The organism is Kitasatospora sp. NPDC041917, from assembly GCF_055589745.1.
The window spans coordinates 1-44,829 of record NZ_JBVJBI010000057.1 but is presented as its reverse complement, the minus strand read 5'-3'; the positions used below and the strand labels follow the sequence as shown (position 1 = coordinate 44,829).

At 74.2% G+C, this 44,829-nt stretch carries 41 protein-coding genes; 27 read left to right on the top strand and 14 right to left on the bottom strand.

Annotated features, from left to right (window positions below; all coding sequences use genetic code 11):
* The 3 genes from ACZ6EM_RS37060 to ACZ6EM_RS37050 all read left to right on the top strand — a co-directional run.
* A partial coding sequence (locus ACZ6EM_RS37060; protein ID WP_094743042.1) for an acyl-CoA dehydrogenase family protein occupies positions 1-86 on the top strand: 86 nt, incomplete at its 5' end.
* A gap of 171 nt (positions 87-257) precedes the next feature.
* Positions 258-1,124 (top strand): oxidoreductase, encoded by an 867-nt coding sequence (locus ACZ6EM_RS37055; protein ID WP_359910148.1) that lies wholly within the window; start codon positions 258-260, stop codon positions 1,122-1,124.
* A gap of 121 nt (positions 1,125-1,245) precedes the next feature.
* A complete protein-coding gene (locus ACZ6EM_RS37050) occupies positions 1,246-1,743 on the top strand; it encodes a GNAT family N-acetyltransferase (RefSeq protein WP_401050317.1) in 498 nt (165 codons plus the stop codon).
* Here the strand turns inward: ACZ6EM_RS37050 and ACZ6EM_RS37045 are convergent.
* Complete coding sequence (locus ACZ6EM_RS37045; protein ID WP_401050319.1) at positions 1,736-2,332, bottom strand: NAD(P)H-dependent oxidoreductase; 597 nt, start codon at positions 2,330-2,332, stop codon at positions 1,736-1,738. The genes ACZ6EM_RS37050 and ACZ6EM_RS37045 overlap by 8 nt on opposite strands.
* Before the next feature lie 124 nt (positions 2,333-2,456).
* Here ACZ6EM_RS37045 and ACZ6EM_RS37040 point away from each other — a divergent pair, with 124 nt between their 5' ends.
* Positions 2,457-3,110 (top strand): class I SAM-dependent methyltransferase, encoded by a 654-nt coding sequence (locus tag ACZ6EM_RS37040; protein ID WP_465774347.1) that lies wholly within the window; start codon positions 2,457-2,459, stop codon positions 3,108-3,110.
* Between the two features lie 53 nt (positions 3,111-3,163).
* Here ACZ6EM_RS37040 and ACZ6EM_RS37035 read toward each other — a convergent pair whose 3' ends face one another.
* Positions 3,164-3,547, bottom strand: a complete 384-nt coding sequence (locus ACZ6EM_RS37035; protein ID WP_359910136.1) for a MerR family transcriptional regulator — start codon at positions 3,545-3,547, stop codon at positions 3,164-3,166.
* 161 nt (positions 3,548-3,708) lie between these two features.
* On the opposite strand from ACZ6EM_RS37035, the gene ACZ6EM_RS37030 reads away from it, so the two are divergent.
* Positions 3,709-4,203 carry a peptidylprolyl isomerase gene (locus tag ACZ6EM_RS37030; RefSeq protein WP_359910133.1) on the top strand — a complete coding sequence of 165 codons (495 nt, stop codon included), beginning with the start codon at positions 3,709-3,711 and terminating at the stop codon, positions 4,201-4,203.
* Between the two features lie 287 nt (positions 4,204-4,490).
* Entirely contained in the window at positions 4,491-5,069 is a 579-nt protein-coding gene (locus ACZ6EM_RS37025) for a hypothetical protein (RefSeq protein ID WP_401050324.1), read from the top strand.
* 33 nt (positions 5,070-5,102) lie between these two features.
* Here ACZ6EM_RS37025 and ACZ6EM_RS37020 read toward each other — a convergent pair whose 3' ends face one another.
* Together ACZ6EM_RS37020 and ACZ6EM_RS37015 are read right to left on the bottom strand one after the other, a co-directional pair.
* Complete coding sequence (locus ACZ6EM_RS37020) at positions 5,103-5,588, bottom strand: LbetaH domain-containing protein (protein WP_465774346.1); 486 nt, start codon at positions 5,586-5,588, stop codon at positions 5,103-5,105.
* A gap of 38 nt (positions 5,589-5,626) precedes the next feature.
* Positions 5,627-6,994, bottom strand: a complete 1,368-nt coding sequence (locus ACZ6EM_RS37015; RefSeq protein ID WP_465774345.1) for an LCP family protein — start codon at positions 6,992-6,994, stop codon at positions 5,627-5,629.
* 454 nt (positions 6,995-7,448) lie between these two features.
* Here ACZ6EM_RS37015 and ssuE point away from each other — a divergent pair, with 454 nt between their 5' ends.
* From ssuE to ACZ6EM_RS36985, 6 genes are all read left to right on the top strand, one after another.
* Positions 7,449-8,003 (top strand): NADPH-dependent FMN reductase, encoded by a 555-nt coding sequence (ssuE, locus tag ACZ6EM_RS37010; protein ID WP_380355371.1) that lies wholly within the window; start codon positions 7,449-7,451, stop codon positions 8,001-8,003.
* A 323-nt stretch (positions 8,004-8,326) separates the two neighbouring features.
* Complete coding sequence (locus ACZ6EM_RS37005; protein WP_359910121.1) at positions 8,327-9,115, top strand: ABC transporter ATP-binding protein; 789 nt, start codon at positions 8,327-8,329, stop codon at positions 9,113-9,115.
* A 16-nt stretch (positions 9,116-9,131) separates the two neighbouring features.
* On the top strand, positions 9,132-11,702 hold the full coding sequence (locus ACZ6EM_RS37000; RefSeq protein ID WP_401054238.1) for an ABC transporter permease: 2,571 nt from the start codon (positions 9,132-9,134) through the stop codon (positions 11,700-11,702).
* Positions 11,703-11,876: 174 nt separating this feature from the next.
* Complete coding sequence (locus ACZ6EM_RS36995) at positions 11,877-13,913, top strand: hypothetical protein (RefSeq protein ID WP_465774344.1); 2,037 nt, start codon at positions 11,877-11,879, stop codon at positions 13,911-13,913.
* Positions 13,914-14,074: 161 nt separating this feature from the next.
* Positions 14,075-15,115, top strand: a complete 1,041-nt coding sequence (locus ACZ6EM_RS36990; protein ID WP_359910112.1) for a glycosyltransferase family 2 protein — start codon at positions 14,075-14,077, stop codon at positions 15,113-15,115.
* A gap of 87 nt (positions 15,116-15,202) precedes the next feature.
* The gene (locus ACZ6EM_RS36985) at positions 15,203-15,817 is read left to right on the top strand and encodes an acyltransferase (protein WP_465774343.1); all 615 of its coding nucleotides are present in this window, start codon (positions 15,203-15,205) and stop codon (positions 15,815-15,817) included.
* On the opposite strand, the gene ACZ6EM_RS36980 is transcribed toward ACZ6EM_RS36985, so the two are convergent.
* From ACZ6EM_RS36980 to ACZ6EM_RS36970, 3 genes are all read right to left on the bottom strand, one after another.
* Entirely contained in the window at positions 15,818-17,419 is a 1,602-nt protein-coding gene (locus tag ACZ6EM_RS36980) for an LCP family protein (protein ID WP_465774342.1), read from the bottom strand.
* 225 nt (positions 17,420-17,644) lie between these two features.
* Entirely contained in the window at positions 17,645-18,925 is a 1,281-nt protein-coding gene (locus tag ACZ6EM_RS36975) for an LCP family protein (protein ID WP_465774341.1), read from the bottom strand.
* Between the two features lie 36 nt (positions 18,926-18,961).
* Complete coding sequence (locus ACZ6EM_RS36970; protein WP_401043776.1) at positions 18,962-19,753, bottom strand: TIGR03089 family protein; 792 nt, start codon at positions 19,751-19,753, stop codon at positions 18,962-18,964.
* 104 nt (positions 19,754-19,857) lie between these two features.
* Here ACZ6EM_RS36970 and ACZ6EM_RS36965 point away from each other — a divergent pair, with 104 nt between their 5' ends.
* From ACZ6EM_RS36965 to ACZ6EM_RS36950, 4 genes are all read left to right on the top strand, one after another.
* On the top strand, positions 19,858-21,252 hold the full coding sequence (locus ACZ6EM_RS36965; protein WP_465774340.1) for a peptidoglycan recognition protein family protein: 1,395 nt from the start codon (positions 19,858-19,860) through the stop codon (positions 21,250-21,252).
* A gap of 90 nt (positions 21,253-21,342) precedes the next feature.
* On the top strand, positions 21,343-22,254 hold the full coding sequence (locus ACZ6EM_RS36960) for a DNA-3-methyladenine glycosylase family protein (RefSeq protein WP_401043770.1): 912 nt from the start codon (positions 21,343-21,345) through the stop codon (positions 22,252-22,254).
* Between the two features lie 46 nt (positions 22,255-22,300).
* A complete protein-coding gene (locus tag ACZ6EM_RS36955; RefSeq protein ID WP_401043767.1) occupies positions 22,301-22,573 on the top strand; it encodes a type II toxin-antitoxin system Phd/YefM family antitoxin in 273 nt (90 codons plus the stop codon).
* Positions 22,570-22,839, top strand: coding sequence for a type II toxin-antitoxin system RelE family toxin (locus tag ACZ6EM_RS36950; protein WP_401043764.1), 270 nt, complete (start codon positions 22,570-22,572; stop codon positions 22,837-22,839). Before ACZ6EM_RS36955 ends, ACZ6EM_RS36950 begins: the two co-directional genes overlap by 4 nt.
* A gap of 6 nt (positions 22,840-22,845) precedes the next feature.
* Here the strand turns inward: ACZ6EM_RS36950 and ACZ6EM_RS36945 are convergent, their stop codons facing one another.
* The 3 genes from ACZ6EM_RS36945 to ACZ6EM_RS36935 are packed head-to-tail and all read right to left on the bottom strand — an operon-like array spanning position 22,846 to position 25,817.
* Positions 22,846-24,138 (bottom strand): coenzyme F420-0:L-glutamate ligase, encoded by a 1,293-nt coding sequence (locus tag ACZ6EM_RS36945; RefSeq protein WP_401043761.1) that lies wholly within the window; start codon positions 24,136-24,138, stop codon positions 22,846-22,848.
* Positions 24,135-25,145 (bottom strand): 2-phospho-L-lactate transferase, encoded by a 1,011-nt coding sequence (cofD, locus tag ACZ6EM_RS36940; protein ID WP_401043759.1) that lies wholly within the window; start codon positions 25,143-25,145, stop codon positions 24,135-24,137. The genes ACZ6EM_RS36945 and cofD overlap by 4 nt, the downstream gene beginning before the upstream one ends.
* A 42-nt stretch (positions 25,146-25,187) precedes the next feature.
* Positions 25,188-25,817, bottom strand: a complete 630-nt coding sequence (locus tag ACZ6EM_RS36935; protein ID WP_401043756.1) for a cysteine dioxygenase — start codon at positions 25,815-25,817, stop codon at positions 25,188-25,190.
* Between the two features lie 621 nt (positions 25,818-26,438).
* Here ACZ6EM_RS36935 and ACZ6EM_RS36930 point away from each other — a divergent pair.
* The 3 genes from ACZ6EM_RS36930 to ACZ6EM_RS36920 all read left to right on the top strand — a co-directional run bounded on the left by ACZ6EM_RS36930 (position 26,439) and on the right by ACZ6EM_RS36920 (position 32,554).
* On the top strand, positions 26,439-26,711 hold the full coding sequence (locus ACZ6EM_RS36930; RefSeq protein ID WP_030062195.1) for a WhiB family transcriptional regulator: 273 nt from the start codon (positions 26,439-26,441) through the stop codon (positions 26,709-26,711).
* 224 nt (positions 26,712-26,935) lie between these two features.
* Positions 26,936-30,814 carry a glycosyltransferase family 2 protein gene (locus tag ACZ6EM_RS36925; RefSeq protein WP_465774339.1) on the top strand — a complete coding sequence of 1,293 codons (3,879 nt, stop codon included), beginning with the start codon at positions 26,936-26,938 and terminating at the stop codon, positions 30,812-30,814.
* Positions 30,815-30,820: 6 nt separating this feature from the next.
* Positions 30,821-32,554, top strand: a complete 1,734-nt coding sequence (locus tag ACZ6EM_RS36920; RefSeq protein ID WP_465774338.1) for a DUF5719 family protein — start codon at positions 30,821-30,823, stop codon at positions 32,552-32,554.
* Between the two features lie 41 nt (positions 32,555-32,595).
* On the opposite strand, the gene ACZ6EM_RS36915 is transcribed toward ACZ6EM_RS36920, so the two are convergent.
* Positions 32,596-33,048 carry a metallopeptidase family protein gene (locus ACZ6EM_RS36915; protein ID WP_359910079.1) on the bottom strand — a complete coding sequence of 151 codons (453 nt, stop codon included), beginning with the start codon at positions 33,046-33,048 and terminating at the stop codon, positions 32,596-32,598.
* 164 nt (positions 33,049-33,212) lie between these two features.
* Here ACZ6EM_RS36915 and ACZ6EM_RS36910 point away from each other — a divergent pair, with 164 nt between their 5' ends.
* From ACZ6EM_RS36910 to ahcY, 6 genes are all read left to right on the top strand, one after another.
* Complete coding sequence (locus tag ACZ6EM_RS36910) at positions 33,213-33,578, top strand: DUF3499 domain-containing protein (RefSeq protein ID WP_030289946.1); 366 nt, start codon at positions 33,213-33,215, stop codon at positions 33,576-33,578.
* A 164-nt stretch (positions 33,579-33,742) separates the two neighbouring features.
* Positions 33,743-35,128 carry a phosphomannomutase/phosphoglucomutase gene (locus tag ACZ6EM_RS36905; RefSeq protein ID WP_401050572.1) on the top strand — a complete coding sequence of 462 codons (1,386 nt, stop codon included), beginning with the start codon at positions 33,743-33,745 and terminating at the stop codon, positions 35,126-35,128.
* A gap of 88 nt (positions 35,129-35,216) precedes the next feature.
* Positions 35,217-35,399, top strand: coding sequence for a Trm112 family protein (locus tag ACZ6EM_RS36900; RefSeq protein WP_049659271.1), 183 nt, complete (start codon positions 35,217-35,219; stop codon positions 35,397-35,399).
* A gap of 94 nt (positions 35,400-35,493) precedes the next feature.
* A complete protein-coding gene (locus ACZ6EM_RS36895; protein ID WP_465774337.1) occupies positions 35,494-36,741 on the top strand; it encodes an SIS domain-containing protein in 1,248 nt (415 codons plus the stop codon).
* 79 nt (positions 36,742-36,820) lie between these two features.
* A complete protein-coding gene (locus ACZ6EM_RS36890; protein WP_401050568.1) occupies positions 36,821-37,798 on the top strand; it encodes a cation diffusion facilitator family transporter in 978 nt (325 codons plus the stop codon).
* Positions 37,799-38,139: 341 nt separating this feature from the next.
* A complete protein-coding gene (ahcY, locus tag ACZ6EM_RS36885) occupies positions 38,140-39,588 on the top strand; it encodes an adenosylhomocysteinase (RefSeq protein WP_359910063.1) in 1,449 nt (482 codons plus the stop codon).
* 93 nt (positions 39,589-39,681) lie between these two features.
* Here the strand turns inward: ahcY and ACZ6EM_RS36880 are convergent, their stop codons facing one another.
* Positions 39,682-40,731, bottom strand: coding sequence for a hypothetical protein (locus tag ACZ6EM_RS36880; protein WP_465774336.1), 1,050 nt, complete (start codon positions 40,729-40,731; stop codon positions 39,682-39,684).
* Positions 40,728-41,240, bottom strand: a complete 513-nt coding sequence (locus ACZ6EM_RS36875) for a SigE family RNA polymerase sigma factor (protein ID WP_359915512.1) — start codon at positions 41,238-41,240, stop codon at positions 40,728-40,730. Before ACZ6EM_RS36875 ends, ACZ6EM_RS36880 begins: the two co-directional genes overlap by 4 nt.
* Positions 41,241-41,348: 108 nt before the next feature.
* On the opposite strand from ACZ6EM_RS36875, the gene ACZ6EM_RS36870 reads away from it, so the two are divergent.
* Positions 41,349-41,987, top strand: coding sequence for a hypothetical protein (locus tag ACZ6EM_RS36870; RefSeq protein WP_401055334.1), 639 nt, complete (start codon positions 41,349-41,351; stop codon positions 41,985-41,987).
* A gap of 76 nt (positions 41,988-42,063) precedes the next feature.
* Here the strand turns inward: ACZ6EM_RS36870 and ACZ6EM_RS36865 are convergent, their stop codons facing one another.
* A complete protein-coding gene (locus ACZ6EM_RS36865) occupies positions 42,064-43,107 on the bottom strand; it encodes an RDD family protein (RefSeq protein ID WP_465774335.1) in 1,044 nt (347 codons plus the stop codon).
* A 308-nt stretch (positions 43,108-43,415) separates the two neighbouring features.
* On the opposite strand from ACZ6EM_RS36865, the gene ACZ6EM_RS36860 reads away from it, so the two are divergent.
* Entirely contained in the window at positions 43,416-44,420 is a 1,005-nt protein-coding gene (locus ACZ6EM_RS36860; RefSeq protein ID WP_401054831.1) for a stage II sporulation protein M, read from the top strand.
* Positions 44,421-44,829 lie beyond the last annotated feature (409 nt).

Sequence of the window (44,829 nt, the reverse complement as noted above, 5' to 3'; positions counted from 1 at the left end):
GGATGATGCGGGACGCGAAGATCACGCAGATCTACGAGGGCACCAACCAGGTCCAGCGGATCGTGATGGCCCGCAACCTCCCGTAACCCCACCCGACATCCCACTCGACGTACACCCACGGCCCCCGACCGCCCGCCCGCGGTCGGGGGCCGTATGTCGTCCGGCATCGAACCGTCCTGGACGCGGCCCCCGTGACGGTGTCATAAATGATCGTCAACTCATGGGCAGCACACGACGATTGCGAGGGATCGACGATCATGGGCAGCACCCCCGAGCAGCACCCCGCCGGCAAGGTCTGGCTGATCACCGGCGCCAACTCCGGCTTCGGCCGGGCGCTCACCGAGGCCGCGCTGGCGGCCGGCGACACCGTCGTGGCCGCCGCCCGGCGCCCCGAGACGCTGGCGGAGCCGGCCGCCGCGCACCCGGACCGGCTGTTCCCGGTCCGGCTGGACGTCACCGACCAGGAGCGGATCGCGGCCGTCGTCGCGGAGACCGTCCAGCGGCACGGCCGGATCGACGTCCTGGTCAACAACGCCGGGCGCGGGCTGATCGGCGCCGTCGAGGAGTCCACCGACCGCGAGCTGCGGGACCTGATGGAGCTGCACTTCTTCGGCCCGGCCGCACTCACCCGGGCCGTGCTGCCGCACCTGCGGGCCCGGGGCTCGGGCGCGGTGGTGCAGATGAGCAGCATGGGCGGCCGCTTCAGCTTCCCCGGCGTGGGCGCCTACTCGGCCACCAAGTTCGCGCTGGAGGGGCTGTCCGAGGCGCTGGCCAAGGAGGTGGCCGGCTTCGGGGTCAAGGTGCTGATCGTCGAGCCCGGCGCGTTCCGGACCGGCTTCGCGGGCGGCGACGCGCTCGCCCACAGCGCCCCGATCGAGGCGTACGAGCCGATCGTCGGCCCGGTCCGCACCGGGCTGCCGGACAGCGACGGCAAGCAGGCCGGCGACCCGGCGAGGGCCGCCGAGGCGATCCTGGCCGCGCTGGCCGCCGAGCACACCCCGCTGCGGCTCGCACTCGGCAGCGACGCGGTGGACGGCGTCCTCGGCACCCTCGACGAGGCGCGGCGGGAGACCGAGACGTGGGCGGCGGTCGGCCGCGGCACCGACTTCCCGGCCGGCGAGTAGCCCACCGGGCGGCGGACGGCCCCGTCCACCGGGCGGCGGGTGCCCACGCCCCCGGTCGGTGGAGGGCCGCGCGACGAAAACCGCGCGACGGCGGGCAGCCGCGCTCCGTAGGCTGCCCGCCATGTCCTCCGTGCCCACCAGGCCCTCCGTGCTCAGCCTGGCCCCCATCACCCCCGAGAACGTCGACGCCGCCCTCGCCCTGCGGGTCCGCCCCGACCAGGAGGCCCTGGTGGCGCCGGTGGTGAAGTCGCTGGCCGAGGCGTACGCGTACGGGGAGGCCGCCTGGCCCCGGCTGATCCTGGACGACGGGCGGCCGGTCGGCTTCGTGATGGCCTTCTTCGACCTCACCTTCTACCCCGACCGCCCCGGCGACCGCCCCCGCTCCGGCCTGTGGCGGCTGCTGATCGACGCCGAGCGGCAGCGCGGCGGCTACGGCCGCTTCGCCGTCGAGCAGGTCTGCGCCGAGATCCGCCGCCGCGGCGGATCCCGCGTCACCGTCACCCACCACCCGGGCCCGGACGGCCCGGAGGAGTTCTACGCCCGTCTCGGCTTCCGCCCGACCGGCGAGCTGAGCGGCGGCCAGACCGTTGCCGAACTGGACCTCCCGCCGCTCAGCTGAGCAGCGCCGCGGCCTGCTCCCGGGCCTGTCGCAGCCAACCGGCGCGCTCGGCGTCGGAGGAGTCGGTGACCGTGCGGAACACCGTCCGCCGCACCTCGGCGACCCCGACGTACGGCAGCACGCAGGCCGCCCAGATCCGCTCCAGCGGGTCGCCGAACTCCTCGCGCTCCCGGGCCTCCGGGGTGTCCGAGGTGTTCAGCACCAGCGCCCGGCCGGCCCGCAGCAGCCCGGCCGGCTCGCCGTCGGCCGTCCCGAGCTTGTACGCGACACCGGGCGCCAGCACCCGCTGCACCCAGCCGGTGAGCACCGCGGGCGGCATGCCCCACCAGTTGGGGTGGATCAGCACCAGCGCGTCCAGGGCGGCCACCTCGGCGCGGTGCAGGGCGAGGACCGGATCCCCGGACCGCTCCGCCGCGGCCACCGTGCCGGTCTCCTCGGCGGCCAGCAGCGGTGCGAAGCCCTCCGCGTACAGGTCGTGGGCGCGCACCCGGCAGCCGCGCCCCCGCAGTTCGTCCACCACGGCCCCGTACAGCGCGTGGTTGAAGCTCCCCGGCCGCGGATGCGCCAGGTAGACCCCGATCGTGCTCATCTTCCGTCCCCCTCGGGCTGGTTGGCCGGACCGATGGTAGGCGCGTGCCCCGGTGTCGCGCACCCGGCAAGGATCCACCGGACACGTCCCGGGTCCGGTCGGCCGCCCGGTAGGGTCCGGGGCCATGACCGAGCCGGACTTCCTCACCGAGACCAGGGCGTTCTACGACGCCGTCGCCACCGAGTACACCGAGCTCTTCCGGGACGCGTTGGACCGCATGCCGATGGACCGGGCGATGCTGGGGCTCTTCGCCGACCTGGTCCGCGCCGAGCGGCCGGACGGCAGGACGGCCGAACTCGGCTGCGGCCCGGGCCGGATGACCGGCCCGCTGCACCGGCTCGGCGTCGACGTGCACGGGATCGACCTCTCGCCGCGGATGGTCGAGCTCGCCCGGCAGGCCCACCCGGAGGTGCCGTTCAACGTCGGTTCGATGTTCGACCTCCCCTTCCGGGACGGGGAGCTGACCGGCGTGGTGGCCTGGTACTCGATCATCCACACCCCGACGGAGCGGCTGCCCGCGGTGTTCGCCGAGTGCGCCCGGGTGCTCGCCCCCGGCGGCCACCTGATGCTCGCCTTCCAGGTCGGCGACCGGCCGTCGCGCCAGGAACGCCCCTTCGGCCACCCGGTGTCGCTGGACTTCCGCCGGCTGCGGCCGGAGCACGTCGAGGAGCTGGTGCGGGAGGCCGGCCTGCCGGTCACCTCCCGTACGGTCCGTGAGCCGGAGGGGGACGAGAAGACTCCGCAGGCCTATCTGCTGGCCCGCAAGCCGAAGGGCTGAGGCCTCCAGCGGGCCTCCTGCGCGGCCTCCCGCGCGGTCTTCTACGCGGTCTTCTACGCGGCCTCGGACGAGGACGGCGGCTGCCCGGAGGCGGTCGCGATCACCTCGTCCAGCACCTCGCGGGAGCGCAGCAGGTCGCTGATCGTCCGGTCGATCCGTTCGCGCTCCGCGGTGAGCTCCTCGACCAGCAGGGGGGTGGCGACCTCGTTCGGGCTGCCGTCGGAGTCCCGCATGCAGGGGAGGATCTTGTAGATGGTCCGGCTGTGCAGCCCGGCCGCGAAGAGCTCCTGGATGTGCACCACCCGGTCGACGGCGGCCTCCGGGTACTCGCGGTGGCCGCCCTCGGTGCGGCGGGCGGCGAGCAGGCCCTGCTGCTCGTAGTAGCGCAGCGAGCGTTCGCTCACACCCGTCCGACGGGCCAGTTCGCCGATCCGCATGCCGCCCACCCCGTCCCCGTGCCGCACTGAGGCCTGAACCTGACATCGATGTTAGCTTCCCGGTCTCGCTCTGGGGCGGAAACCGGATAACACAGCCGCGTCCGGCCGCGCCCGACCGGGGGCAGCGCGCGCCGAACAGGTGATCGTGCCATCATCCCTGCATGTCTTCCAACGTTTTCTTCGACATCACGATCAACGACGAGCCGGCCGGCCGGATCGTCTTCAAGCTGTACGACGACGTCGTTCCCAAGACCGCCCAGAACTTCCGCGAGCTGGCCACCGGCCAGAACGGCTTCGGCTACGCGGGCTCCGGCTTCCACCGCGTGATCCCGGCCTTCATGCTCCAGGGTGGTGACTTCACCAACCACAACGGCACCGGTGGCAAGAGCATCTACGGCGAGAAGTTCGCGGACGAGAACTTCCAGATCAAGCACGACCGCCCGGGCCTGCTGTCGATGGCCAACGCCGGCCGCAACACCAACGGCTCGCAGTTCTTCATCACCACCATCGTCACCGACTGGCTGGACGGCAAGCACGTCGTCTTCGGCGAGGTCGTCGAGGGCATGGACCTGGTCAAGAAGATCGAGGGCCTCGGCTCGCAGAGCGGCCGCACCTCGGCCAAGATCTCCATCGCCGCCTCCGGCGAGGTCAAGTAGTCGCCGCCGCCACTGGCACGCACCGCCCCGGAGCGGGACGTCGGATCTTCCGGCCTCCCGCTCCGGGGCGGTTTCGTACCCGCTCGCCGTACCCGCCCCGGGCCCGTTCCCGCGCCGGGTCGCGGTGCGGTGCGGTGCGGTGCGGCGGGCAGGGTAGCCGGGAGCGCCGCCGTCCGGGCCGGAACCGGGCAATCGTGCGGTCCTCCTTTTCCGGGGCCCTACGCTCGACTTCTCGGACGCGGCCCAAGCCGCGGCCGAACTCGACTCTGCGGCAAGGTGGTTGACCGATGGTGGAGCAGGGCGCCGACGACGGCGAGGTGACCTACGAACAGGTGACGGTGGTCTCCCTGGCCGGCTGCGAGCCGGTCGGCCCGGCGCGGTTCGCCGTCCGGGTCGTCCGCGAGGGCATGACCGTCAAGCGGGTGGCCGGCTACTGGGTGCGCTGGGACGAGCGGTGGGGCGCGGAGGAGGTCCGCCACCATGCCCGCTGGGTCGCGGACGAGGAGTACGTGCGGCCGGACACCGGCAGCCTGGACGGCACCCTCGCGGTGATGGTCGCCGCGTACTGGACGGATCCGACGGGCGCCTTCCCGCGCCGCCCGGGCACCGAGACGGTGGTGACCTTCCGGCCGGGCGAGACCGAGCACGAGCTGGTGCTGGAGCAGCCCGCCCCGGTCGTCCACGCCGCCGCGGCCCCGTACCGCCCGGCCTCGCTCTCGGTGCAGCTGACCCACGCGAGGTGGCTGGGCGGCGACGGGCAGCCGATCCACTACGGCTTCTCGGGCGCCACCGAGGCGGCCGGCGGCGAGGGGGAGTGGCTGGTCCGCTTCCCGGAGTGCGGCACCGGGCTGCTGCCGTTCGTCTAGGCCGTTCCCTCGCTACCGGTGCGTCCGGCGCGTTCAGGAGGGGCTCGGGGCGGGCCGGGCCGGTGCCGGGCAGGCCCACCGGCCGCCCGTCCGCACCCCCACCTTGCGCGCCGGGATGCCGGCCCAGACCTCCCCGGGGCCGGTCGAGCGGGTGAGCACCGCATTGGCGCCGACGACGGTGCCCGCGCCGACGGTCAGCACGCCCTCCTTGCACACCACCTTGGCGCCGGCGCACAGCACCGCGCCGTCCTCGACCACCACCCGCCGCATCGCGCTCTCCTCCTGCGGTACCCACGGGTCGGCCCGGCCGATGGTCACGCCGTTGTAGAGCGTCACACCGGCGCCGAGGGTGGTGTACGGGTGCAGCACGGTGCCGAAGCCGCGGTGGAAGACGAGCAGTCCGGGCCCGATCTCGCACGCGGCGGGCACTTCCATCCCGTAGAGCGCGAGCGCCTCCTGGACCAGGCGGCCCAGGAGGCGGTGGCGACGGCGGTGGATCAGCGCGGTGACGAGTGGCATCCACTCATTGTGTCGACGCGGTCGCACAAAGTCGCGGACTACTTGAAGTCCGGCACCGCGGTGTCGTTCTTGAAGGCGGCGAAGAGCTGCTTGGACTTGTTGGCGTCCCACAGCACGGCGGACTCGCCGGTCTTGGTCCGGTAGTCCGGGTTGCCGATCGGCACGGTCAGCGACTTGCCGCTGCCGCCGTTGACGTCCTTCATGGCGAGGAAGAGCGAGCCGAGGTCGGTCAGGCCGCAGTCCTCGTCGACGATCAGGGTGCCGAGCGCCGAGTCGACCAGCGGGTAGAAGGTGAACGGGCTCATCAGGTTGCCGGGGGAGGCGGCCTGGTGGGCCAGGGCGCCGAGGAACTTCTGCTGGTTGCGCATCCGGCCGAGGTCCTGGTCGGCCATCTGGTGGCGCTGGCGGACGAAGGCCAGTGCCTGCTTGCCGGTGAGGGTCTGGTCGCCGGCCTTGAGGTCGAGGCCGGAGTCCTTGTCCTGGACGTCCTGGTCGATCTTCATCTCGACGCCGCCGATCGAGTCGACGATGCCGACGAAGCCGCCGAAGCCGATCTCGGCGTAGTGGTCGATCCGCAGGCCGGTGTTCTGTTCGACGGTCTGGACCAGCAGCCGGCCGCCGCCGTTGCCGAAGGCCGAGTTGATCTTCGCGGTGGTGCCCTTGACCGGCTTGCCGTTGCTGCCCGGGTGGTCGGGGATCGGCACCCAGGAGTCGCGCGGGATGCTCATCAGGGTGTTCCCGTTGTCCCCGACGTGCAGGATCATCATCGAGTCGCTGCGCTTGCCCTCGGTGTCGTGCCCGGTGTGCAGGTCGTCCTGCTCGGCGTCGGTGAGGCCCTGGCGGCTGTCGGAGCCGACGATCAGCCAGTTGGTGCCCTTGCCCGCGGCCGGGCGGCCGGGGTAGTCGGCGAGCACGTTCTCGTGGTTGAGCTTGGAGTCCGCCCAGAACCAGGTGGAGACGGCGGTCACCATGACGGCGATCAGCACGCCGAAGACCGACCACTTCACGATCCGCCGCCGCGGCCAGCGCCGGGCCTGGGTACCGGGCGGGCGGGTGCCGCCGGGCCCGCCGGGGCCACCGGGGCGGCCCTGCCCGCCGGGTCCGCCGGGGCGGCCCTGACCGCCGGGGCCACCGGGCCCGCCGTGAGCGCCGTGGCCTGCGGCGCCGCCGGGAGCACCGCCGGGTGCGCCGGGACGGCCTCCGGGTGCGCCGGCCCCCTGCGGGGGGACGCCGCCGAGCCGGGAGGGCCCCGGCTGCCCGGGCTGTCGCGGCTGCCGTGGCGCGGCCGCCCCCGGTCCGCGCGGGTTCAGCGAGGACGGCAGCGGCGGCTCGGCCGCGCCGCCCCCGCCGTTTCCGCCGTACGGGTTCCCGCCGCCCCCCGGGCGGCCCTCCTGCCACGTGTTCATGCCGACGAGGATGCCCGACCCCGGTCGGGCTGACTCCCCCCGGGGGGTCCACCGGGCTTCTTGTAGCAGTTTTGATGCACGTGCCGGATCGTTCCGCCGCAACGTCCGGACACCCGGTGTTCCAGCTGCTGAAACGTTTCTTGACCAGCCCGAACACAGCGTGTTTGCATTCCAGGCATGGATCAGCGTTGGGCACTCACGCGTCGGCGGCACGTCGACCTGCGGCGCGGTGTGGCCTGTTCGCTCTGTCGCGGCTGACGCGCGCCCGCCGAATCCCCGTACCCGCCGCACGTCCGCCGACACAGCGCCCCCGCCGCACGTCCGCCGGCACGGCGCCCCCGGCGCCGCCCCGGCACCGCCCCGGCACCGGCCCCCACCCGCGGCGCCCTCCCCCGCCGCACCCGGCCGGAACCCGCCGCACCGCGCCGCCCCGCTTCCACCCAGAGGTGAACCCATGGCCGTCGTCCTGTCCGTTTCCGGCTCCCCGTCCCCCACCTCCCGCACCACCCGCCTGCTGCGCCACGTCGACGCGCGGCTGGCGGAGCGCGGCCACCACGTCGTCCCCTTCGAGGCCCGCAGCCTGCCCGCGCACGCGCTGCTGTCGGGCGACTTCGACCACCCCGAGATCGTCGCCGTCACCGAGCTGTTCGCCCGTGCCGACGGCGTGGTCGTCGGCACCCCCGTCTACAAGGCCGCCTACTCGGGCCTGCTGAAGGCCCTGCTGGACGTGCTCCCGCAGTACGCGCTGGCCGGCAAGGCCGTCCTGCCGCTCGCCACCGGGGGCTCGCCCGCGCACGTCCTCGCGGTGGACTACGCGCTGCGCCCGGTGCTCAGCTCGATGGGCGCCGACCACATCACCCAGGGCTGGTTCGTGCTCGACCGCCACATCACCGCCCGGGAGGACGGGACGACCCTGGTGGAGCGCGAGACCGAAGCCCTGCTGGTCCCGGTCGTGGAGGGCTTCGCCACGGCCCTGGAGCGGCTGGCCGCAACCGCGCTGACGAGCTGACGGACCGCCGCCGCGGCCCGTACGGGGCGTCCCCGAGACGGGCCGCGGCTACCCCTAGGGGGAGCGGCGCCGCGGCCCGTAGAACCTTGGTTGAGCGGCTTCATTCCGGCGGATGACGAGCCGACGGCCGTCGGCTCCTAACGTGGTTCACACATCCCCACCCGCCGGGAAGCGGCCCGCTTGCGTCGGGTCCGGTGGCCAGGTCCACCGGGAGGGTGGAGACAACTCCCGGTCGAGGACTACCGCCTGCGCCATGTCATGAGGCGGGCGGGCCCGCGAGGCTGGGGGCCAACGGGTGAGCGCATCTTCCTTAGGAGAGTCCAGTGACGACGGCAGCAGCAGCCGTGTACGACCCCCAGCTTCCCGGCGGAGCGTCAGCCGTCGCCGCGTCGGCCCGTCAGGTCACCAAGGCGTACGGTTCGGGCGAGACCAGGGTGACCGCGCTCGACTCCGTCGACGTGGACATCCAGCGCGGCCGGTTCACCGCGATCATGGGCCCCTCGGGCTCCGGCAAGTCCACCCTGATGCACTGCCTGGCGGGCCTCGACACGGTCACCTCCGGCCGGATCCGGATCGGCGACACCGAGATCACCGGTCTCAAGGACAAGCAGCTCACCAGACTCCGGCGCGACAAGATCGGCTTCATCTTCCAGGCGTTCAACCTGCTTCCGACCCTGAGCGCGCTGGAGAACATCACGCTCCCGATGGACATCGCCGGCCGCAAGCCCGACCAGGCCTGGCTGGACCAGGTGGTGGAGACGGTCGGCCTGTCCGGCCGGCTCAAGCACCGCCCCTCCCAGCTCTCCGGCGGCCAGCAGCAGCGCGTCGCGGTGGCCCGGGCGCTGGCCGCCCGCCCCGAGATCATCTTCGGGGACGAGCCCACCGGGAACCTGGACTCCCGCTCCGGCGCCGAGGTGCTGACCTTCCTGCGCCGCTCGGTGGACGAGCTGGGCCAGACCATCGTGATGGTCACCCACGACCCGGTCGCCGCCGGCTACGCGGACCGCGTGCTCTTCCTCGCCGACGGCGTGATCGTGGACGAGATGCACGCGCCCACCGCCGACTCCGTCCTCGAACGCATGCGCCGTTTCGACGGCAAGCGCACCAGCTGAGCGGCGGGACGACACCATCATGCTGCTCAAGACCTCACTGCGGAGCTTCTTCGCCCACAAGGGCCGGATGGCGCTCTCGCTCATCGCTGTCGTGCTGTCGGTGGCCTTCGTCTCCGGCACCCTGGTGTTCTCCAACACCGCCACCGGCACCTTCGACAAGCTCTTCGCCGCGACCGCCTCCGACGTCTCGGTCAATCCGCCCAAGCCGGCCGAGGACGAGGAGCAGCAGGCCGCCGTCAAGCCGCCGACCGTCCCGGTCGCGCTCGCCGACCAGGTCGCCGCGGTGCCGGGCGTGAAGAAGGCCGTCGGCCAGGTCATGGTCCGGAACGCGGCCCTCATCGACCCGGCCACCAACAAGCTGGTCGGCCCGACCAGTGGCGCGCCCACCATGCTCGGCAACTGGACCGACACCCCGCGCAACCCGGTCACCATCACCTCCGGCCACGCGCCGCGGAACTCCGGCGAGCTGGTGCTGGACGCGGACACCGCGAAGAAGGCCAAGCTTGGCCTCGGCGACCGGATCAGGATCGAGAACTCCGGCGGCAGGCACGACCTCACCATCGCCGGCATCGCCACCTTCACCGCCACCAACCCGGGCGCGGCGCTCGGCTTCCTGGACACCCCGACCGCCCAGCAGGTGTTGCTCGGCGAGCCGGCCTACACCTCGATCGAGGCCTTCGGTGACGGCAGCCTCGGCAACGACCGCCTCAAGGCCGACACGACGGCCAGGATCGGCGGCGGCTACCTGGTCAAGACGGCGGCCGAGCAGAAGGACGAGAACACCAAGCAGGTCGGCAGCAGCCTCAACTTCATGAAGTACGCGATGCTCGGCTTCGCCCTCGTCTCGGCGGTCGTCGGCGCGTTCCTGATCGTCAACACCTTCTCGATGCTGGTCGCCCAGCGCACCCGGGAGATCGGCCTGCTACGCGCCATCGGCGGCAGTCGGCGGCAGGTCAACCGCTCGGTGTTGGTCGAGGCGCTGATCCTGGGCGTGCTCGGCTCGACCCTCGGGGTGGCGGCCGGTCTGGGTGTCGCGGTCGGCCTGATCAAGCTGATGAACGCGATCGGCATGGACCTCAGGGCGGCCGACCTGCAGGTCGGGCCGGACGTCTTCGTCGCCGGCTACGCGCTCGGCATACTGGTCACCCTGGTCGCGGCCTGGTTCCCGGCCCGCCGGGCGAGCCGGATCTCGCCGATGGCCGCCCTGCGCGACCACGGCACTCCGGCCGAGGGCCGCGCCAACCTGGTCCGTACGGTCCTCGGCCTGCTGCTGACGGCCGGCGGCGGCGCCCTGCTGGCGCTCGGCGCGCGGGCGGAGAAGGCGGCCACCGGCGGCCAGTACCTGGGCCTGGGCGTGGTGCTCACCCTGATCGGCTTCGTGGTGCTCGGCCCGCTGCTGGCCTCGGCCGTCGTCCGGGTGCTCGGCGCGCTGCTGCCGGCGCTGTTCGGGCCGTCCGGCAAGCTCGCCCAGCGCAACGCGATGCGCAACCCGCGCCGCACCGGCGCCACCGCCGCCGCGCTGATGATCGGCCTGGCGCTGGTGATCGCTTCCGCGGTCTTCAGCTCCTCGGCGGTCACCTCGGCCAGCGCGCAGATCGACAGGTCGGTGGGCGTGGACTACATCATCGGCGGCGGCCGCGCCGAGATCACCACCGAGATGACGGACATCGTGCGCCGGACCCCGGGCATCGACCACGTCACCGTCCAGAAGGGCTTCCACACCAGGATCCAGCTGCCGGACGGACGGCAGGCGAAGACCGCCCTGGACGCCGTGCCGCCCGCCTTCTTCGCCACCGACTTCCACCCGACCGTGCGGTCCGGCGCGGCCGCGTCGATCGGGCGCGGATCGCTGGGGATCGGCGAGGCCTTCGCCAAGGACTTCGGCCTGAAGGTCGGCGACATGGTGACCGTCGACTACGGCAAGGGACGCACCCAGGTGCTGCCGGTCGGGGCGGTCTTCGCCAAGGGCGAGCTGTTCGGCAACGGCTCCTTCGTGGACCTGGACACCATGGCCAAGGCGGTCCCCGCCGCCGAGCAGCCGCCGGTGGACACCTTCTTCGCCAAGGCCTCCCCGGGCGCCGACGTCGCCAGGACGCTGACCGCCCTCCAGGACGGGCTCAAGGAGTACCCGCAGCTGACCGTCAAGGACCAGGCCGGCTACAAGGAGCTGGTGCAGTCCCAGGTCAACACCCTGCTCTACCTGATCTACGGGCTGGTCGCCCTCTCGATCACGGTCGCGGTGCTCGGCGTGGTCAACACCCTGGCGCTGTCGGTGGTCGAGCGGACCCGCGAGATCGGCCTGCTGCGGGCGATCGGGCTCTCCCGCCGCCAGCTGCGCCGGATGATCCGGCTGGAATCCGTGGTGATCGCGCTGTTCGGCGCCGTCCTCGGCACCGGGCTGGGCCTCGCCTGGGGCGTCACCGTCCAGGGGGTGCTGCGGGACCAGGGCCTGGGGACGCTCTCCGTCCCGACCACCATGGTGGCGATCACGCTGGTCTCCTCGGTGCTGATCGGCCTGTTCGCCGCGCTCGTCCCGGCCTTCCGGGCCGGACGCATGAACGTCCTCGCGGCCATCGCGACGGACTGAGCCGGCTCCGGGGTCGCCGGGCCCCGGAGCACGGGGGAGACGGGGGGAACAGGGGGGAACGGGGGACCGGGGCCGGGTGCGCACAGCACCCGGCCCCGGTGCCGTTCCCCGCCCCTTGCCGGGAGGCCGCCGCCGAGGTGCGTTCCGTTTCCCCCGGGCTGGGATGATCGTCCGATGTTCCCCTCGGACGCCCCGCCGCTGCCCAGCGCCGCGCCCCTCACCAGTGCCGCCGCCGCCCGCTGGCGCGCCGCCCGGACCGCGTGGCGGCTGGACAGCCGGTGGCTCGCGCTGCTGCCGGTCGCCTTCCTGACCCTGGCCGCCGCGGTGGAGCCGGACAGCGGAGGGGCCTGCAACGCCCAGGGCATCTGCCGGGAGACCTGGGGCGAGACCCTGGCCCTCTGGACGCTGCTGGCCGAGGCCGTCCTGCTGGTCGGCCGGCCCCGCGTCCGGCCGCTCGTCCCGGTCGCCGCCCTGGCCCTGTTCTGGTACCTCCCGAACGGCCTGGTCACCCCGCTCGCCCGCTGGTCCGCCGTGCTGCTGCACCTGCTGCTGGCCGCCGTCCTGATCGGCGCCGACCTCGGCCGCCGCCGCGCCCGCCACCAGCTCGACGAACTGATGGCCCCGCCCGTCCCCTTCCCCTGGACGGCCGCCGGCGCGCCCTCGCCCGTCCACCCCCCGCACGCGCCGGTCGGGCGGCGGGTGCTCGGCGTGCTGTTCCTGGTCGCCGCCGCCGCGCTGCCGGTGTACGGCCTGTGGGCGCAGTCCCAGCAGGAGGAGCGGGACGGCGCGGCCGTGCGGGTCACCGGCACCGCGGGGGAGTTCGACCGGGACGGCCTGCTGACCGTCCACTACCAGGACCCCCACCGCGGTGACGTGACGGTCGCCGCGCCGCCCGGCGCCGCCGCCGGGCCCACCGCGAAGCTGGACGTGTGGTGGGCCGAGCGACCGCAGCCGGGCCAGGCGATCCCGCTGCTGCTGGACGGCGACCGGGTCCGCGCGCTGGGCGACGACTACGACCTGTCCGGCGAGGTGCTCCTCGGCGGCCTGCTCGCCCTGCCCGGCCTGCTGCTGCTCGGCTCCGCCCTGGCCCACGACGTCCGCCGCACCCGGCCCGCCTTCGAGGGCACCGCTCCCGCCCTGGCCGTCCGGGTCCGGGCCGACGCCCAGGGCGACCTGCTGGTGCTCCCGGTGGACGGCCCGGCGGACGGGCCCGCGCTGTGGCGGCTGAAGGAGTGGGAGCGCTACTACTGGGCCCGGGAGGGCCACCCGGACATGCCGGACCGCTCGGGCCCCGGCTGGCTGCCCGAGCACCCCGACCTGGAGGGCGACGAGGAGGACCACCCCGGGTCGGAACCGCGGTACGACCCGGCCGAGGAGGAGTACGGCGAACTCTTCGAGCGCGCCACCCCGGACCAGGCCGCCGCCTGGCTGGCCCGGGCCGGCCGCAGCGTCCCGGCCGTGCTGTACCGCGGCCCGGACGGCCCCGACCAGCAGCTCCTGGTCCGCCCGGCCCTGCTGGACGGCGACACGCAGCGGGTGGCCTCCGTGGTCGCCCCCGTCGCCCGGGCCCCGCGGCTCGGCCGGCGCTCCGGGCGCTACCGCGAGCGCGAGCTGGCGGTCGCCGCGCTGACCGCCGAGACCGTCGCCGCCGCCCCCGAGGCCGGCTCGGACGCCCGGCCGCTGGACGCCTGTCGCTGGGAGATGCCGCTGCCACTGCGGGCAGCGGCCGGACCGCTGGCGGCGCTGCTGGTCGTCGCCGCCGTCGTGCTGCTCGACGACGACGGCTGGTGGGAGGGGCTGGTGCGCCCGCTGTGGATCGGCTCGCTGGCGATCCACGCCTGCGCCCAGACGTTCTCCTGGCAGCTGGTGGCCGACCGCGACGGCCTGCGGGTGGCCACCGCACTGCGCACCCGCAGCTACCGCTGGGCGGAGATCTCGGCGGCGGCGGTGCACCGGAGCCTGCTGACGATCCGGCTGCGCGGCGGTCGGGAGTTCTCCTTCTTCAGCCGCCCGGCGGCCCGGCTGGCCGCCTTCTTCGGCGGGCGGTACGACCCGGCGGCGGTGGCCCGGACCGTCGCCACCGCCGCCCACCGCCCCGACCTGCGGCCGGCGCAGGCCCTGCCGGACCGGCTGGGCGGCCCCCAGCACCTGGTGAACCGGCTCGCGCTGACCGGCTACGCGGTGTTCACCGTCGCTCACTACGCACTCTGAACCCACCCCGGACCGGCACCGGATCCACACCGCTTCCGGCCCGCGCGTAAGGGGGAGTACGGTGTTCTTGATCACAGCACCGGTGCCGCGCCGCGAGGCGTCCCCGGCCGCCCAGACCGGGACAAGACGGGGACGCGTCCGCACCGGTACGGTTGGCCCCGATGAACACCAAGGCTGCTGAGGAGCTGCCGGCTGTTTCCGTGATCATGCCGGTGCTCAACGAGGAACGTCACCTGCGCACGGCGGTCCGCCGCATCCTGGACCAGGAGTATCCCGGGCCGATGGAGGTGGTGATCGCCCTCGGCCCCTCCACCGACCGCACCGCGGAGATCGCGGCCGAGCTGGTGGCCGAGGACCCGCGGGTGCGGACGGTGGCGAACCCCACCGGCCGGACGCCGGCCGGGCTGAACGCCGCGATCCGGGGCTCACGGCACCCGATAGTCGTGCGCGTGGACGGCCACGGCCTGCTCACCCCCGGCTACATCACCACGGCGGTCCGGCTGCTCGGCGAGATGGAGGCGGCCAACGTCGGCGGCATCATGCACGCCGAGGGCGAGACCGAGTGGGAGCACGCGGTCGCCGCCGCGATGACCTCCAAGATCGGCGTCGGGAACGCGGCCTTCCACACCGGCGGCCTGGCCGGCCCGGCGGACACCGTCTACCTCGGGGTGTTCCGGCGCGAGGTGCTGGAGAAGCTCGGCGGCTACAACGAGGAGTTCATCCGCGCCCAGGACTGGGAGCTGAACTACCGGATCCGCCAGGACGGCGGCCTGGTCTGGTTCACCCCGCAGCTCAAGGTGACGTACCGGCCCCGCCCCTCGGTGCGGGCGCTGGCCAAGCAGTACAAGGACTACGGCCGCTGGCGCCGGGTGGTCACCCGCTACCACCGCGGCTCGGTCAACATGCGCTACCTCGCCCCGCCGGCCGCGCTGGCGGCGGTCGTCCTCGGGCTGGTGCTCGGCGCCGCCGTCCACCCGGCCTTCCTGGCGGTGCCCGGCGCGTACCTGATGGGCATCCTCGGCGGCGCCGCGGTCGAAGGCCGCGGGCTGTCGTTCAAGGCCAGGGCGCTGCTGCCGGTGGCCTTCGCGACCATGCACCTCAGCTGGGGCTTCGGCTTCCTGACCTCTCCGCGCTCGCTGGCCCGAAGAGTGATCGCCAGCGTCGGCCCGTCCTCCAAGGACGTGCTCTCGAAGACGGGTTGATCCCGGGGCGCGCCTGACACGCCCTGGCGTCCGCTGATTCGTCTCGGCAGCCCGCGGTGCCGTGCGGCGCCGCTATCGTCGGTGCGCATGGCGACAGTTGAGGACGGGGCGGGTGCGGCCCGGATCGAGCCGAGCGCGGACGTCGACGAACGGGCCGCGATCGGTGCCGGGACGGCGGTCTGGCACCTCGCCCAGGTCCGCGAGGACGCGGTGGTCGGTGCGGACTGCGTGATCGGCCGCGGCGCGTACGTCGGCCCCGGCGTGCGGATCGGGGACCGGGTCAAGGTGCAGAACCACGCGCTGGTGTACGAGCCGGCGGTGGTCGAGGACGGGGTGTTCATCGGCCCGGCCGCCGTCCTCACCAATGACCGGTACCCCCGCGCGGTCACTCCCGAGGGCCGCCCCAAGGGCCAACACGACTGGCGGGCCGAGGGGGTGACGCTCAGTCAGGGCTGCTCGATCGGCGGCCGTGCGGTGCTGGTCGCCGGGGTGACGGTCGGCCGCTGGGCGCTGGTCGCGGCCGGCGCGGTGGTGCACCGGGACGTCCCGGACTTCGCGCTGGTCGCCGGTGTCCCGGCCCGCCGGATCGGCTGGGTCGGCCGGGCCGGCGAGCCGCTGCGGCCCACCGGGGACGGCGGCTGGCAGTGCCCCCGGACCTCCGAGCGGTACCGCGAGGAGGGCGGAACCCTCCTGCCCGGCTAGCTACTTGGCGCAGACGTCGGTGTCGTCCGCCTGGACCCGCTGGAGGTCCTCGGGCGCCTCGGTGGGCACCGCCGACGGGTTGGCGGCGGCCAGCACGTCCTTGCCGAGCACCAGCAGCAGCCCGCCCTTCGGGTCCGACTTCGCGGCCGGCCGGACGGCGTCGCCGGGCAGGCCGAGGGCGGCGGCCAGGGCCTGGGCCTCGGCCTCCCGGCCGGACGGGTAGGACACCGTGGTGGTCTCGGCGGGCGGTGCGTCGCTGCCCACCACGGCCTTGTCGAAGCCCTTCGCCCGGAGCTTCTCCACGGTCGGCCCGGACTGTCCGCGGGTGCCGCTGCCGTTGCGCACCGTCAGCTGGACGCCCTTGCCGGAGACCGGCGGGGTGGTGGCGGCCGGGGCGGGCGGCGGGGTCGCGGCGCCGGTGGCCGGGGCCTCGGCGGCGGGCGGGGCGCCCGGCGGGGCGGCGGTCTCGGTCAGCGAGCGGTCGGCCGCGACCATCGCGAACAGCTGCCCGGCGTCCGGCTGCTTGAGGATCACCCGGTTCTCGTCCTTGGGGTCGTCCAGGACGGGCGCGGTGGTGAAGGTGATGTTCTTGGTGTCCACCTTGCTGATGTCCAGCGCGAGGTCCTTGAGCTTGTCCACGCTGCCGATGCCGGAGTCCACGGTGAGTGCCTTGGTGGCGGCGTCCGCGAGCTTGTAGAGCTTGGTCGGGCTGGTCAGGGTGTCGTCGCTCTTGATCTTGCGGATCATCGAGCTGATGAACTGCTGCTGGAGCGGGATCCGGGTGAGGTCGCCGCCCTGGCCGACCGCGTGCCGGGTGCGGACGAAGGCCAGCGCCTCCTCGCCCTGGACCACGTGCCGGCCCTTGGTCATCTTGAGGTGGGAGCCGGAGTCGTTGATGTCCTTGGCCGCGCAGACCTCGACCCCGCCGACGGCGGTGGACAGGGTCTTCACCGCCTCGAAGTTGACCTGCACGAAGTGGTCGACCCGGATCCCGGTGTTCTTCTCGACGGTCTTCCAGGTGCAGCCCGCGTCGCGCCCCTCCTGGCCGAGGCTGTTGTTGAACTCCTCCCGCGCCGAGCCCTGGATCTTCTTCCCCTGGGCGTTCTGGCACTCCGGGATCGGCAGCATCAGGTCGCGCGGGAGGCTGATCACCGTCGCGTTGGTGCGGTCCTTGGCGATGTGGAACAGCAGCGTGGTGTCGGCGTGCCCGGTGCTGCCCTCGTCGCCGTACTCCCGGCCGAGGCCCTCCCGGCTGTCCGTGCCGATCACCAGGATGTTCAGCGCGTCCCCGGCGGCCGGGGGCCGCTCGGACTCGTCGCCCAGCTGGACCTTGACCGAGGTCAGGTTGTCGTTGAAGTGCCGGTACAGGTAGTACGCTCCGCCGCAGCCCGCCACCATCACCAGGGCGCCCGCCCCGGCCGTCCACTTGAGCGCCCGTCGGCGCCGGCTGCGCTTGGCGAGCGCGGCCGCCCGCCGCCGGCTGTCCCGGCGGCCCTCGGGGGCCGGTGCCGCCGGTGCCTCGACGGCCCGCCGGCGCTGCCGGGGGACGCCGGGAGCCGGGTCGACCCGGTACCGGCCGCCTTCCGGTTGCTCCTCGTGCACGGGGGTTCCCTACCTTCGACCGGTCACGGCTGCGGACCGCCCGTACGGACGGGCCGATCCGGACACACTAGACGAGCCGAACGGGGGAGTCGTTCCCGGTGTGATCTCCGCCATGTTCCGGCAGGGCGGGGATAAATACCGCTCGTGGCCGAGCAATTGCGGAAACGTCCGGATCGGCCGACGGGGCCGGACCGGGGTGCGCCGGCGCGGTCGGGGGTCGGCGGTTCAGTGCGGGGCGCAGGCGTCCACGTCGGCGGTGCGTCCCTCGAAGGTGGGCGCGGCGCTCGCGGAGGGTGACGCGGTCGCCGTCGCCGAGGCCGTCACCGCCGCCGCCACCTCGGCCGTCGGACCCGCCCCCGGGGACGGGGACGGGCCCGACGAGGGCGAGGACCCGGGCGGCCGGACGGCGACCGGCCGGTCGTCCCGCAACGCCGCGAACAACTGGCCGGTCTGCGGCTGCACGAACTCGTCCCGGTCCGAGTCGTAGCGGTACGGGCGGCGCGGCGCGGTCAGGAAGACCACGTCCGCCGAGGGGACGCCGCGCAGGTCCTGGGTGAGGTCGTACAGCGCGCCGAGCGAGGACAGCCCGCCGTCCGCCCGCACCGAGGAGGTCGCGGCGTCCAGCACCGGCCACAGCTTCGCCGGGTTCAGCAGCACGCCCTGCGACTGCGCCTTGCGGATCAGCGCGGCCAGGAACTGCTGCTGGCGGCCCATGCGTTGGGTGTCGCTGCCGTCGCCCAGGCTCTCCCGGGCCCGGACGTAGCCGAGCGCCTGCTCGCCGTGCAGGGTCTGCCGGCCGGCGGGCAGGTCGAGCCTGGCGTCCTTGTCGTGGATCGGCTGCGGCACGCACACCTCGACCCCGCCGATCGCGTCCACCATCGTCTTGAAGCCGCTGAAGTCGAGGATCACGTAGTGGTCGATCCGGATGCCGCTCAGCTTCTCGACGGTCCGGATCGAGCAGGCCGGACCGCCCGTCTCGAAGGCCCGGTTGAACTGCATCAGCGCGGGCTTGCTGCGGCTGCCGTCCGGCTTCTCGCAGGCGGGGACGGAGACCATGACGTCGCGCGGCACCGAGACCGCCGTCGCGTGCCTGCGGTCGGCGGCCAGGTGCAGCAGGATCGTGGTGTCCGAGCGCTCGGTGCCGCTCCCACCGCCGTACGAGGCGTTCGCGCCGGAGCGGTCGTCGCTGCCGATCAGCAGGATGTTCTCGGCGCCCCGCGCCCCGGCGGTGCGGCTCGGCCGCTCGGCCTCCAGCCGGGCGAGCAGCCGGTCGGTGGCCGAGTCGGTGCGGATGTTGCCGTCCAGCTTGCGGTAGGCGATCCAGAGCAGCGCGCCGGCGGCGACCAGCAGGAACGCGACGGCGCCGGCGGTGATCATCAACCACCGCCGGCGCCGTCGCGGGCGTCCGGCCCCGTCGGGAGGGGTGTCGGTCGGCGGATCGTCCTGTGCGGGGCCGTTCGCCGGGGGAGTGCCGGTCGGGGGGTGCGCGGTGTCGTCCTCGGCCATGGCAGCGATCCCTACCCGCCGGGCCCGCGCCGGGCGTTAGCCGAGGCGCAGTGTCACCCGTTCGGATTCCGTCCGCTTCTCCCACTGCCCGGCGTCCAGCGCCTGCGAATTGCGGCACAGCACCACCGAGGCACCGGCCGCCAGCGGCGCCAGCAGACCGGCCTCCAGACCGGCCCAGTCGTCGTACGCGAGGGTGGACAGGACGCGGTCACCGGGCTTCAGGCCGAGCCGCGCCGCGCCCTCCCGGGCCAGCGCCACGGTCTGCTCGCCCGTCAGCTTCAGCGGCAGCCCGTCCACCGCGGTCTCCAGCGCCTGCCCGTCCGGGGCGACGGGGGAGTACGGCGCGAAGCGGTCGCCCTGGCCGGGCACCTCGGCGGCGTAGTCCAGGAACCCTTCCGGACGCTGCGGGAAGCGGCCGCCGAGCGGGCGCAGGGCGAGCGCGACCCGCTCGCCCTCGCAGGCCTGGGCGGCCTCCAGCCCGTCCGGGCCGCTGACCACCAGGTCGGCGGCGGCCGGGTCACCGCTCGGGACCGCCGCCACCCCGACCGACCAGCAGGCCAGCAGCCAGACGGCGCTCTGCCAGTGGGCGGGCAGCAGCAGCGCCGCCCGGTCACCGGGGCCGGCGTTCAGCTCGTCCTGGAGGAGGTTGGCGGTCTTGGCGACCCAGTTGTCGAAGGTGCGGGCGGAGAGCTCCACCCGTTCGCCGGTGGCGTCGTCGTAGAAGGTGACCAGCGGGGCCGCGGGATCGACCGAAGGGGTGCCGCCGCGCAGGAATGCGTGCAGCAGCTCGACGGGGGTGCGGGCATCGGCAGCGAAAGGCGCAGTCATGGTGCGCCCCAGCCTACGGCCTTCGGGTGGGAGGCCGGGAGGGGCGGCCGAACGGGCGCGGAGCGGCGTGGCGGGCGGTCCGGTTTGCGGCGACGATCCGGTTTATGCGCCTCTCACTCCCGGCCGCCCTGCTCGCCGGATGCACCGCCGCCCTCCTGCTCCAACCCGCCGCCACCGCGACCCCCTCGCCGACGCCGCAGCGCCGCGAGTTCGCCGGCGGCGGCTCGACCACCACCCTCCCGCTGCCCGCCGGGACCGGCCTCGCCGCGCGCGGCACCCGACCGTTCGAACTCCTCGGCCTGGGCTGGGACGGCCCGGCGGACGCCCTCGCCGGGGCGGTGGTCCGGGTCCGCACCCGGGACGCCGCCACCGGCCGCTGGAGTGCCTGGCACCGGCTGGAGGCCGGTCCCGACCACCCGGCGCACGGCGCCACCGCCCCGCTCTGGACCGGCCGCAGCGACGGCGTCGCGGTGGAGGTCCGGCCCGGGCCCGCCGGAGTCCCGGCCGGGCTGCGGCTCGACCTGGTCGACCCGGGGAACGGGGCCGCCCCGGCGGGCGTGCGGACCCTGCCCGCGGAGCCGCCGACCGGGCCGTCGACGGACCCGCCGACGGCCTCGCCGACTGACCCGCCGACGGCCTCGCCGATTGACCCGCCGACGGCCTCGCCGACGGATCCGCCCGCCAACCCGCCGACGGACCCGCCGACCGGGCCTCCCGTGAATCCGCCGACGGCCTCGCCGACGGATCCGCCGACCGGGCCTCCCGCCAACCCGCTGACGGACCCGCCGACCGGGCCTCCCGTGAATCCGCCGACGGACCCGACAACCGGGTCACCGACGGAGTCGCCCGCGGACCCGCCGACGGGGCCGTCCACCGAGCCGGGGCCCAAGGGCCAGGCTCCGCGCCCGACGATCGTCACCCGGGCCGGCTGGGGGGCCGACGAGTCACTGCGCGAGCGGGACTTCGTGTACACCGGCCCGGTCCGCGAGGTCTTCGTCCACCACACCGACACCGCCACGGACTACGCCTGCGCCGACGCCCCCCGGGTGATCCGGGCGATCTACCAGTACCACGTGAAGACCAACGGCTGGCGGGACATCGGCTACAACTTCCTGGTCGACCGCTGCGGCACCGTCTACGAGGGCCGGGCGGGCGGCGTCGAGCGGCCCGTCCAGGGCGCCCACACCCTCGGCTTCAACGCCGACTCCTCCGGCATCGCCGCGCTCGGCACCTACGTCGACGGCCGGCCGCCCCAGCCGCTCGTCGACGGCCTCGCCGCGCTCGCCGCCTGGAAGCTCGGCCTCGAAGCCCAACCCGCCGACGGCCGTACCAAGCTCACCTCCTCCTCGGGCGCCAGCCGCTACCCCAGGGGCAGCGTCGTCGAGTTCGACGCCGTCTCCGGACACCGTGACGCCGTCGCCACCGAGTGCCCGGGCAACGCCCTCTACGCCCTGCTCCCCGCCCTGCGCACCGCGGCCGCCCTCCTCCAGAGCCGCTGACCCCTCGCCGCGTCCGGCCGGTGCCGCCCCGGGCCCGTCCGACCCCGCGCGTATCGTTCATGTCCGGAGGCGACGCGGGAGGCGACAGCGGTGGAAGCGGTACGGCGCTGGCGCCCGGGCTTCCCGCTGGACGTGGCCCGCACCCTGCTCCCGCTGCGCCGGGGCCCCGCCGATCCGGCGTACCGCAGCACCGGTGACGGCGCCGTCTGGCGCGCCTCCCGCACCCCGGCCGGCATCGGCACCCTGCGGGTGCTGCCGCGTCCGGCCGCCGGCGAGGTCGAGGCGAGCGCCTGGGGCCCGGGCGCGGACTGGCTCCTCGACCGCCTCCCCACCCTGCTCGGCGCCGACGACGCCCCGGAGGCGCTGGTCCTGCCGCCCGGCCCGCTGCGGGACGCCCAGCGCCGTACCGCCGGGGTCCGGCTGGCCAGGACCGGTCTGGTGCTGGAGTCGCTGGTCCCGGCGATCCTGGAGCAGAAGGTCACCACCGACGAGGCCTACCGCGCCTGGCGCACCCTGCTGCGGGACTTCGGCACCCCGGCGCCGGGCCCGGCCGAGGGCATGCGGGTGGCACCGTCGGCCCGCGAGTGGGCGCTGGTGCCGAGCTGGGAGTGGCACCGGGCGGGCGTGGACCCGAAGCGCTCGGCGACGATCATGCGCGCGGTCCGGCTGGCGCCGCGGCTGGAGGAGGCCTCGGCGATGGGCCACGAGGAGGCCTTCGCCCGCCTCACCGCCGTCCCGGGCATCGGGGTCTGGACGGCCGCCGAGACCCTGCAGCGCAGCAACGGCGATCCGGACGCGGTCTCGGTCGGGGACTTCCACCTGCCCGATCTGGTCGGCTGGGCCCTGGCCGGCCGCCCCCGCAGCGACGACGCCCAGATGCTGGCGCTGCTGGAGCCCTACCGTCCCCAGCGCCACCGCGTCTGCCGCCTGCTGCTGGCCACCGGCGTCCACGCCCCCCGCTACGGCGCGCGCCTGACCCCCAACGACCACCGCCGCCGCTGACCCGGAAACCCCTCCTGGTGTACACGTTCATGTGTACGCTTGAGTCATGACCGACGCGCTGAACATCCGGGAACTGCGGGCACGCCTTGCGGAGGTGGTCACCCAGGCCGAGGCCGGCGAGATCACCGTGATCACGCGCAAGGGCGAGCGCGTCGGAGCGGTCGTGCCGATCGAGATTCTCGACGCCATAGAGGATGCGGCGGATGAACTCGCCGCGCGTGAGGCGCGGAAGCACCTGGACGATCCGACCGTCACCATGGCCGAGCTGCTGGCGGACTTGTTCGGATCGCCCGCGGACTCCGCCGGGAGCGCTGCGTGAAGTACGCCTTCGGCTTCACCTCGCATGCCCGGCGCCAGCTGCGCGGGATCGGTCGGCTTGAGGTGATGCGTATCCTCACCGCCCTCACCGAGCTGGGGGACGACCCGTTCGTCGACGGACCCGACGTCAAGAAGCTGGCCGGCAACGATGACCTCTACCGGCTCAGGGTCGGTGATTTCCGGGTGATCTATCAGGTGCGCGGCGACGTGTTGGTGATCCTCGTCGTTCACGTCGGCAATCGCCGGGACGTCTACCGCGGTCTCTGAGCATCCCTACCGCACCGCGATGAAGGCGTCGGCGCCGCGCTCCGGGCGGGCCTTCGGCGGCTCGGCGGGGCGGCCGACGGCGACGGCGCCCATCGGGTCCCAGTCGTCCGGGAGGTCCAGCGCCTCGCGCACGGTGTCGCGGCAGAACATGGTGGACGAGACCCAGGCGGAGCCGTAGCCCTCGCCGGTGAGCGCGACCAGCAGGTTCTGCACGGCGGCGCCGACGGCGACGGTGAACATCTCCCGTTCGGCGGTGGCCCGGCGCGGGTCGGGGTAGTCGTGCGAGCCGTCCGTCACCAGGCAGGGCACCACCAGGTAGGGGGCGTCGCGCAGGACGTTGCCGCGGGCGGTGCGCCGGGCGATCCTCGCCTCGTCCCAGCCGTCGAGTTCGCGCAGGTCGCGCTGCCAGGCGGCGAGCATCGCGTCGAGCAGCCGCACCCGGGTGTCCGCCGACTCCAGCAGCACGAACCGCCACGGCGTGGTGTGGTGCGGGGCGGGCGCGGTGACGGCGGCGGCGACGGCGCGGCGGACGGCGGCCGGGTCGACCGGTTCCGCGGTGAAGGAGCGGACGGTGCGCCGCAGGGTGACGGCCTGCCGCAGCGCCTCGGAGGTGCCGAGCCGGAACATGTCGTCGACGGAGGGCCGGACCAGCGGCCGGACGCCCTCGCCGTCCTCGGCGGTGACGAGGTGCCCGAGTCCGCGCACGACCGCCACCGGGACGCCGGTGGCCTTGCCCTTCACCAGGTCGGCGGCGGCGGCGAGTTCGTCGGCCGTCGCGGTGACGGTCATCTCCAGCCGGTTGCCGTGGCTGTCGGTGCGGCCCCGGTGGTCCTCCAGGACGGAGAGGCCCGCGGCGCCGATCGCGACGTCGGTCAGCCCGTTGCGCCAGGGCCGTCCGAAGGTGTCGGTGACGACGACGGCGAGCCGGCGGCCGGTGAGCTGCTGGAGCCGGGCCCGCAGCGCCCGCGCGGAGGCGTCCGGGTCCTCGGGCAGCAGCAGTACGGTGCCGGGGGCGGTGTTGGAGGCGTCGACCCCGGCGGCGGCCATGATGAAGCCGTTGCGGTTCTCCACGATCCGGATCGGTCCGCGCCGGGCGACCAGTCGGACGGTCTCGGCGTCGATCGCGTCCTCGCGGTCGGTGGCGTGCAGCAGCCGGTCCTCGGCCTTGCTGACGATCTTCGAGGTGACCAGCAGGATGTCGCCGTCCTGGTACGTCCCCGCCTTGGCGATGAGCTCGCCCAGGTCCGCCCCCGCCTCGATCTCGGGGATGCCGCCGACTCCGAGGACCTCCAGCGTCACTTCCGCACCTGCTCCGCCAGCGCCAGCGCGGTGCGCGCCATCTCGGCGGTGGCCTCGATGTCGGTCATCAGCAGCGGGACGGCCCGGCAGGCGATCCCGGCGGCCTCGACGGCGGCCACCGAGGCCTCGTCGGCGCTGTCGACCAGCCACCCGTCGAGAAGGCCCGCCCCTCGCCCGTCGCCGCTCTCGCCCGGGCCGCTTGGCAGCGCCGCCCTGCTGCCGTAGTTCAGCGCGACCGCCTCCGCGGTGGCCTCGACGCCGACGGCGGCGAGCACCTTGTCGGCCATGCCGCGCACCGGCGCCCCGCCGATGATCGGGGAGAGCCCGACGACGGGCGCGGGCGCGGCGGCGACCGCCTCCCGGATGCCGGGGACGGCGAGGATGGTGCCGATCGAGACCACCGGGTTGGACGGCGGGAAGAGGATGACGTCCGCCCCGGCGATCGCCTCCAGCACGCCGGGCGCGGGCTTGGCGGTGTCCGCGCCGACCGCGACGACCGCCTCGGCGTCCACCGCGGCGTGCAGCTTGACCCAGTACTCCTGGAAGTGGATCGCCCGGGTGCCCTGCTCGTCGGTGATCCGCACGTGGGTCTCGACCCGGTCGTCGCTCATCGGCAGCAGCCGCACGCCCGGCTTCCAGCGCACGCACAGCGCCTCGGTGACCTGGGTGAGGCTGTACCCGGCGGTGAGCATCTGGCTGCGCACGAGGTGGGTGGCGAAGTCCCGGTCGCCGAGCCCGAACCACTCGGGGCCGACGCCGTACGCCTTCATCTCGGCCTTGATGGACCAGGTCTCGTCGGTCCGGCCCCAGCCCTGTTCCTCGTGGATGCCGCCGCCGAGGGTGTACATCACGGTGTCGAGGTCGGGGCAGACCTTGAGGCCGTAGAGGTGGATGTCGTCGCCGGTGTTGCCGATGACGGTGATCTCGTCCTGCGGTCCGACCGCCGCGCGGAGTCCGCGCAGGAAGCGCGCCCCGCCGATTCCGCCTGCCAGTGCCACGATGCGCATGGGACTCATCCTGCCACGGTCGGACCCTCCGTCAGCCCGGGATCAGTGCGACCCGGCCTGTGCCTGCTGCTCGGGGTGCTGCTCGGGGACGGCGGCGGCGCCGTACTGGTTCATCTCGGTCAGGCCCGGGGTGTAGAGGTGGATGGAGACGGCGGGTTCGAGCGCGCCGTTGACGACCTCGTGCAGGTAGCCGGAGGAGAACACGCGCTGCCCGCCGGGCCGCAGGGCGCGGGCGCCCTCGCCCGCGTGCGTGAGGGAGCGCTCGATCAGCTCGCCCTTGACGACGCTCATCACGCCGGAGGACTCGCCGTGGTCGTGGAAGCCGCTGGACTGGCCGGGCAGCCAGCTGAGCAGCCAGACCTCGTAGCCGGGGCCGGTCTCCAGCCGGGCGTACCAGCGGGTCAGCGCGTCGTAGCGGACGAGCGGCTCCCAACGGGTGCGGTCGGCGGCGATCTCGCGCACCAGCCGGGCGTACCCGGCGACGGTGGTGGGGTGGGCCGGCAGGTCGGTGCGGGCCAGGTGCGGGAAGGCGAGCGGGTCGCCGGCGATGGAGACGTCGCTGAGGCCGTCGGCCCACTGGCGGGTCCGGGTGCCGGCGGGGGCGGTGGCGGGGCCGCGGTGGGCGAGCTTGTTGCGGTCGCGGTTCCGCTTGCGGATGCGGATCATGCGCACGGGAGTCGTCCTCGGAGGAGTCGGCCGGTTCGTGGGATCGGCCGGATCCGGATGTCCTGGGACGGGAATCGCGGGCGGCCTCTGTGCTTCCTGGGGGCGGCGCGCGGTGGGACGCGGGCGCCTAGATACAGCAGGAACAGAGGCGACAACAAGAGTTCACGGCACGGCGGAGGGTGGAACCGCTCCGGGGGCTGGCGAACTCTGACATAGAAGCAAGGACACCGCATCCGCGAGGGCGGTGTCAAACCAAAGGATGCGGCATTCGAGGGGGTTAGGTCCGGATCTTTCCCTGATGGGGTGATTCATCACTCTCTATGTTTCGATGGGAAGATCGCCGGGAAGGCAACCCGATGACCGGCCTGTGGCGGTGACCGGGCGTCACCTGCTGAATGGTTGCGGATGGTTCGGCACTGTTCAGGACCTTGAGGCAGAAGGTCCGATGTGTCCGGATATGTACACTATTCGTAACGGCTTGGTGCCAGGGAGTGAATCCCGGCCCCAATACCAGAGCTCGGCTTGACTGGGCCAGAGTGACGCAACTGTAATTTCACTCGTGTCGTCGGCCGCACGAGGCAACGGCAACCACGGGGACGCCAAGTAGGGGCAGAGGAGGCGCGCCACATGAGCGAGCTCTTTGAGCTGTTGATCGGGGACGGCATCGCGGAGGACGAGGAGGAACTCGGCTGGCAGGAGCGCGCGTTGTGCGCCCAGACCGACCCCGAGTCCTTCTTTCCCGAGAAGGGCGGCTCGACCCGCGAGGCCAAGAAGGTCTGCCTCGCCTGCGAGGTCCGCTCCGAGTGCCTGGAGTACGCGCTCGCCAATGACGAGCGCTTCGGCATCTGGGGCGGTCTCTCCGAGCGCGAGCGCCGCCGGCTCAAGAAGAGCGCGGTCTGACGGGCGGCCCCGACCCTCGCTGACCCTTCGACAGCGACGGACAGCCGCACAGCCGTACGGGCGCCTCACCGCGATGGTGGGGCGCTTTCGTGTTCCCGGGGCCCCCTTCACGGTCTCCGCACGCACACCCCGGACGAAGCGGCCACCCGGAGCCGTTAGTGTGGTGCGCCATCCGGTTGCCGTTCACCGGCTGTGTCCACCGAGAACTGGGGCCCGCGCACGCGATGACCGTCTACAGCCACCAGAGCGGCTCCACCGCTTCCCGGCCGCCCGCCTACCCGCGCCACCTGGTCACCGCCGTGATCGTCTCGCACGACGGCGCCCGCTGGCTGCCGCAGGCCATGGCCGGCCTGCTCGGTCAGGACCGCCAGGTCCAGCGGATCCTCGCCGTCGACACCGGATCCACCGACAACTCTCCGCAACTGCTCGCCGACACCCTCGCCGACTGGCTGCCGGACAGCGGCCCGCTGGTCCTCGGCCGCCGGGCCGGCTTCGGCACCGCCGTCGCCGAGGCCGTGTCGAGCAGCGCGCCCCTGCGACCGGAAGACCTGCCGTACCGGCTCGACCCGTCCGGCTACGACCCGGTCACCGGCGGCTGGGACGACTTCGGCGACCCGCTCGCCCAGGAGGACGACCTCGGCCGCGGCGGCCCCCGCGAGACCCGGCCGGTCGAATGGCTCTGGCTGCTGCACGACGACTGCGAACCGCAGACCGACGCGCTGCGCCGGCTGCTCCAGGTCGCCGACTCCACCTCCAGCGCCGCCGTGGTCGGCCCCAAGCTGCGCAGCTGGTACGACCGCCGCCAGCTGCTGGAGGTCGGCGTCACCATCGCCCACTCCGGCCGCCGCTGGACCGGCCTGGACCGCCGCGAGCAGGACCAGGGCCAGCACGACCAGGTCCGCCCGGTGCTCGCCGTCTCCAGCGCGGGCATGCTGGTGCGCCGGGACGTCTTCGAGGAGCTCGGCGGCTTCGACAGGGCCCTCCCGCTGATGCGGGACGACACCGACTTCTGCTGGCGGGTCAACGCCGCCGGCCACCGCGTGGTGGTCGCCCCCGACGCCGTGCTGCGGCACGCCGAGGCGTCCTCCCGCGAGCGCCGCGCGATCGACTGCGGCCCCTCCCACCCGCACCGGGTGGACAAGGCCGGCGCGGTCTACACCCTGCTCACCAACTGCAAGGGCGCGCTCTTCCCCTACGTCCTGCTGCGGCTGGTGCTCGGCACCCTGCTGCGGGCCGTCACCAACCTGCTCGGCAAGGACCCGCGCCAGGCCTTCGACGAACTCGCCGGCCTCGGCCACGAACTCGTCCGCTTCCCACGGCTGTTGGCCGCGCGCAAGCGCCGTGCCCGGTCCCGGGCGGCGGACGCCCTGGACGACCGCACGCTCTTCCCGGCCCCCGGCGCCACCACCCGGCTGGCGGTCGAGGGCGTCGTCGGCTCGCTCGGGATAGGGGGCGGCGACGACAGCGGCCGGCACGGCTCGGCCGAGGCCGGCGGCGACGAGGACGCCGAGGACCTGGTCGTCGAGCAGTTCGCGCTGCTCAAGAAGCTCGCCCGGCGCCCGGCGCCGGTGCTGTTCGCGGCCGTGCTGGTGTTCGCCCTGATCGCCTGCCGCGGCCTGTTCGGCAGCGGCGAGCTGTTCGGCGGCGCCCTGCTGCCCGCGGCCGACGGGGCCGGCGGCCTCTGGTCGATGTACGCGGACGCCTGGCACCCGGTCGGCACCGGCTCCACCGCCGCCGCGCCGCCGTACCTCGGCGTGCTGGCCGTGCTCTCCTGGCTGCTCTTCGACCACGCCGACCTCGCGCTCACCCTGATCGTGGTGCTCGCCGTCCCGCTGGCCGCGGTCAGCGCCTACCTGGTGTCCCGGCCGCTGCTGGACTCCAAGGTGGTCCGCGCCTGGGCCAGCGCCACCTACGCGCTGCTGCCCGCCGCGACCGGCGCGCTCGCCCAGGGCCGGATCGGCACCGCCGTGCTCGCCGTGCTGCTGCCGCCGCTGGCCCGCGCCGCCGCCATCGCGGCCGGCCTCGGCATCCGGGACGAGAGCGCCGCCAAGGGCGCCCGCCCGGGCTGGCGCCCGGTCTGGATGGCCGTCCTGCTGCTCACCCTGGCCACCGCCTTCGTCCCGCTGACCTGGGCGCTCGCGGTGCCGCTCTGCCTGGCGATGCTGGTCGTCGCGGTGCTGCGCGGCGGCGCCTTCGGCTCCGGTGGCGCGGCGCTGCGCCTGCTCGGCCTGCGCGTCCTGGTGATCCTGACGGTGCCCGTCGTGGTGCTGGCGCCGTGGTCGCTCGCGGTGCTGTCGCACCCGCAGCGGCTGCTGCTGGAGGCCGGGCTGCCCGGCCTGCACGGCAGCGGCGCGAGCGCGGCCGGTCTGCTGCTGGTCAACCCGGGCGGCGCCGGGGTGCCGCCGATCTGGCTCTCGGCGGGTGTCGTGCTCGCCGCGCTGGCCGCGCTGCTGCGCGCCGACCGCCGCCGCGCGGTCCTCGTCGCCTGGGGTGCGGCCGGTGCCGGCCTGGTCTTCTCGGTCGCGGTGGCGGGCACCTCCGTCACCCCGGCCTCCGGCGGCCCGGCGGTGCCCGCCTGGGCCGGTCCGGCCACCCTGATCGCCGGCATCGCCCTGCTGGCCGCCGCCGCGATCGGCGCCGACGGCGCCAACGCCCGCGTGGCCGGGATCGCCTTCGGCTGGCGCCAGCCGGTGGCCGCCCTGGTGGTGGCCACGGCCGTGCTGGCGCCGCTGGGCACCGGCCTGTGGTGGGCGCTGACCGGCGCCGGCGGCCCGCTGCACCGCGGCCAGGCCGACCAGGTCCCCGCGTTCATCGCCGAGGAGGCCGGCACCACCGACCGGGCCCGCACCCTGGTCGTCACCGGGGAGAAGAGCGGCGGCGCGGTCCGCTACACCGTGCTGCGCGGCGCCGGGCTGACGCTCGGCCAGGCCGAGTCCACCGTCGACCCGGCGACCGGCACCCAGGACGGCCTGAACAAGATGGTCGGCAGCCTGCTGGCCGGGTCCGGTGCCGACCAGGCGAGCGCGCTGGCCGGTTACGGCATCGCCTACGTGCTGGTCCAGCAGCCGGTGATCGACGTCTTCAAGGACGTTCTGGACACCACCCCCGGCCTGGTCAAGGCCAACCAGGACGGCGCCGCCGCGCTCTGGCAGGTCAACGGCACCCCCGCGGTCCGCGCGGTGATCACCGCCCCGGGCGCCAACCCGGTGGTCGTCCCGTCCGGGGCCCGCGACCTGTCCGCCACCGTCCCGGCCGGTCCGGACGGCCGGGTGCTGCGGCTCGCCGAGTCCGCCGCCACGGAGTGGAAGGCCACCGTGGACGGCACCGCGCTGGAGCCCACCACGGTCGACGGCTGGGCGCAGGGCTTCAAGCTCCCGGCCGCCGGCGGCAAGCTGACCGTCACCCGGGAGGGCGGAGCCGCCCACACCGGCTGGATCTGGGCCCAGGTGCTGCTCGGCCTCACCATCCTCGTGCTGGCCCTGCCCGGCCGCCGCAGCCACAAGGACGACGACCTGCCCGAGGAGGCCGTCGCCGCCGCCGCGCTGGCCGCCGCCGCCCAGGCGCAGGCCCCCGCCCCCGGCAGCCGCCGGGCCCGCCGGATGGCCGAGCGCGGCGAGGGCGGCGAGGGCGCGGACGGCGCCGAGGGCGGTGCCGACGAGTCCGGGGTGTACGACCGGCCGGGCGCGATCCCGGCGCGGCCCGCCGGCGAGCCGGTGACCGGAGCCGTCCAGGCGGCCGCCGCCATCCAGGACGCCGAGCAGTACACCGACCCGTACCAGGCGTACCAGCAGGCCGACCCGTACAGCTACGACCAGTACGCGGCCCAGCAGCCGGTCGCCGCGCCGTACGGCGGCCAGGGCTACGACGCCCACGGCTACGAGAACCACGGGTACGACGGCACCCGGCCGCAGGGCTACGAGCAGCCGTACCAGCCCGAACAGCAGCAGCCGTACGGCTACGACGCCCACGGGTACGACGGCCACCAGCAGCAGCCGGAGCAGCAGCCCTGGCTGCCGGGCCAGCAGCAGGGCGAGCCCTACTACGACCCGAACGACCCCAACGGCCCCGGCCGGTACCCGCACCAGCACGGATCGGGGAGCTGACCCGCGATGAAGAAGCCCGCATTCAGGAAGAAGTCCGGCGCCGGCGAGGCCGCCGGGCCCGCCTTCGCGGCGGAGCCGTCCGGGGCGGCCCCGGACGCCCGACCCGGCCGCAGCCGCAGCCCGTTCGCCGGGGGGGCCGCAGGGGCCGGCGGCGGGGCCAGGACCACCCCGTCCCTGCTCGCCGCGGCCGTGGTGCTCGCGGCGGTGTTCGGGATCGCCGAGGTGCGCCCGCCGGCCGCCCCGGCCAAGGCGGCCACCGGAGCCGCCCCCACCACCGAGCAGGTCGAGCGGACCTCGGTGGTCTGCCCGCAGCCGATCCAGAGCCTGACCGGCTCGACCACGCTCACCGCCTACACCCCGCCCGGGACGGGCTCCGCCACCGGCGGGGCCGGCTGGCTCTCCGACGCGGCCGCGCCGGCCGTGCCCGCCGCCCAGCCGACCGCCCCCCCGGCGACCCCGGCGGCCCCCGCCGCCCCGGCCCCGACCGGCTCGGGCGCCCCCGCCGCCCCGGCCCAGGACAAGAACGCGGCGCCCGCCGACGCCCGGCTGACGGTGCCCAAGCCCGGAACCCCGGCCACCGGCCCGGCCGCCAACGGCGACTCCGCGCCCGGCACCGGGGCGGTCGCCACCGGCGCCCTCGCCCCCGGCTTCACCGTCACCCAGACCACGGTGGTCACCGAGCAGCGCGGCCTCGGCCTGTCCGGCCTCACCTGCGCCCCGGCCGGGACCGGCTTCTGGTTCGCCGGGGCCAGCACCGCCGGCGACCGGGTCGACTACGTCAGCCTGGTCAACACCGAGTCCTCCGCCGCGGTGGTGGACATCAAGCTGTACGGCGACAAGGGCCTGATCGACAACGACTCGGCCAACGGGATCACCGTCGCGCCCGGCAGCTCCCAGGCCGTCCTGCTGTCGACCATCAGCAAGGGCGCGGTCGCCGACCTCGCGGTGCACGTGGTGGTGCGCTCGGGACGGGTCGGCGCCGCGCTGCACGCCGCCGACGGCGGCAAGGGCGCGGACTGGATCCCGGCCTCGGCCGACCCGGCCCCCGTCCAGGTGCTGCCCGGCCTGCCCGCCGACACCGCCTCCGCCCGCCTGGTGGTCTGGGCGCCGCCGGAGGACGACGCCGACCTGAAGATCCAGCTGTCCGGCAAGAACGGCTGGTTCAGCCCGGCCGGCAACGAGTCGATCCACGTCAAGGCGGGCATGGTGGCCGCCGTCGACCTCGGCAAGGTCACCCGCGACGAGGTCGCCGGGCTGCGGCTGTCGCCCAGCGACGACAAGCACCGCACCCCGATCGTGGCCGGACTGCGGATCGACCGGGCGGCGGCCGGCGGCAAGACCGACGCGGCCTGGCTCACCGGCAGCAACCCGGTCGGAGCCCGCGCCACCGTCGCCGACAACCGGGCCGGCGCCTCCACGCTCTACCTGACCTCCAGCGGCGAGGCCGCCACCGTCCGGGTCACCGCCTCGGCCGGCAGCGGTGGCGGCACCCCGGCCACCAAGGAGGTCCAGGTCCCGGCCGGCGGCACGGTCGCCCTCCCGGCGCCCGAGCCCGCCGGGCTGAACGGCGTCTTCGCGCTCACCGCGGAGACCGTCTCCGGCGGCCCGGTGGTGGCCGCCCGGATGCTCTCCCTGCCGGCCAAGGACGTGCCGATGTTCACCGTCCAGGCGCTGCGCGACGACCGCAGCACCGTCAAGGTCCCGCAGGCCGGCCAGGATCCGGGCGTCGTCCTGCGCTGAGCAGCCGACGGGGCGGCACCCTTGGTGCCGCCCCGGAGGGATCAGTCCTCGTCGTAGCGCGGGTCGATGGCGTCCGGGGACAGCCCCAGCAGCTCGGCGACCTGCTCGATCAGGATCTCGTGCACCAGCGCCGCGCGGTCCTCCCGGGTCTTCGCCCGGATCTCCACCGGCCGCCGGTACACCACGATCTGGCTCTTGTGCCCCTGCTTGCCGGGCGACACCCGCCCCAGCGGCACGCCGTCCTCGGCGTCGGCGCCGTCCGGCTCGTGCAGCGGCACCTCCTGGACGGCGAACTCCACCTCGATCAACTGCGGCCAACGCCGTTCGAGGCGCTCCACCGACTCGCGCACGTAGTCGTCGAACAGTTCGGAGCGGGTGAGCGAGATCGGCACCTGGGGCGGCGCCAGCGGGCCGCGCAGGCCCCGCCCGTGCCGGTCGCGGTGCCGGGGGCGGCGCGCCGGGCCTGTCGATGACTGCGGTGCGGAGCTGTCCATATCACTGCCGAGGGTAGTCCTTGGACGGTCGGAAGTGGACCACTCCGGCCGGGAATCGCACGGGGCGTTGGATACGCGGCCCCGGCGCCCGCGGTGCGACACGGCACCCCTTCCGGGCAGGCGGTCTTCGCTCCCCGGCGAGGAGTGCGGTACCGTCCACCCTCGTGAGCTCTGTACGTCGTTGTTCGCGGACCGCGTGCGGCCGGCCGGCCGTCGCGACGCTGACGTACGTCTACGCGGACTCCACCGCCGTCCTCGGCCCGCTCGCCACCTACGCCGAGCCGCACTGCTACGACCTGTGCGCCGAGCACGCCGAGCGCCTCACCGCCCCGCGCGGCTGGGAGGTCGTCCGGCTCGCCGCCGAGGCCGGGCCGCTGCGCCGCAGCAGCGACGACCTGGAGGCGCTGGCCAACGCCGTGCGCGAGGCCGCCCGCCCGCAGACCCCCCGTCAGGGCCGCGGCCCCGAGGGCGAGTCCACCGAGGGCGGCCGCCGCGGCCACCTCCGGGTCCTGCGCTCGCCCGACAACTGAGGACCGGGGTCCGCCGGGCGGATCGCGCCTGATCGGGACCAACCCGGCACGGGGTGTTCGTCCGGCCCGGGTACGCTGCCCGTCTACCGTCACCGCGCCCGTCGATCCGACGCGCGGTGGCCCAGACGTTCCGTGATCAGTCCTAAGACCAGGGTGGAGCCGCAGTGCGCGACCTCAAGCAGCTCGTGAAGGCGTACGACGTCCGGGGCGTCGTCCCGGACCAGTGGGACGAGAGCCTGTCCCGGGCCTTCGGTGCCGCGTTCGTGCAGGTCACCGGCGCGTCCGCGATCGTGGTCGGGCACGACATGCGGCCCTCCTCCCCGGCGCTGAGCCTGGCCTTCGCCGAGGGCGCCGCGGCCTACGGCGCCGACGTGGTGCAGATCGGGCTGTGCTCCACCGACCAGCTGTACTACGCCAGCGGCAAGCTGGACCTGCCCGGCGCGATGTTCACCGCCAGCCACAACCCGGCCCAGTACAACGGCATCAAGCTGTGCCGGGCCGGCGCCGCCCCGGTCGGCCAGGACACCGGTCTGACCGAGATCCGCGAGCTGGTCGAGTCCTGGACCGCCGAGGACGACACCGTCACCGTCCCGGCCAAGGACGTGAAGCCGGGCGAGCTGTCCGCCCAGGACACCCTGCGCGGCTACGCCGACCACCTGCTGGGCCTGGTCGACCTCACCGGGATCCGCCGGCTCAAGGTCGCGGTGGACGCCGGCAACGGCATGGGCGGCCACACCGTGCCGACCGTCTTCGACGGCCTGCCGATCGAGCTCGTGCCGATGTACTTCGAGCTGGACGGCACCTTCCCGAACCACGAGGCCAACCCGCTCGACCCGAAGAACCTGGTCGACCTCCAGGCCAGGGTCCGCGAGGTCGGCGCCGACCTGGGCCTGGCCTTCGACGGCGACGCCGACCGCTGCTTCGTCGTGGACGAGCGCGGCGAGCCGGTCTCCCCGTCGGCGATCACCGCCCTGGTCGCCGTCCGCGAGATCGCCCGCGCCCGCGCCGCCGGCGAGGCCGAGCCGACGGTCATCCACAACCTGATCACCTCCTGGACCGTCCCCGAGGTGGTCCGCGAGCTCGGCGCCAAGCCGGTGCGCACCCGGGTCGGCCACTCCTTCATCAAGCAGGAGATGGCCGAGACCGACGCCGTCTTCGGCGGCGAGCACTCCGCGCACTACTACTTCCGCGACTTCTGGCGCGCCGACACCGGCATGCTGGCCGCCCTGCACGTGCTGGCCGCGCTCGGCGGGCAGCCGGGCGCGCTGTCCGCGCTCACCGCCGAGTACGACCGCTACGCGGCCTCCGGCGAGATCAACAGCACCGTGGCCGACCAGGCCGCCAGCACGGCCGCCGTCCGCGCCGCCTTCGCCGGCGCCGAGGGCACCACGGTGGACGAGCTGGACGGCCTGACCGTGGCCGGCCCGGACTGGTGGTTCAACCTGCGCGCCTCCAACACCGAGCCGCTGCTGCGCCTGAACGTCGAGGCCAAGGACCCGGCGAAGATGGCCGAGCTGCGCGACGGCGTGCTCGCCGTCGTCCGCGGCTGAGCCTGATCACGGGCCCCGGTGCCCCGGCCGGTAGGGTTTCCTATCGGCCGGGGCACCTCCGTGCCACCCCCGAACTTTGGAGAGCCCCATGAAGCTCGAATCCTTCCTGCTGGAGATCCTGGTCTGCCCGCAGTGCCGGGCCGCGCTCGTCGAGGGCGGCACCGAGGAGCAGCCCGAGCTGGTCTGCACCGGCGCGGACTGCGGCCTCGCGTACCCGGTCCGCGAGGGCATTCCGGTCCTCCTGGTGGACGAGGCCCGCCGCCCGGCCTGATGCTGGGGGCGTTGCCCGGGGCGAAAGCCCCACCCCGACCGCCCGGCGCGCAGCGGAGCGCGCGCCCAGAGGACCGCAGCCGGAGGTTCGCCGCATGCTCGACGACACCCTGCTCGACGATCCGGCCGCCCTTCGGCGCGCCGACCACGACCGCGCCCTGCTGGCCCTGGCCGGCGCGGGCGCACGGGTCCGCACCGCGCTGCGCCGGGCCGAGGCGGCCGGGCTCGACCGGCTGCGGCCGGACGGCCGGCCGCGGTCCGTCCTGGTCGCCGGGCACGGCAGCGCGCTGACCGCCGCCGAGATGCTGTCCGCGCTGGCCGGCACGGCCTCCCTGGTCACCCCGCTGCCGCCGACCGAGGCGGCCGCCCCGCGCGCCGACCGGGCCGGCGCCCCGCCCGCCTTCACCGCCGGGCTCGGCTGGCAGCTGCCCGGCTGGGCCGGCCCGCTGGACCTGCTGGTGATCAGCTCCGCCGACGGCGGCGAGCAGGGCCTGGTCGGCCTCGCCGAGCAGGCGTACGCGCGCGGCTGCGCGATCGTCGTCACCGCCCCGGCCGGCAGCGCGCTGGCCGAGGCCGCGCTGCAGGTGCGCGCCCTGCCGCTGCCCTTCGTGGCCTCGGCGTCCTCCGAGGACCTCGCGCCGGTGCCGGCCGCCGAGCCGGACCTGCCGGCCGAGGACCCGGCGGCGCTCTGGTCCCACCTCACCCCGCTGCTGGCGCTGGCCCAGAAGATCGGCCTCACCCAGCTCCCGTACGACGCGCTGCCGGCCGTCGCCGACCTGCTGGACGCCACCGCCGTGCGCTGCCGCCCGGACGCCGCCGCGTACACCAACCCGGCGAAGGGCCTGGCCGCCCGGCTGGCCGGGACGGTCCCGCTGCTGTGGGCCGAGGGCCCGATCGCGGGGGCGGCCGCCACCCGGTTCGCCGCCCAGCTGGCCGACCGGGCCGGGCGCCCGGCGCTGGCCGGGCCGCTGCCGCAGGTGCTCACCGCCCACCGCGGCATGTTCACCGGGCAGTTGGGCGCGGGTGCCGACCCGGACGACTTCTTCCGTGACCGGGTCGAGGAGCCGGACCCGTTGCACCTTCAGGTGCTGCTGCTGCGGCACGCCCCGGGCGCGGCCGTCCCGGCGGCCGAGGACGGGCAGGACGGCCCGGCCGAGGTGCCGGAGGAGGACGCGGGGCCGCGCAGCTTCGGCGTGACCCGGGCGCACCGGCTGGCCGCCGCGCACGACGTCCGGCTGACCGAGTACGCGAGCGCCCGGCCCGACCCGCTGCACGCGCTGGCCGACCTGGTCGCGCTGACCGACTTCGCCGCCGTCTACCTGGGGCTCGCCGCGCAGTCCTGAGACGGTCGGCCGGGTGGAACCTCCGGGCCGGTACGGTAAGCGCTCGACGAGCTGATCGACCCGTGAGGACTTTCGAGGCATGAGTACCGAAGGCGGCACCAAGGCACTGATCGCGGCACTGTCCGCGAACCTGGCGATCGCGGCGGCCAAGTTCACCGCCTTCGGCTTCACCGGTTCCTCCTCGATGCTGGCCGAGGGCGTGCACTCGGTGGCCGACTCCGGCAACCAGGTGCTGCTGCTGATCGGCGGAAAGCGGGCGCGCCGGGAGGCCGACGAGGAGCATCCCTTCGGGTACGGCCGCGAGCGCTACGTGTACGGCTTCCTGGTGGCCGTCGTGCTGTTCAGCGTCGGTGGCCTGTTCGCGATCTACGAGGGCTGGCACAAGATCAGCCACCCGGAGACCCTGGACGCCTGGGGCTGGGCGGTCGGCGTGCTGGTCTTCGCCATAGGGATGGAGGGCTGGTCCTTCCTCACCGCGATGCGGGAGTCCGCCAAGGCCAAGGGTCGGCAGGGCTGGGTGCAGTTCATCCGCACCGCCAAGGCGCCGGAGCTGCCGGTGGTGCTGCTGGAGGACACCGGTGCGCTGATCGGTCTGGTGCTCGCGCTGTTCGGCGTCGGGCTCACCGTGATCACCGGCAACGGCGTCTGGGACGGCGTCGGCACCCTGTGCATCGGCGTCCTGCTGGTGGTGATCGCCGTGGTGCTCGCCATGGAGACCAAGTCGCTGCTGCTCGGCGAGTCGGCGAACAAGGACTCGGTGTACCGGATCCGGGAGGCGCTGGTGGACGGCGAGACGGTCACCGGGGTGATCCACATGCGCACCCTGCACCTCGGCCCGGAGGAGCTGCTGGTCGCCGCCAAGATCGCCGTCAACGCCGAGGACAGCGCCGCCCGGGTGGCGGAGGCGATCGACGCGGCCGAGGAGCGGGTCCGCGCGGTCGTCCCGATCGCCCGGGCGATCTACCTGGAGCCCGACGTGTACAGCGCCGAGAAGGCCGCGGCGGGCGACGACCCCGCCGCCACGCCCGGTGGTCCGGGCCCGGCCGACGCGCACTGAACCCCTCCCCGGCCCCGCGGCCGGGGCCCCTGGGGCCCGGCTGGAGCGCCGCTCGGCCCGGGGGCCGAAATCGGTCATCGGCGGACGGCCGGCGGGGCCGTCGGTGTAGATTCGTCACCAGAGCCAGAACGTCGCTGCTGATGGCGGTCGATCGGCGGTCCGCACCCGTAGGGTGTGCGCCGGTCGAGGGAGAGAGGTCCTCCGACGGTTTGTGCTGCGCAACGGGAAGCCGGTCCACCACGGACCCGGCCGTTCCGGCGTGGCCGTGCACCCGTACGGCCTGACGCACGCGACGCACGCCCGGACCTTTGGCCCCACCCCCATCAGCGAGGAGCAGACGCATGTCGACCGACATCACCGGTGATTTCAAGGTCGCCGACCTTTCCCTGGCGCCGTTCGGCCGCAAGGAGATCCAGCTGGCCGAGCACGAGATGCCCGGTCTGATGGCGATCCGCGCCGAGTACGCCGAGTCGCAGCCGCTGGCCGGCGCCCGCATCACCGGCTCGCTGCACATGACCGTGCAGACCGCCGTCCTGATCGAGACCCTGACGGCGCTCGGTGCCGAGGTCCGCTGGTGCTCCTGCAACATCTTCTCCACCCAGGACCACGCGGCCGCGGCCATCGCCGTCGGCCCGGAGGGCACCCCGGAGAACCCGCAGGGCGTGCCGGTCTTCGCCTGGAAGGGCGAGACCCTGGACGAGTACTGGTGGTGCACCGAGCAGGCCCTGACCTGGCCTGACGGCAAGACCCCGAACATGATCCTGGACGACGGCGGCGACGCCACCCTGCTGATCCACAAGGGCGTCGAGTTCGAGAAGGCCGGTGCCGCGCCGGACCCGTCCACCGCGGACAACGACGAGTTCCGGATCATCCTGGAGCTGCTCAACCGCACCCTCAAGGACACCCCGAACAAGTGGACCGAGGTCGCCGCCACGATCAAGGGCGTGACCGAGGAGACCACCACCGGTGTCCACCGGCTGTACGAGATGCACCGTGACGGCAAGCTGCTGTTCCCGGCCATCAACGTCAACGACGCCGTCACCAAGTCGAAGTTCGACAACAAGTACGGCTGCCGCCACTCGCTGATCGACGGCATCAACCGCGCCACCGACGTCCTGATCGGCGGCAAGGTCGCCGTCGTCTGCGGCTACGGCGACGTCGGCAAGGGCTGCGCCGAGTCGCTGCGCGGCCAGGGCGCCCGCGTGATCATCACCGAGATCGACCCGATCTGCGCGCTCCAGGCCGCGATGGACGGCTACCAGGTCACCACCCTGGAGGACGTCGTCTCGATCGCGGACATCTTCATCACCACCACGGGCAACAAGGACATCATCCTTGCCTCGCACATGGAGCAGATGAAGCACCAGGCGATCGTCGGCAACATCGGCCACTTCGACAACGAGATCGACATCGCGGGCCTGGCGAAGCTGCCCGGCATCGTGAAGACCGAGGTCAAGCCGCAGGTCCACGAGTGGCGCTTCGCCGACGGCCACACCATCATCATGCTGTCCGAGGGCCGTCTGCTGAACCTGGGCAACGCGACCGGCCACCCGTCCTTCGTGATGTCCAACTCCTTCGCCAACCAGACGATCGCCCAGATCGAGCTGTTCACGAAGACCGAGCAGTACCCGATCGGCGTCTACGTGCTGCCGAAGCACCTGGACGAGAAGGTCGCCCGCCTGCACCTCGACGCGCTGGGCGTGAAGCTGACCACCCTGACCCAGGACCAGGCCGACTACATCGGCGTCCCGGTCGACGGCCCGTACAAGGCCGAGCAGTACCGCTACTGATCGGTGAACCGTCCGGCGGCCGGCGCCCTCCCCTCGGGGGGCGCCGGCCGCCGGCGTCTGCGGGCCCGTCGGCCGGTTCGTCGGCCGCTCCCGTCAGCTGGGCCGGTCCGCGGGCCCCGTCGCGGTCCAGGAGGCCTCGTCCGCACCGAGCACGGTGAACCGGCCGAGCAGGCCCGCCAGTCCGCCGGCCTGTTGCACCGGCGGGCTCCCCGCGGCCGTCCCGTTGGCGCAGAGCCGGACACCCTTGTCGACGCGGCATACCGGGGTGCCGCCGTCCGGCCTGCCGTCGACGAACACCCCGAAGCTCTCCGGCTGGACGGTGACGCTCAGCCACTTCCCGTCGACGGTGTACGACAGGATGGCGCTCCACGGGGGCTCGGTGTCCTTCGAGGGCCGGTGGATCTCGATGTTCCGCGGCTTGAGCTCGGCGGGCAGGCCGGTCGGCCGCACCGGGAACGGGACATCCCGGCCGCCGAACTCGACGCCGGCCGCGACCCTGATCAGGTCCTCCTTGACCTTCGCCCCCGTCCACAGCGTGGCCCTCAGCTCGGCCCGGCGACCGGAGGCGGTCATCCAGCGCAGGCCGACCGGGACTCCCGATGCGTCGGTGACCAGCCACTGGGCCTCCCGGCCGGCGACCGCGGGCGCGGCGACCGTGTGCACCCCGGGGGCGAGGGACTCGCCGGGGCCGCGCAGCAGTTCGAGCTTCAGGGTGGGGACGGCGTTCTCGACGACGGTCGTGGTGGCGGCGGTGGTGACGGACCGTCCGTCGCCGTTCGCGTAGCCGACGGCCGGTCGGGCCAGCCACGGCGGCAGCCAGCCGAAGCGGGCCTCGGCGCTCAGCGGGCCGGTGGACGCCGTCGGCGTCGGGACGGTGGTCGGGGACGGCGTGGGCGAGGCCGGGGCGGTCGGCGGGGGGACGGCCGGTGCGGGAGGCCCGCCGGCCGGGCGCAACAGCAGCACGCCGGCCAGCACGGCGGCGGTCGACCCGGCCACCACGCCGATCAGCGCCTGCCGGCGGCGGCGCAGCCGGACCCGCCCGCGGGCGATCACCGCCGAGGTGTCGAGCGCGGCGGGCGGCGCCGGGGTCTCGGCGAGGGCGCCCAGCCGGGCGGTGAGATCACGCTGCTCGTGCGTCCTCATGACGTCCTCTCGGCGGTGGTGGGGCGAGCGGCGAGCGTCGTCCGGAGGGTGGCGAGAGCGCGCGAGGTCTGGCTCTTCACATTGCCCGAGGAGCAGCGCATCGCCTCGGCGGTCTGATCGACCGTGAGGTCGCAGTAGTACCGGAGCACCACGGTGGCGCGTTGCCTGGGCGGCAGCGCGGCCAGCGCCCTGCGCAGGTCGAGCTGGACATCGAGGTCGGCGGCCACCGAGGCGACGTCCACCGGCGTCGCGGTCCGCGACGTCCGCCGCCACCAGGACGAGCGCTGCTCGGCGAGGAAGGTGTTGACCAGCACCCTGCGGGCGTAGCCGTCCAAGTTCTCGACCCGGCCGGCCCGTGACCAGTTCACGTACAGCTTGGTCGCGCACTCCTGCACCAGGTCGTCGGCCCGGTGCCAGTCCCCGCACAGCAGATAGGCGACCTTGCGCAGCCAGCCGCTCCTGGAGGCCACGTACTCCGTGAACTCCGCGTCGCGCGTCCGCTTCGCCATCCGCACCCCCTCTCGTCGTGGTGGCGACGCACAGCCGCGCCGTCCGCCGCTCTAATGCGGGCACCGGCCGGAAGGTTGCACGCGCGGCGCGCACGTAGGCTTTCCGGCATGCCCAACGGCCGGTACTCGCTCCACGACCCTCATGACCACGTCCCGCTCGGGGAGGAGCGCTTCAGCTGCGCGCCCGGGGCGGCCGGGTGGCGGTACGTCTCCAAGACCTACGCGCCGGACGGCCGGGTGCTCGGCAGCACCGACCTCACGCTGGACTCGCGCGCCCGGCCGCTGCGGATGGAGCTGCGGGCCGGGGGCTGGCAGGTGCGCGGCGGAGCGGTGGACGGGGTGGCCTGGGTCCGCACCGACGCGGCCGACCCCGGCGGCGAGCACGCGGCGGAGGGCCACGACCGGGCGCACGCCTTCACCGGCCGCTCGCCGGGCTTCCTGGTCGCCACCGCCCGGCTGCTGAGGCTGGCGGAGGGGGCGAGCGCGCGGGTGCGGCTGGTGGCCTTCACCGAGCCGGTGCTGGCTCCGCGCACCCTCGACCAGGGGTGGCTGCTGGAGGGCGTCGACACCCACGAGACGGATTCCGGGCCGCTGCTGGTCGAGCGGTACCAGGTGGCGGACCTGGAGACGGGCGAGCAGCAGGTGGTGCACCTGGCGGGGGACGTGGTGCTGGCGGCGGAGGGGATCGAGCTGGAGGAGCTGGCGTCGCCGCCGAACGCCTGGCGGGTGGGGGCGGAGGAGGAGTAGCGGTCCGGTAGGGCCGTGCCGGCCAGGCCCGGCCCTACCCGGCCGATCCGACCCGACCCGATCCGACCGGCTCGGCTCAGGCGGGCGGGGCGAAGCCGGTGTCGGTGGCGGGCTTGTCGAGGGACGGAGCCGCCGGGGCCGCCGGGGCCGGGGGCGAAGCAGGGGCGGCGGGCGGTACGGGCACCGGCGGTGCGGTGGGCGCGGTCGGGGCCACCGGTGCGGGCCGCTGCGCCGGCAGGCCGAGGACGCGGACGGGCCGTCCGTCGGCCGTGACCGTCGGCGCGGGCGCGGGGACCGGACCGGAGGCCGGACGGGGAGCGGGCACCTGGGCGGGTCCCCGTCCGGCCGCCCACAGCTGCTCCTGGGCCCGCATCCACTCCCGCCGCTGGCGCTCGGTGAGCACCGCGCCCAGGTACGCCGCCGGGTGCAGCCCCGGCGCGATCGGGTGGCCGATCCGGGCGGACAGGTCCTCGGCGAGCCGGGTGGACATCCGGAGCATCACCGCCGGATCCAACTGGCCGATCCGGCCGAGCAGTTGGCGGATGGCCAGCCAGAGCGGCTCGGGTACGGCGGACAGGTCCATCGCGACCAGCTCGTGGCCCATCGCCTGCAGCAGGTGCGGGTGGACCGGCGGCAGTGGGGAGGCGGAGCCGCCCGCGCCCGGGGTGCGCTCGCGGACGACCACCGTCCCGGCGAAGATGTCACCCAGCCGCTTGCCGTCCGAGTGCACCACCGAGGTGATCACGGCGGGGGCGCCGGTCAGCACGATCATCTCGAAGAAGCCGACCAGCCCGCGCACCAGCGAGTGCCGGAACCGCACCGGCCCGCCGTCGGTGCGCACCACCCGCAGGCCGAGCGCGGCCTTGCCGAGCGAACGGCCGCGGGTGAGGGTCTCGACCATCACGGGCACGGCCACCAGGAAGAACACCATCAGGCCGATCATCGTGGCGGCCAGCGCCGCGCCGTCGAGCCCGATCAGGGCGAGGCTCAGCAGCAGCGTGAACACCAGCAGGGCCGCGAACTCCACCAGCAGGTCGATCACGATCGCCAGGGCCCTGCTCGGAAGCTTCGCCGTCCGGAGGCCGAGAACGACCGCCTCACCCGTCACCAGGTCGCTCAAGACACCTGTCCGTTCACGTTCTTGGAGCCCGTACGGCTCGCCCATGGAGATCCGCTCCTGGGAGTGCGGCAGTGCCGGGGGAGGGAATCACCCCGGATCGGCCCCCCTGACCCGCTCTCCGCAGTCTGATCCGCAGCCGCAAACATACGGGGCCCGGCAGGCGCACGGGAAGTGAGATCCCGGCGGCCGCGGCGGCGGCCGCTGCTGGCATGCTGGGCCGCACGTGTCCGCCCGGACCCGCCGCCCGCCCGGACGCACCCGCCCGCGCACGCACGTCCGCGCCCGCCGCCGATCATGGAGCCGCCGAAATGGACCTGGACGTCTTCGTCGCCACCCACCAGGGGGAGTGGGCCCGGCTGGACGCCCTCGCCCGCCGGCGCCGGCTCGGCGGGGAGGAGGCCGACGAGCTGGTCACGCTCTACCAGCGCGCCACCGGACACCTCGCCAAGGTCCAGGCCGCCGCGCCCGACCCGGCCCTGGTGAGCCGACTGACCGGGCTGGTCTCGCGCGCCCGCAGCGCGGTCACCGGCGCCCGGACCAACGGCTGGCAGGACGTCGCCCGCTACTACGCGGTGAGCTTCCCCGCCGCGCTCTACCGCGCGCGCCGCTGGTGGGTGCCGGTGGCGATCGTCTCCATGGCGGCCACCGCACTGCTCGCGTGGTGGATGGCCACCCACCCCGAGGTCCGCAACAGCCTGATCGCCCCCGAGCACCTCGACGAGCTGACCCGCCCCGGCGGCCAGTACGAGGCGTACTACTCGGACCGGCCGGCCAGCTCCTTCGCGGCACAGGTGTGGACGAACAACGCCTGGATCGCCGTGCAGTGCCTGCTGTTCGGGATCGCGCTGGGCGTTCCGGTGCTCTACGTGATGTGGACCAACGTGGTGAACCTCGGCATCGGCGTCGGACTGATGGCCTCCGCCGGGCGCCTCGACGTCTTCCTCGGCCTGCTCATTCCGCACGGCCTGCTGGAGCTGACCGCGGTCTTCGTGGCCGGCGGCCTCGGGCTGCGCCTCGGCTGGACCGTGATCGACCCCGGCCCGCGCACCCGCTCGGTGGCGCTGGCCGAACAGGGCCGCGCGATCATCGGCATGTCGATCGGCCTGGCGACGGTCCTGGCCGTCTCCGGTGTCCTGGAAGCCTTCGTGACCCCGTCCGGCCTGCCGACCTGGGCCCGCATCTCCATCGGCGTGCTGGCCGAGGCGGCCTTCCTCCTCTACGCCCTGGTGCTGGGCCGAAGGGCCGCCGAGGGCGGGGAGTTCGGCGATCTGGAGGCGGCCGACCGAGCGGACCTCCAGCCGGTCGCCGCCTGAGTCGATGTGATCCACAGGCCCCTGACCTGCTAGTCTTCCTCTCGTCCGGCCAAACCATTGACGTGGTGAGGGTGGGCTAGTAGGTTTCAACGGTTGGGACTGGCTGGACAACGGTCGGTCCCGGGCGTTAGTGTCTACGACACCGCCGAATCGAGGCGAGTGCATTTCACGAAATGCGCACCCTCCGACGAAGCAAATCCCACGGACTGAGCACTCCGAAAGCCTTGATAGGCTTCGGAACGAAGTTCGCAGGAAATCCCGCCAGCGGGAATCGGATGAATGAAGCCCCGGTAAACGGAGCGGAAAACGTCTGGTAAGCTGGAAACACGAAAGAACGAAGCCCGGAGGGTCCGCTGGAAGGCGGTCCGAAGGAAGCGTCCGTTCCTTGAGAACTCAACAGCGTGCCAAA

Coding starts and splice junctions, on each gene's coding strand:
- ACZ6EM_RS36955 (WP_401043767.1), top strand. CDS start 22,301: ATGACCGACGCGCTGAACATCCGGGAACTGCGGGCACGCCTTGCGGAG.
- ACZ6EM_RS36970 (WP_401043776.1), bottom strand. CDS start 19,753: ATGACTGCGCCTTTCGCTGCCGATGCCCGCACCCCCGTCGAGCTGCTG.
- ACZ6EM_RS36890 (WP_401050568.1), top strand. CDS start 36,821: ATGAGTACCGAAGGCGGCACCAAGGCACTGATCGCGGCACTGTCCGCG.
- ACZ6EM_RS37030 (WP_359910133.1), top strand. CDS start 3,709: ATGTCTTCCAACGTTTTCTTCGACATCACGATCAACGACGAGCCGGCC.
- cofD (WP_401043759.1), bottom strand. CDS start 25,145: ATGCGCATCGTGGCACTGGCAGGCGGAATCGGCGGGGCGCGCTTCCTG.
- ACZ6EM_RS36900 (WP_049659271.1), top strand. CDS start 35,217: ATGAAGCTCGAATCCTTCCTGCTGGAGATCCTGGTCTGCCCGCAGTGC.
- ACZ6EM_RS36915 (WP_359910079.1), bottom strand. CDS start 33,048: ATGGACAGCTCCGCACCGCAGTCATCGACAGGCCCGGCGCGCCGCCCC.
- ACZ6EM_RS36920 (WP_465774338.1), top strand. CDS start 30,821: ATGAAGAAGCCCGCATTCAGGAAGAAGTCCGGCGCCGGCGAGGCCGCC.
- ACZ6EM_RS36925 (WP_465774339.1), top strand. CDS start 26,936: ATGACCGTCTACAGCCACCAGAGCGGCTCCACCGCTTCCCGGCCGCCC.
- ACZ6EM_RS36870 (WP_401055334.1), top strand. CDS start 41,349: ATGCCCAACGGCCGGTACTCGCTCCACGACCCTCATGACCACGTCCCG.
- ahcY (WP_359910063.1), top strand. CDS start 38,140: ATGTCGACCGACATCACCGGTGATTTCAAGGTCGCCGACCTTTCCCTG.
- ssuE (WP_380355371.1), top strand. CDS start 7,449: ATGGCCGTCGTCCTGTCCGTTTCCGGCTCCCCGTCCCCCACCTCCCGC.
- ACZ6EM_RS36985 (WP_465774343.1), top strand. CDS start 15,203: ATGGCGACAGTTGAGGACGGGGCGGGTGCGGCCCGGATCGAGCCGAGC.
- ACZ6EM_RS36975 (WP_465774341.1), bottom strand. CDS start 18,925: ATGGCCGAGGACGACACCGCGCACCCCCCGACCGGCACTCCCCCGGCG.
- ACZ6EM_RS36895 (WP_465774337.1), top strand. CDS start 35,494: ATGCTCGACGACACCCTGCTCGACGATCCGGCCGCCCTTCGGCGCGCC.
- ACZ6EM_RS36880 (WP_465774336.1), bottom strand. CDS start 40,731: ATGAGGACGCACGAGCAGCGTGATCTCACCGCCCGGCTGGGCGCCCTC.
- ACZ6EM_RS37020 (WP_465774346.1), bottom strand. CDS start 5,588: ATGCCACTCGTCACCGCGCTGATCCACCGCCGTCGCCACCGCCTCCTG.
- ACZ6EM_RS37025 (WP_401050324.1), top strand. CDS start 4,491: ATGGTGGAGCAGGGCGCCGACGACGGCGAGGTGACCTACGAACAGGTG.
- ACZ6EM_RS37040 (WP_465774347.1), top strand. CDS start 2,457: ATGACCGAGCCGGACTTCCTCACCGAGACCAGGGCGTTCTACGACGCC.
- ACZ6EM_RS37045 (WP_401050319.1), bottom strand. CDS start 2,332: ATGAGCACGATCGGGGTCTACCTGGCGCATCCGCGGCCGGGGAGCTTC.
- ACZ6EM_RS36930 (WP_030062195.1), top strand. CDS start 26,439: ATGAGCGAGCTCTTTGAGCTGTTGATCGGGGACGGCATCGCGGAGGAC.
- ACZ6EM_RS36995 (WP_465774344.1), top strand. CDS start 11,877: ATGTTCCCCTCGGACGCCCCGCCGCTGCCCAGCGCCGCGCCCCTCACC.
- ACZ6EM_RS37035 (WP_359910136.1), bottom strand. CDS start 3,547: ATGCGGATCGGCGAACTGGCCCGTCGGACGGGTGTGAGCGAACGCTCG.
- ACZ6EM_RS36875 (WP_359915512.1), bottom strand. CDS start 41,240: ATGGCGAAGCGGACGCGCGACGCGGAGTTCACGGAGTACGTGGCCTCC.
- ACZ6EM_RS36990 (WP_359910112.1), top strand. CDS start 14,075: ATGAACACCAAGGCTGCTGAGGAGCTGCCGGCTGTTTCCGTGATCATG.
- ACZ6EM_RS37015 (WP_465774345.1), bottom strand. CDS start 6,994: ATGAACACGTGGCAGGAGGGCCGCCCGGGGGGCGGCGGGAACCCGTAC.
- ACZ6EM_RS36860 (WP_401054831.1), top strand. CDS start 43,416: ATGGACCTGGACGTCTTCGTCGCCACCCACCAGGGGGAGTGGGCCCGG.
- ACZ6EM_RS36965 (WP_465774340.1), top strand. CDS start 19,858: ATGCGCCTCTCACTCCCGGCCGCCCTGCTCGCCGGATGCACCGCCGCC.
- ACZ6EM_RS37050 (WP_401050317.1), top strand. CDS start 1,246: ATGTCCTCCGTGCCCACCAGGCCCTCCGTGCTCAGCCTGGCCCCCATC.
- ACZ6EM_RS37055 (WP_359910148.1), top strand. CDS start 258: ATGGGCAGCACCCCCGAGCAGCACCCCGCCGGCAAGGTCTGGCTGATC.